56 protein-coding genes (2 of these 56 cut by a window edge) are annotated in these 57,671 nt (G+C 30.8%); 42 read left to right on the top strand and 14 right to left on the bottom strand.

Annotation, left to right across the window (positions count from 1 at the left end):
* Positions 1-92: the 3' portion of a hypothetical protein gene (locus tag GQS58_RS05115; RefSeq protein ID WP_166383547.1), read on the top strand. The gene continues 88 nt to the left of window position 1, outside the view; only the last 92 of its 180 coding nucleotides appear in the window; its start codon lies off the left edge, out of view; its stop codon occupies positions 90-92.
* Positions 93-404: 312 nt separating this feature from the next.
* On the opposite strand, the gene GQS58_RS05110 is transcribed toward GQS58_RS05115, so the two are convergent.
* The 3 genes from GQS58_RS05110 to GQS58_RS05100 form a co-directional block, all read right to left on the bottom strand.
* The gene (locus tag GQS58_RS05110) at positions 405-1,070 is read right to left on the bottom strand and encodes a LysE family translocator (RefSeq protein WP_166383545.1); all 666 of its coding nucleotides are present in this window, start codon (positions 1,068-1,070) and stop codon (positions 405-407) included.
* A gap of 459 nt (positions 1,071-1,529) precedes the next feature.
* Complete coding sequence (locus GQS58_RS05105) at positions 1,530-2,576, bottom strand: ferredoxin--NADP reductase (protein ID WP_166383543.1); 1,047 nt, start codon at positions 2,574-2,576, stop codon at positions 1,530-1,532.
* A gap of 14 nt (positions 2,577-2,590) precedes the next feature.
* Entirely contained in the window at positions 2,591-3,580 is a 990-nt protein-coding gene (locus GQS58_RS05100; RefSeq protein ID WP_166383541.1) for an aspartate-semialdehyde dehydrogenase, read from the bottom strand.
* Positions 3,581-4,234: 654 nt separating this feature from the next.
* Between GQS58_RS05100 and GQS58_RS05095 the strand changes: the two genes are divergently transcribed.
* From GQS58_RS05095 to GQS58_RS05035, 13 genes are all read left to right on the top strand, one after another.
* Positions 4,235-5,266, top strand: coding sequence for a rhodanese-related sulfurtransferase (locus tag GQS58_RS05095; protein ID WP_166383539.1), 1,032 nt, complete (start codon positions 4,235-4,237; stop codon positions 5,264-5,266).
* A 4-nt stretch (positions 5,267-5,270) separates the two neighbouring features.
* Entirely contained in the window at positions 5,271-5,423 is a 153-nt protein-coding gene (locus tag GQS58_RS05090) for a hypothetical protein (RefSeq protein WP_166383537.1), read from the top strand.
* A 4-nt stretch (positions 5,424-5,427) separates the two neighbouring features.
* On the top strand, positions 5,428-6,675 hold the full coding sequence (locus tag GQS58_RS05085; RefSeq protein ID WP_166383535.1) for a peptidase U32 family protein: 1,248 nt from the start codon (positions 5,428-5,430) through the stop codon (positions 6,673-6,675).
* Positions 6,675-6,905 (top strand): ferredoxin, encoded by a 231-nt coding sequence (locus tag GQS58_RS05080; protein WP_166383533.1) that lies wholly within the window; start codon positions 6,675-6,677, stop codon positions 6,903-6,905. The genes GQS58_RS05085 and GQS58_RS05080 overlap by 1 nt, the downstream gene beginning before the upstream one ends.
* 374 nt (positions 6,906-7,279) lie before the next feature.
* Complete coding sequence (ricT, locus tag GQS58_RS05075; RefSeq protein ID WP_166383531.1) at positions 7,280-8,815, top strand: stage 0 sporulation family protein; 1,536 nt, start codon at positions 7,280-7,282, stop codon at positions 8,813-8,815.
* On the top strand, positions 8,793-9,287 hold the full coding sequence (locus tag GQS58_RS05070; protein ID WP_166383529.1) for a gliding motility lipoprotein GldH: 495 nt from the start codon (positions 8,793-8,795) through the stop codon (positions 9,285-9,287). The genes ricT and GQS58_RS05070 overlap by 23 nt, the downstream gene beginning before the upstream one ends.
* A 71-nt stretch (positions 9,288-9,358) precedes the next feature.
* Positions 9,359-11,623 carry a penicillin-binding protein 1A gene (locus GQS58_RS05065; RefSeq protein WP_166383527.1) on the top strand — a complete coding sequence of 755 codons (2,265 nt, stop codon included), beginning with the start codon at positions 9,359-9,361 and terminating at the stop codon, positions 11,621-11,623.
* A 134-nt stretch (positions 11,624-11,757) separates the two neighbouring features.
* Positions 11,758-12,459 (top strand): CoA transferase subunit A, encoded by a 702-nt coding sequence (locus GQS58_RS05060; protein ID WP_166383525.1) that lies wholly within the window; start codon positions 11,758-11,760, stop codon positions 12,457-12,459.
* 146 nt (positions 12,460-12,605) lie between these two features.
* On the top strand, positions 12,606-13,259 hold the full coding sequence (locus GQS58_RS05055) for a 3-oxoacid CoA-transferase subunit B (protein ID WP_166383523.1): 654 nt from the start codon (positions 12,606-12,608) through the stop codon (positions 13,257-13,259).
* A gap of 1 nt (position 13,260) precedes the next feature.
* Complete coding sequence (locus tag GQS58_RS05050) at positions 13,261-13,491, top strand: hypothetical protein (RefSeq protein ID WP_166383521.1); 231 nt, start codon at positions 13,261-13,263, stop codon at positions 13,489-13,491.
* Between the two features lie 47 nt (positions 13,492-13,538).
* The gene (locus GQS58_RS05045; protein ID WP_166383519.1) at positions 13,539-14,300 is read left to right on the top strand and encodes an exodeoxyribonuclease III; all 762 of its coding nucleotides are present in this window, start codon (positions 13,539-13,541) and stop codon (positions 14,298-14,300) included.
* A gap of 8 nt (positions 14,301-14,308) precedes the next feature.
* On the top strand, positions 14,309-15,598 hold the full coding sequence (locus tag GQS58_RS05040) for a lytic transglycosylase domain-containing protein (protein ID WP_166383517.1): 1,290 nt from the start codon (positions 14,309-14,311) through the stop codon (positions 15,596-15,598).
* A gap of 185 nt (positions 15,599-15,783) precedes the next feature.
* Positions 15,784-16,770 (top strand): DUF4837 family protein, encoded by a 987-nt coding sequence (locus GQS58_RS05035; protein ID WP_166383515.1) that lies wholly within the window; start codon positions 15,784-15,786, stop codon positions 16,768-16,770.
* A 66-nt stretch (positions 16,771-16,836) separates the two neighbouring features.
* On the opposite strand, the gene trpS is transcribed toward GQS58_RS05035, so the two are convergent.
* Positions 16,837-17,805, bottom strand: coding sequence for a tryptophan--tRNA ligase (trpS, locus tag GQS58_RS05030; protein WP_166383513.1), 969 nt, complete (start codon positions 17,803-17,805; stop codon positions 16,837-16,839).
* 194 nt (positions 17,806-17,999) lie between these two features.
* Here trpS and GQS58_RS05025 point away from each other — a divergent pair, with 194 nt between their 5' ends.
* The gene (locus GQS58_RS05025; RefSeq protein ID WP_166383511.1) at positions 18,000-18,764 is read left to right on the top strand and encodes a lysophospholipid acyltransferase family protein; all 765 of its coding nucleotides are present in this window, start codon (positions 18,000-18,002) and stop codon (positions 18,762-18,764) included.
* Entirely contained in the window at positions 18,761-19,399 is a 639-nt protein-coding gene (trhA, locus tag GQS58_RS05020) for a PAQR family membrane homeostasis protein TrhA (protein WP_166383509.1), read from the top strand. The genes GQS58_RS05025 and trhA overlap by 4 nt, the downstream gene beginning before the upstream one ends.
* A gap of 5 nt (positions 19,400-19,404) precedes the next feature.
* On the opposite strand, the gene GQS58_RS05015 is transcribed toward trhA, so the two are convergent.
* Positions 19,405-19,878: a CYTH domain-containing protein gene (locus GQS58_RS05015; RefSeq protein ID WP_166383507.1), complete on the bottom strand. Its 474-nt coding sequence runs from the start codon at positions 19,876-19,878 to the stop codon at positions 19,405-19,407.
* A gap of 86 nt (positions 19,879-19,964) precedes the next feature.
* On the opposite strand from GQS58_RS05015, the gene GQS58_RS05010 reads away from it, so the two are divergent.
* A complete protein-coding gene (locus GQS58_RS05010; protein WP_166383505.1) occupies positions 19,965-22,328 on the top strand; it encodes a hypothetical protein in 2,364 nt (787 codons plus the stop codon).
* A gap of 1 nt (position 22,329) precedes the next feature.
* Positions 22,330-23,052 carry a DNA repair protein RecO gene (gene recO / locus GQS58_RS05005; RefSeq protein WP_166383502.1) on the top strand — a complete coding sequence of 241 codons (723 nt, stop codon included), beginning with the start codon at positions 22,330-22,332 and terminating at the stop codon, positions 23,050-23,052.
* 101 nt (positions 23,053-23,153) lie between these two features.
* Here the strand turns inward: recO and GQS58_RS05000 are convergent, their stop codons facing one another.
* The 3 genes from GQS58_RS05000 to GQS58_RS04990 all read right to left on the bottom strand — a co-directional run bounded on the left by GQS58_RS05000 (position 23,154) and on the right by GQS58_RS04990 (position 25,621).
* Positions 23,154-23,507: an SdpI family protein gene (locus tag GQS58_RS05000; RefSeq protein WP_166383500.1), complete on the bottom strand. Its 354-nt coding sequence runs from the start codon at positions 23,505-23,507 to the stop codon at positions 23,154-23,156.
* 70 nt (positions 23,508-23,577) lie between these two features.
* Complete coding sequence (locus GQS58_RS04995) at positions 23,578-24,444, bottom strand: acyl-CoA thioesterase (RefSeq protein WP_166383498.1); 867 nt, start codon at positions 24,442-24,444, stop codon at positions 23,578-23,580.
* Positions 24,431-25,621, bottom strand: a complete 1,191-nt coding sequence (locus GQS58_RS04990; protein ID WP_166383496.1) for a peptidogalycan biosysnthesis protein — start codon at positions 25,619-25,621, stop codon at positions 24,431-24,433. The genes GQS58_RS04995 and GQS58_RS04990 overlap by 14 nt, the downstream gene beginning before the upstream one ends.
* A 636-nt stretch (positions 25,622-26,257) precedes the next feature.
* Between GQS58_RS04990 and GQS58_RS04985 the strand changes: the two genes are divergently transcribed.
* From GQS58_RS04985 to trxA, 7 genes are all read left to right on the top strand, one after another.
* Positions 26,258-27,370 carry an efflux RND transporter periplasmic adaptor subunit gene (locus GQS58_RS04985; protein ID WP_166383494.1) on the top strand — a complete coding sequence of 371 codons (1,113 nt, stop codon included), beginning with the start codon at positions 26,258-26,260 and terminating at the stop codon, positions 27,368-27,370.
* Between the two features lie 4 nt (positions 27,371-27,374).
* Positions 27,375-30,575, top strand: a complete 3,201-nt coding sequence (locus tag GQS58_RS04980) for an efflux RND transporter permease subunit (RefSeq protein ID WP_166383492.1) — start codon at positions 27,375-27,377, stop codon at positions 30,573-30,575.
* Positions 30,562-31,890 (top strand): TolC family protein, encoded by a 1,329-nt coding sequence (locus GQS58_RS04975; RefSeq protein ID WP_166383490.1) that lies wholly within the window; start codon positions 30,562-30,564, stop codon positions 31,888-31,890. Before GQS58_RS04980 ends, GQS58_RS04975 begins: the two co-directional genes overlap by 14 nt.
* Before the next feature lie 67 nt (positions 31,891-31,957).
* A complete protein-coding gene (locus GQS58_RS17285) occupies positions 31,958-32,089 on the top strand; it encodes a hypothetical protein (protein WP_262887954.1) in 132 nt (43 codons plus the stop codon).
* 121 nt (positions 32,090-32,210) lie between these two features.
* Entirely contained in the window at positions 32,211-32,843 is a 633-nt protein-coding gene (locus GQS58_RS04970) for a Crp/Fnr family transcriptional regulator (RefSeq protein ID WP_166383488.1), read from the top strand.
* Between the two features lie 51 nt (positions 32,844-32,894).
* Positions 32,895-33,866, top strand: coding sequence for a DUF3365 domain-containing protein (locus tag GQS58_RS04965; RefSeq protein WP_166383486.1), 972 nt, complete (start codon positions 32,895-32,897; stop codon positions 33,864-33,866).
* Between the two features lie 19 nt (positions 33,867-33,885).
* Entirely contained in the window at positions 33,886-34,185 is a 300-nt protein-coding gene (gene trxA / locus GQS58_RS04960; RefSeq protein WP_166383484.1) for a thioredoxin, read from the top strand.
* Between the two features lie 147 nt (positions 34,186-34,332).
* Here the strand turns inward: trxA and nadB are convergent, their stop codons facing one another.
* A complete protein-coding gene (gene nadB, locus GQS58_RS04955; RefSeq protein ID WP_205860384.1) occupies positions 34,333-35,922 on the bottom strand; it encodes an L-aspartate oxidase in 1,590 nt (529 codons plus the stop codon).
* A 9-nt stretch (positions 35,923-35,931) separates the two neighbouring features.
* A complete protein-coding gene (nadA, locus tag GQS58_RS04950) occupies positions 35,932-36,927 on the bottom strand; it encodes a quinolinate synthase NadA (RefSeq protein ID WP_166383482.1) in 996 nt (331 codons plus the stop codon).
* A gap of 104 nt (positions 36,928-37,031) precedes the next feature.
* Here nadA and GQS58_RS04945 point away from each other — a divergent pair, with 104 nt between their 5' ends.
* Positions 37,032-37,613, top strand: coding sequence for a methyltransferase domain-containing protein (locus tag GQS58_RS04945; protein ID WP_166383480.1), 582 nt, complete (start codon positions 37,032-37,034; stop codon positions 37,611-37,613).
* A 40-nt stretch (positions 37,614-37,653) separates the two neighbouring features.
* On the opposite strand, the gene GQS58_RS04940 is transcribed toward GQS58_RS04945, so the two are convergent.
* The gene (locus GQS58_RS04940; protein WP_166383478.1) at positions 37,654-38,259 is read right to left on the bottom strand and encodes a TlpA family protein disulfide reductase; all 606 of its coding nucleotides are present in this window, start codon (positions 38,257-38,259) and stop codon (positions 37,654-37,656) included.
* 367 nt (positions 38,260-38,626) lie between these two features.
* Here GQS58_RS04940 and GQS58_RS04935 point away from each other — a divergent pair, with 367 nt between their 5' ends.
* Positions 38,627-39,958 carry a cytochrome ubiquinol oxidase subunit I gene (locus GQS58_RS04935; protein WP_166383930.1) on the top strand — a complete coding sequence of 444 codons (1,332 nt, stop codon included), beginning with the start codon at positions 38,627-38,629 and terminating at the stop codon, positions 39,956-39,958.
* A gap of 3 nt (positions 39,959-39,961) precedes the next feature.
* Positions 39,962-41,035: a cytochrome d ubiquinol oxidase subunit II gene (gene cydB / locus GQS58_RS04930; RefSeq protein ID WP_166383476.1), complete on the top strand. Its 1,074-nt coding sequence runs from the start codon at positions 39,962-39,964 to the stop codon at positions 41,033-41,035.
* Here the strand turns inward: cydB and GQS58_RS04925 are convergent.
* Positions 41,032-41,277 (bottom strand): hypothetical protein, encoded by a 246-nt coding sequence (locus GQS58_RS04925; RefSeq protein WP_166383474.1) that lies wholly within the window; start codon positions 41,275-41,277, stop codon positions 41,032-41,034. The genes cydB and GQS58_RS04925 overlap by 4 nt on opposite strands.
* 159 nt (positions 41,278-41,436) lie before the next feature.
* Between GQS58_RS04925 and GQS58_RS04920 the strand changes: the two genes are divergently transcribed.
* The 11 genes from GQS58_RS04920 (at position 41,437) to GQS58_RS04870 (ending at position 52,335) form a co-directional block, all read left to right on the top strand.
* Positions 41,437-42,048, top strand: a complete 612-nt coding sequence (locus GQS58_RS04920) for a TetR/AcrR family transcriptional regulator (RefSeq protein WP_166383472.1) — start codon at positions 41,437-41,439, stop codon at positions 42,046-42,048.
* Between the two features lies 1 nt (position 42,049).
* Positions 42,050-43,300 (top strand): TolC family protein, encoded by a 1,251-nt coding sequence (locus tag GQS58_RS04915; RefSeq protein ID WP_166383470.1) that lies wholly within the window; start codon positions 42,050-42,052, stop codon positions 43,298-43,300.
* Between the two features lie 67 nt (positions 43,301-43,367).
* Positions 43,368-44,273, top strand: coding sequence for an HlyD family secretion protein (locus tag GQS58_RS04910; RefSeq protein ID WP_166383468.1), 906 nt, complete (start codon positions 43,368-43,370; stop codon positions 44,271-44,273).
* A gap of 14 nt (positions 44,274-44,287) precedes the next feature.
* Positions 44,288-44,725, top strand: coding sequence for a hypothetical protein (locus tag GQS58_RS04905; RefSeq protein WP_166383466.1), 438 nt, complete (start codon positions 44,288-44,290; stop codon positions 44,723-44,725).
* 3 nt (positions 44,726-44,728) lie between these two features.
* On the top strand, positions 44,729-45,106 hold the full coding sequence (locus tag GQS58_RS04900) for a hypothetical protein (protein ID WP_166383464.1): 378 nt from the start codon (positions 44,729-44,731) through the stop codon (positions 45,104-45,106).
* Positions 45,107-45,116: 10 nt separating this feature from the next.
* Entirely contained in the window at positions 45,117-46,019 is a 903-nt protein-coding gene (locus GQS58_RS04895; RefSeq protein ID WP_205860383.1) for an ABC transporter ATP-binding protein, read from the top strand.
* A 56-nt stretch (positions 46,020-46,075) separates the two neighbouring features.
* Positions 46,076-46,804, top strand: a complete 729-nt coding sequence (locus tag GQS58_RS04890; RefSeq protein ID WP_166383462.1) for an ABC transporter ATP-binding protein — start codon at positions 46,076-46,078, stop codon at positions 46,802-46,804.
* 127 nt (positions 46,805-46,931) lie between these two features.
* Positions 46,932-47,318: a GxxExxY protein gene (locus GQS58_RS04885; RefSeq protein WP_166383460.1), complete on the top strand. Its 387-nt coding sequence runs from the start codon at positions 46,932-46,934 to the stop codon at positions 47,316-47,318.
* Positions 47,319-47,631: 313 nt separating this feature from the next.
* A complete protein-coding gene (locus GQS58_RS04880; protein WP_166383458.1) occupies positions 47,632-48,738 on the top strand; it encodes an ABC transporter permease in 1,107 nt (368 codons plus the stop codon).
* Between the two features lie 149 nt (positions 48,739-48,887).
* Positions 48,888-50,009 (top strand): ABC transporter permease, encoded by a 1,122-nt coding sequence (locus GQS58_RS04875; RefSeq protein WP_166383456.1) that lies wholly within the window; start codon positions 48,888-48,890, stop codon positions 50,007-50,009.
* Positions 50,010-50,151: 142 nt separating this feature from the next.
* On the top strand, positions 50,152-52,335 hold the full coding sequence (locus tag GQS58_RS04870; RefSeq protein WP_166383454.1) for an amino acid permease: 2,184 nt from the start codon (positions 50,152-50,154) through the stop codon (positions 52,333-52,335).
* A gap of 17 nt (positions 52,336-52,352) precedes the next feature.
* Here GQS58_RS04870 and pncA read toward each other — a convergent pair whose 3' ends face one another.
* Together pncA and GQS58_RS04860 are read right to left on the bottom strand one after the other, a co-directional pair.
* A complete protein-coding gene (gene pncA, locus GQS58_RS04865) occupies positions 52,353-52,958 on the bottom strand; it encodes a bifunctional nicotinamidase/pyrazinamidase (RefSeq protein WP_166383452.1) in 606 nt (201 codons plus the stop codon).
* A gap of 66 nt (positions 52,959-53,024) precedes the next feature.
* Positions 53,025-54,422: a nicotinate phosphoribosyltransferase gene (locus tag GQS58_RS04860; protein ID WP_166383450.1), complete on the bottom strand. Its 1,398-nt coding sequence runs from the start codon at positions 54,420-54,422 to the stop codon at positions 53,025-53,027.
* A gap of 306 nt (positions 54,423-54,728) precedes the next feature.
* On the opposite strand from GQS58_RS04860, the gene GQS58_RS04855 reads away from it, so the two are divergent.
* From GQS58_RS04855 to GQS58_RS04845, 3 genes are all read left to right on the top strand, one after another.
* Positions 54,729-56,039: a TolC family protein gene (locus GQS58_RS04855; RefSeq protein WP_166383448.1), complete on the top strand. Its 1,311-nt coding sequence runs from the start codon at positions 54,729-54,731 to the stop codon at positions 56,037-56,039.
* A 134-nt stretch (positions 56,040-56,173) separates the two neighbouring features.
* Positions 56,174-57,253: an efflux RND transporter periplasmic adaptor subunit gene (locus GQS58_RS04850; protein ID WP_166383446.1), complete on the top strand. Its 1,080-nt coding sequence runs from the start codon at positions 56,174-56,176 to the stop codon at positions 57,251-57,253.
* Between the two features lie 233 nt (positions 57,254-57,486).
* On the top strand, positions 57,487-57,671 hold the beginning of the coding sequence (locus GQS58_RS04845; RefSeq protein WP_166383444.1) for an efflux RND transporter permease subunit. 3,010 nt of this gene lie beyond the right edge of the window; the window shows 185 of its 3,195 coding nt (coding positions 1-185); the start codon lies at positions 57,487-57,489; its stop codon lies beyond the right edge, outside the window.

Here is a 57,671-nt window from a genome sequence, read left to right as displayed (position 1 = left end):
TCAGTTCTTCTTTTAATATAGAAAAAGAAGTAATTGTTATGAAGCATACATCATACTTTCAGTTGATTAATAATATATCTAAGTTGGTTTAAAACCTTCTTTATATGTCATTTTAGAAAGAATGAATGTCAAATAAGGGCTCAATCTTATTTTGTTGCCCAACTTTATATTTTGGCGTAAAACTATTGTTACAAAGGTGGTTTTATGGTTGTTAAAAGTAGTGTAGTAGAATTTACAATACTAGCTTTTATTCTAAATGAAAATAAATTAGTATTACTCTTTCTGATGTATTTTTTCAGAGAACTAGTTAAAATCTATAACGATTCATTCTACCTTAAACTTTAGTAAGTAATATCTGTGTAATAAACTTTAAGTACAGCTACTCATTAAAATGATCAATGAGTTTAATTGATGAAATTATTTATCTTATCATTAGGAATAAAGCCTTTTAATATTAAAAAAACACCACATATAACCAATATAATACCCATTATTTTTTTTAATCTATAAATAACCAAAGGTGTCATTTTATTTTTTAGTTGTTTAGCTAAGAGTATTTTTCCAAGGTCTGTAAGTGCATACCCTAAAATTATAGTTGCAAAATACCAAAAGATACTGTTAGAATTCATGTTTAAAGTAGGGCCAATTACTAAGACAGTTCCCAACCAAAAGGCCAACACTCCAATATTTATAAAGTTTAAAAAGTAACCTTTAAAAAATAATTTTATATAGTTGTTTTTAACAGGTACTTCTATGTTTTCTGCTGATGCTAAAGCTTCTTTTTTATTTTGTTTATCAAAGTAAGTTATAAGTCCATATACAATAAGTACTAGGCCACCAATAAAGAAAAGCCTTGGATCATCTTTAATCTTTTCTAAAAAAGAACGACTACCAAAATATGCCATACATATAAAAGTAACATCACCCAAAAGCACACCAATATCAAACGCAATTGCCGCTCTAGCTCCTTTTAAAATACTGGTTTGAATTAGCATAAAAAAAACAGGTCCTATCATAAAAGCCATGAAAAAACCTATCAAAAATGCATTCTTAAAGTCGTAAATATCCATTGGATAAAGGTAATTGTTTAATTACGATTTACCATTATCAGTTTTTAAAATTGTCTTAGTAGTGTCTTATGTTTAAGTAACATAATATTGTTCCGTTTTATATAACTTCTCTCTACGTTCTAAATGTTACGATTGTGAATTTTGTATGTTTTTAACTTATTTTACCAAAGGCTTTTTTACTAATCAGTTTGTCTGTTAGACCTTTTGGTAGAAATCATATAATGGAACTTAAAGTTGTAAGCTCACTGTTATGAGATTTTAGTATTCTTTGAAGTGCTATTCTTGCAATGTGTAATCTATAGAACTAAATCCGCGTTAGGGATTGCAGCGACATCCTTTTTACTTTTTCTGTAAAAAGATATAGCGGAAAGCCCGCTCGAACGCAAAAAAAATAGTAGAATTTATAAAAGTTGATACCTACAAGGTTTTTGAAACCTTGTAGGTATCAACTAAATATTTTTAAACATCATCAAAATCTATAGAGATTTTTGAAGTTGTAGGATATGCCTGACAAGCTAAAACAAAACCGTCTTCAATCTCACTATCTGTTAAAATTGAGTTTTTAACCATTATGGCGTTTCCTTCTGTAACTTTACACAAACAAGTACTGCAAACCCCACCTTGGCAAGAATAAGGAGCATCTAAATTATTACGTAAACTGGCCGATAAAAGATCGTCAGTTTGGTTCATAGTAAAGGTTGTTTCTTCATCATCTAGCATTACAATTACCTCTGTAGTGCCTTCTTTAATTTCAGCAACAGCTTCTTCGTCTATAGAAGTTGTAAATAATTCAAAATGAATGTTCTCTTTAGCAAAACCACGTTCTGTAAGTGTTGCAGAAACTTCATCAATCATACTTTCCGGTCCACATAAAAAAGCGGCATCAAAAGAAATGTCTTTGTAACTATTGTTAATGTAAAAATTAGTGCGCGCTTTGTCTATTCTACCAAATAAAGAACCTTCTATTTGTTCTCTACTATAAATGTAGTGTAGGTTTAAACGTTCTGGATATGCTTCTTTTAAAGTATCTAATTCTTCTTTAAAAATTGTATCTGCAGCCGTTTTATTTCCATAAATTAATGTAAATGTAGATGAAATTTCATTTTTCAACACATCTTTAATCATAGATAGAATTGGAGTAATACCAGATCCTGCAGCAAAAGCAATGTAGTTTTTATGCGGTTTAGGGTCTAATATAAATTTCCCTTCTGGTTCAGATATTTCTATAAAATTTCCTTCATTTAATTCTGTAGTTGCATAGGTAGAAAAAGTACCATTTTCTACCGCCTTAACAGCTACTTTTAAATAAGCTTCACTAGGAGAAGAACAAATAGAGTATGCCCTTCTAACCTCTTTGCCGTTAATTGTTTTTTTAAGTGTTAAATATTGCCCTGCATGAAAAGCAAATTTAGACTTTAAATTTCCGGGTATTTTAAATACCAGAGAAACCGCATCTGCGGTTTCTCTAATCACTTCTTGTATGTTTACTTTATGAAATGTTACCATTAAAAATATATGTTTTATACCAAATTATTTGCTACCAAATATTCAGCAATTTGAACTGTGTTTGTAGCAGCACCTTTACGTAGGTTATCTGCAACGATCCACAAATTTAAGGTATTTTCTTGAGATTCATCCCTTCTAATTCGTCCAACAAACACTTCGTCTTTATCATGAGCATTTATTGCCATCGGATACACGTTGTTAGCCAAATCATCTTCTACAATAACACCAGGAGTTTCACTTAATATTTTACGAACTTCTGCTAAATCAAAAGCATTTTCAAACTGAACATTTACAGCCTCAGAATGTCCACCAGCAGTAGGAATTCTAACCGCAGTTGCAGTTACAGAAAAAGAATCATCACGTAAAATCTTTTTAGGTTCTTTAACTAATTTCATTTCCTCTTTAGTATACCCGTTTTCTAAAAAAACATCACAATGCGGAATTGCATTTCTTCCAATTTTATGAGGATATGCCATTTCACCTTCAATACCAGCCTCTTCATTATCTAATTGCTGTACCGCTTTAACGCCAGAACCAGAAACAGACTGATACGTAGAAATAACTACACGTTTCATTTTATATTTTAAATGTAACGGAGATAAAACTGCTACTAACTGAATTGTAGAACAGTTTGGGTTTGCAATAATTTTATCATCCTTTGTTAAAACGTCTCCGTTAATTTCTGGAACTACTAATTTCTTAGTTGGGTCCATTCTCCAAGCAGAAGAGTTGTCGATAACTGTTGTACCAACTTCTGCAAATTTAGGAGCCCATTCTAAAGAAGTCTCTCCACCAGCAGAAAATAAAGCTACATCCGGAGCCATTTTTACAGCATCTTCTAAAGTTACTATGGTGTATTCTTTCCCTTTATATGATAATTTTTTTCCAGCAGATCTTGCAGAAGCTACAGGAATAAATTCCGTTATAGGTAAATTACGCTCTTCTAAAACTTTCAACATTACTGTGCCCACCATTCCAGTTGCACCTACTACAGCTATTTTCATCGCCTAAAAATTTAATTATAAATTGAGTTGCAAATATCTTAAAAATAATAATCATACAAATCACTTACATCCTTCTAAATCGACTAAAGTTTAAAATTGAAGCACAAAAAATCCTGATGTTTAAATTTAAACAGTTTGATGTAAAATTATAATAAACCGATCTTTAAAATTTCTTTAGAAGCTATTTCCTGCTTTCCGCACTCGCTTTTTTTTCCTAAAAAGTCAAAAAAGAGCTCAAACAAATGCTTCAATCAGGGCTAAACTTATTTGGCAGCATTACTGCTAGGTACGAAGCAATTTCACGATTAATAAGCAGATTTCTTTGTTATTTTTTTTTAAAACTGCTTTTAACAACCTCGTAGTCACAAAGAAAACATAGCGTTATGTTTTCTTTGTGACTACGAGGTGATTTTTAGTTTTTGTAAAGAGTTTAAGACTCCTTTGTAACGAGTGTGGTTAAAGATTGTCTTTAATAATAATTTAGAAATTCGTTAGAAACGAGTACTAATATAGAGCCTAAAACTTTCTCATTTTAGCGTAAAACGGACCAAATCTATGATAATAATCATAAAATTTCTTACTAAAACCCGTAACTTTGCAACAATAGAAACTGAAACAAATTCAGTTTAAAAACGTTAAACAAATTAGTATAGCATGCAACTGTACAATAAGTTAAGCGCCATAGAACGCGCTGCATTAATAGACGAAGCTGGTAAAGACCGCTTAACAATTTCTTTTTATCAATATTTTAAAATAGAAAACCCACAATTATTTAGAGACAAATTATTCTTAGAATGGAGTGAACTCGATGTTTTAGGTCGAATTTATGTTTCATACGAAGGTATCAATGCTCAATTATCTGTTCCATCAGAAAATTTTTATGCTTTAAAAGACCAATTAGACAGTATTTCTTTTTTAAAGGATATTCGTTTAAATGTTGCTATAGAACACGATAATAAATCGTTTTTAAAGTTAAAAGTAAAAGTTAGAAACAAAATTGTTGCCGATGGTTTAAATGATGAAACTTTTGATGTAACTGCAAAAGGTGTGCATTTAAATGCAGCTGAATTCAACGCAATGTTAGCAAACCCAGATACGGTTTGTGTAGACATGCGTAACCATTACGAAAGTGAAATTGGTCATTTCGATGGCGCTGTAACTCCAGATGTAGATACCTTTAGAGATTCTTTAGATATTATAGAAGAAGATTTAAAAGACAACAAAGAAGACAAAAATTTGTTGATGTATTGTACTGGCGGAATCCGTTGCGAAAAAGCATCTGCGTACTACAAACACAAAGGTTTCAAAAACGTTTTTCAATTAGAAGGCGGAATTATAGAATACACACGTCAGGTAAAAGAAGAAGGGATTGAGAATAAATTTATCGGTAAAAACTTTGTTTTTGATCATAGAAGAGCAGAACGCATTACAGATGATGTAGTTTCTAACTGTCACCAATGTGGTAAAGCATGTGACGAGCATACAAATTGTGCCAACGAAGCATGTCATTTATTATTTATTCAATGTGATGAATGTGCCGAAAGAACAGAAAACACCTGTTCTGCAGATTGCCAAGAAATAATTCAGTTGTCTTTTGAGGAGCAAAAGGAATTAAGAAAAGGGAAAGGAAACAGCAATAAAATCTTTAAGAAAGGTCGCTCTGAAGCTTTAAAATTTAAAAAATAAAGTCATGCAAAACGCTGATAATAAGAATACTTTTTCAGAAAAAGAAATGAACTATTTGCTTTCAGGAAAAAACGGAAAAGTTTTATTGAAATCTATAAATGAATTGGAAGCTAGTAATGGTATTAAAAAGGAAATTAAGGTAACTTCTATAAAATAAAGTCATGCAAAAAATCGAATTAATGGCGCCAGCTGGTAATTTTGAATCTATGCAAGCTGCTTTAGATAATGGTTGCGATTCTATTTATTTTGGAGTAGAGCAACTTAATATGAGAGCAAGAGCTTCTGTTAATTTTACGTTAGATGATTTAGAAGAGATTTCTAAAAGATGTTCAGCAAAAAATGTGAGAAGCTATCTTACATTAAATACAATAGTTTATGATCATGATTTATCAATAGTAAAAACATTGATAAAACGTGCAAAAGAAGCAAATATAACAGCTGTAATTGCCATGGATCAAGCAGTGATTTCTATGGCTAGAGAACAGCAAATGGAAGTCCATATTTCTACACAAATAAATATTACAAATATAGAAACGGTAAAATTCTATGCACTTTTTGCAGATACTATTGTTTTAAGTAGAGAGTTGAGTTTACGACAAGTAAAAAAGATTACAGAGGCTATTGAGAAAGATCAAATAAAAGGACCTTCTGGTAGATTGGTTGAAGTTGAGATTTTTGGTCATGGTGCTTTGTGTATGGCGGTTTCTGGTAAATGTTATATGAGTTTACATTCATCAAATTCATCAGCAAACAGAGGTGCTTGCAAACAAAATTGCAGAAAAAAATATACGGTTATCGACCAAGAAACTGGTTTTGAAATGGAGTTAGATAATGAATATATTATGTCTCCAAAAGACTTGTGTACTATTGACTTTTTAGACCAAGTTGCAGATGCTGGAATTAAAGTTTTAAAAATTGAAGGTAGAGGAAGAGCACCAGAATATGTTGCCAAAGTAATTAAATGTTACCGAGATGCAATTGATAGTTTGGCTGCAGAAACTTACGATAAAGAAAAAGTAATTTCTTGGATGAAAGAATTAGAAAAAGTCTACAATCGTGGTTTTTGGAATGGCTATTATTTAGGTCAGAAATTAGGAGAATGGAGTAAAGAGTCTGGTTCTCATGCAACACAAAAAAAAGTCTATTTGGGCAAAGGAGAACATTATTTTGACAAAGCTAAAATTGGTCAGTTTAAAATTGATGCGTACGATGTTGCTTTAGGCGATACAATTCTAATAACTGGGCCTTCAACTGGGGCTCAAGAAATGGAAGTAAAACAAATGTTTGTAAACGATGTTCCTGCAGAAAAAGCAACTAAAGGAGACGACGTTACCATGAAGTTAGATTTTAAAATAAGAAGATCAGATAAGTTATATAAAATTGTAAAAACGGAATTCGCAGAAAACTAATGGTAGTAATTACGTTGCAAAGAAACAAATGCATTGGTTGTAATTACTGTGTAGAATTAGCGCCAAGTCAGTTTCAAATGTCTAAAAAAGACGGGAAAACTGTTCTTTTACATTCCATAGAAAAAAAAGGTTTCTTCACTATAAAATCTTTCGATGAATCTATTTTTGATGCTTCTTTGGAAGCTAAAAAAGCCTGTCCTGTTAAAATTATTGAAGTAAAACAGGTTTAAAAATCGAGAAAATTTAAAAATAAAGTCCTCATTTATTGAGGGCTTTTTTTGTTTAAAAAAAAGAGGTGTTTATACGAATACTAATTAAAACCATGCAAATACTAAACGGATTCGGAAGTAAACAATTTTTCATACTACATTTGAGGTATCAATAAATAAAAAAGTAGTTATGTTAACTTTCATAAACCTATTTTTTCATTCTTTGAGAATGCGTATATTTACGAATTAGTGAGGGTTAAGTTGTGTATATCTATCAACTTGATAATCAATTTATAAACCAAGAGGTTTTTAGGATTTATAGAGCGCTTTTTTAGTGGATATGCTGCTAAAAATAGACTATAAAGACTATCAACTATAAAAATATATATACTTACATGGCATGTGGAAGTTGTGGTACAACAGAAAATGGAGTACCAAAAGGTTGCAAGAGTAATGGTAATTGTGGGTCAGGAACCTGCGGAAGTGGTAGTAATAAACTAGCCGTTTTTGACTGGTTGTCTAATATGACGTTGCCAAGTGGACAAGAGAAATTTAATATTTTTGAAGTCCGTTTTAAAAATGGAAGAAAGCATTTTTTTACTAACCCAGATAATTTACCCATCACTATGGGAGATATTGTGGCGGTAGAAGGATCTCCAGGACATGATATTGGTACGGTTTCTTTGGCAGGAGAATTGGTGAAAGTGCAAATGAAAAAACGCAAAATTACCGCAGAGCATGAAGATGTAAAGAAAATTTACAGAAAAGCGAGTCAGAGAGATATAGATATTTGGCAAGAAGCTAGAGGAAAAGAAGAAGAAACGCAAAGAAAAGGACGAGAAATTTTAGGTCGTTTAGGTTTGCAAATGAAATTATCTGATGTAGAATATCAAGGTGATGGAAACAAAGCTACATTTTATTATACAGCAGATACAAGAGTAGATTTTAGACAGTTAATTAGAGACTTGGCAAGTGCTTTTTCTATTCGTGTAGAAATGAAACAAGTAGGTGCAAGACAAGAAGCTGCCCGTTTAGGTGGTGTTGGTTCTTGTGGTAGAGAGTTGTGTTGTTCTACGTGGTTAACAGATTTTAGAAAAGTTACTACATCTGCAGCACGTTATCAACAACTATCTTTAAACCCTTTAAAGTTAGCTGGTCAATGTGGTAAGTTAAAATGTTGTTTAAATTTTGAGTTAGACACCTATTTAGATGCTTTAAAATCATTTCCGAAACAAGATCTAGTACTAAAAACAGAAAAAGGAGATGCAGTATTTGTAAAGATGGATATTTTTAAAAATCATCTTTGGTATACTTATAAAGAAGAACGATTTAAATGGTTTAGACTTACTCTAGAACAAGTTTTAGAAATAATAGCGCTTAATAAAAATAATGAAAAATCTATTTCGTTAGAAGAATATGAAGCAGATGTAGAAATCCCAGTAAAAGTAGATTTCGAAGATGCTGTTGGGCAAGATAGTTTAACACGTTTTGATACTCCTAAAACGAGTAATCGTAAGAAAAGTAGAAATAAGAAAAAACCAGCAGAAGTTGCTAATAATAGGCCAAGGGCAAAGTTAAACCCAAATCAAAAGGTAAATACAAATCCAAACCAAAAGCCCAGCCCAAATCAAAAAAGAAAGCCACAGGCTAAGAAACAACCAAATACAAACCCTAACCAGAAGCCTAAAGCTAAAGTGAACCCGAATGCAAATTCGAACCCAAATCAAAAGCCTAAAGCAAACGTTCAGCCTAAACCAAGGCCGCAAAGAAAACCCAAACCGAAACCTCAAGGCGAAATAAAAAAACCAGCAGGAGAAGTTAAGGATATAAAAAAACCAGAGGGAGAGGTTAAAAAGGTAAATAAGCCAAGAAAAAATAATAGAAACCGTAAAAATAATAACCCAAAAAATGACAACAATTCTGAAAAGTAATTCTTTTTTAATTGTTTTAGTAACTCTTTTATTGCTGTTTTCTTGTGATGATAAATCAGATTTTAATCTATATAAATCAATAGATAATGAAGGTTGGAAAGCGAATGAAAAAATATTTTTTGAATTTGAAGTAAAAGATACTATTTCTCCAAAAAACCTATTTATCAACATTAGAAATAATAATGAGTACGCCTATAGCAATTTGTATCTTATTACAGAACTTGTTTTTCCTAATGAAACCAGGGTTGTAGATACTTTACAATACGAAATGGCTGATAAAACAGGACGTTTTTTAGGTGTTGGGTTTACAGAAATTAAAGAAAATAAATTATTTTATAAAGAAAAAAAGGCATTTCCAATTTCTGGAAATTATATTTTTAATGTGCGCCATGCAATGCGTAAAAATGGAGAAGTGAAACCTATTGAATTCTTAAAAGGAATTCAGGATGTAGGTTTTAGCATAGAAAATTAAATAAAATTCCCGTTTGCGTGGGAAAGACAAATTAATGAAATCTCAACAATGTTGAGAAATAGTTTTTTATTATGACACAAAAGAAAACAACAGATTTTAAAAAATATATTAAATGGTTTTGGTTGCTAATTCTAGGTGGGTTTGCAGCAGTATTACTATTGTTTTTAATTGCTTCTTGGGGTGGTTTAGGAAAATTACCAACGTTTGAAGAATTAGAAAATCCAGAAAATAATTTAGCAACAGAAATTATTTCTTCAGATGGTAAAACATTGGGTAAATATGCTACAGAAAATAGAACACCTATTAAGTTTAAGGATTTACCAGATAATTTAATAAAAGCTTTAGTAGCAACAGAAGATGAACGTTTTTTTGAGCATTCTGGTATCGATTTTAAAGGAACTGCAAGAGCTATCTTAAAACCAGGAAGTGGTGGTGCTAGTACAATAACACAGCAACTAGCTAAAATGTTATTTACTGGTAGAGCTTCTAGAAATATTTTTTTAAGAGTTGGTCAAAAGGTGAAAGAATGGGTGGTTGCTATAAAATTAGAAAGACAATATACCAAAAATGAAATTCTTACCATGTACTTAAATAAGTACGATTTTATAAACCAAGCAGTTGGTATTCGTTCTGCAGCGCGTATTTATTTTGGTAAAGAACCTAAAGAATTAGAGATACAAGAATCTGCAATGTTGGTAGGGATGTTAAAAAATGCATCACTATTTAACCCTTTAAGAAGAGCCGAACGAGTAAAAAATCGTAGAGATGTTGTGTTAAAACAAATGAATCGTAGCGAGTTTCTTTCTGAACAAGAAAAAGATTCTTTACAGGCATTGGCTTTAGGTTTAGATATTCATAAAGAAGGACACAGTGATGGTTCTGCAACTTATTTTAGAACATATTTGCAAAAATATTTAAGAAAATGGGTGGAAGAAAATCCAAAACCAAACGGAGAAGAATATAATATTTTTAGAGATGGTTTAAAGATTTATGTAACGATAGATTCTAGAATGCAAAAATATGCAGAAGAAGCTATTGAAGAACACATGTCTAATTTACAATCTTATTTTTTTACAGAGCAGAAAAGAAATAAAACAGCTCCTTTTTATGACATAGATGAATCTGAAATTAATAGAATTTTAGAAAGAGCTAAGAAAAATTCTGACAGATATAAAAGATTAAAAATTGCAGGAAAATCTACAAAATATATCGATGAAGTTTTTAAAACCAAAACGGAAATGAGTGTTTTTTCTTGGAAAGGTGATATTGATACCATTATGTCTCCAATAGATTCTTTAAGATATTACAAATACTTTTTACGTTCTGGCTTGTTGTCTATAGAGCCACAATCTGGTCATATTAAAGCTTGGGTAGGTGGTATTAATAACAAACATTTTAAATATGATGCAGTTGCGCAACAGAAAAGACAAGTAGGTTCTACCTTTAAGCCATTTGTATATGCTGCTGCAATTAATCAATTAAAATTATCTCCTTGTGATGAGTTTCCAAACATACCTTATACAATTCCAAAAGGAAAATATGGAATACCTAAAGCTTGGACTCCAGAAAATGCAAGTAGAAAGTATGGTGGTATGCTAAGTTTAAAAGATGGTTTAGCAGGTTCTGTAAATACAATGTCTGTAAGATTAATAGATATGGTTGGTCCAGAGAATGTAGTGCGTTTAGCAAAATCTGCTGGTATAGAGAGTGATATTCCTGCAAATCCTTCTATTGCATTAGGTGCCGTAGATTTATCATTATTAGAAATGGTAAGTGCATATGCTACTTTTGCAAATCAAGGTTTACGTGTTGCTCCAATGATTTTAACAAGAATTGAAGATAAAAACGGAACTGTTTTAGAAGAATTCACACCAGAAACAAAAGAAGTTTTAAGTGAAGAATCTGCTTATGTTGTGTTAGATTTATTAAAGGGAGTTACCCAATCTGGTTCTGGTGTTCGTTTACGTTTACCTTGGAAAAAAGCAGATTACGTTACAGGGCATCCTTATAAATTTACAAACCCAATTGCAGGTAAAACAGGTACCACTCAAAATCAATCTGATGGTTGGTTTATGGGGATTGTACCTAATTTAGCAACAGGTGTTTGGACTGGTGGAGAAGATAGAGCAACTCATTTTGCTGGTATTGCAAAAGGACAAGGAGCTACAATGGCTTTACCTTCTTGGGCGTTATATATGCAAAAAGTATATGCAGATGAAACGTTAAATGTGAGTAAGAAAGATTTTGAAAAACCAGATAATTTATCAATCAATATTAATTGTAATGATACATCTGATGATAACGATGCTCCTATAGAAGAAGATACCGATTTTTAGTCTAAAAAGAATCTCCTAATATTTAGGAGATTTTTGTTTCAATAAATTCTTTATTTTGCATTAAATTTATTTTTTAGTAAATTACAAGAATGTCGCTTCGCGTTTAGTCGGGAAGTTCTAAAACACGAACAATTATGATCAATAAAGAAGTAAACAACGTAGAAGATGCTTTAAAAGGTGTTAAAAATGGAATGACTTTTATGTTGGGTGGTTTTGGTTTATGTGGAATTCCAGAAAATGCAATTGCTCAATTGGTAAAACTAGATGTTAGAGATGTTACTTGTATTTCTAACAATGCAGGTGTAGATGATTTTGGTTTAGGATTATTGCTTCAAAATAAACAAATCAAAAAAATGATTTCTTCATATGTAGGAGAAAATGAAGAGTTTGAACGTCAAATGTTATCTGGAGAATTAGAAGTAGAGTTAACTCCGCAAGGAACGTTAGCAGAAAAATGTAGAGCTGCACAAGCTGGTTTCCCAGCATTTTATACGCCTGCAGGTTACGGAACAGAAGTTGCAGAAGGAAAAGAAACCAGAGAGTTTGATGGTAAAATGTATGTTTTAGAACCTGCTTTTAAGGCTGATTTTGCCTTTGTTAAAGCTTGGAAAGGAGATGCTGCTGGAAACTTAATTTTTAAAGGAACTTCTAGAAATTTTAATCCGAATATGTGCGGCGCCGCAACAATTACTGTGGCTGAAGTAGAAGAAATGGTTGAAGTTGGTGAATTAGACCCCAACAATATTCATATTCCCGGAATATTTGTACAACGTATTTTTCAAGGTAAAGATTACGAGAAAAGAATAGAACAAAGAACGGTGCGTAATCGCGAATAATTATTCGTTTGTTATTCCTGCCTAGACAGGGATTGATACTGTATTAATTTGAAATTAATTAGAGAGTTTTGTTTCTACAAGAATCACATTAGATCGAATTAATACATTTTCTAATTATCAAATTTATTAATTTTCAAATTAGTACTATGTTAGACAAAATAGGAATTGCAAAGCGAATAGCTCAAGAAGTTCAAAACGGATTTTATGTAAACTTAGGTATTGGTATTCCAACCTTGGTTGCTAATTACGTACGTGAAGATATTGATGTTGAATTTCAAAGTGAAAATGGTGTTCTAGGCATGGGCCCTTTTCCTTTTGATGGTGAAGAAGATGCAGATATTATAAATGCTGGTAAACAAACGATAACGACGATGCCTGGAGCAAGTTTTTTCGATTCTTCAATGAGTTTTGCTATGATTCGTGGTAAACATGTAGATTTAACTATTTTGGGAGCCATGGAAGTTGCTGAAAATGGTGATATTGCCAATTGGAAAATTCCAGGTAAAATGGTAAAAGGAATGGGAGGTGCAATGGATTTAGTTGCATCTGCAGAAAATATTATTGTTGCCATGATGCACACCAATAAACGTGGTGAATCTAAAGTTTTAAAGAAATGTTCTTTGCCTTTAACGGGAGTTGGTTGTGTAACAAAAATAGTAACAAACTTAGCATTTTTAGAAGTAAGAGATAATGTGTTTCACTTGTTAGAAAGAGCTCCTGGCATTTCTGTAGAAGATATTAAGAATGCAACAGAAGGAACCTTAATTGTAAATGGAGAAATACCAGAAATGAAGTTTTAATATGAAGTTATTTAAAAAAACATATTGGTTAATTTATCCCATTCTAATTGTGTTGTTTATGTTGATTTTTGATCAATTTTATACCTCGGATAATTTCCCTTTAAAAGCGGCAATTAGTGCTGTTTTAGCATTTATCATATCGCCAAGAAAAAAAATAATTCTAACCCAAACAGGAAAGAAAAAGCAAATTACTTGGATCTTTTTAAAGAATCCAATAGTGCTAGAGCAATAAATTAAAAATAAGAGTGTTTTCCTTTATCAGGAAATTAAAAAGCATACATGAAGATAATATCATACAACGTAAACGGCATTAGAGCCGCATTAAAAAAAGGATTTTTAGATTGGTTAGAAGCCGCAAATCCAGATGTAATTTGCATACAAGAAACCAAAGCACATAAAGAACAATTAGATCTTACCGATTTTGAAAATGCAGGTTACCCATATCATTATTGGTTTTCTGCACAGAAAAAAGGATACTCTTCTGTAGCCATTTTTTGTAAAGAAAAACCAAACCATATTGAGTATGGAACCGGAATTGAATCTATGGATTTTGAAGGTAGAAATTTACGAGTAGACTTTGATGGTGTTTCTGTAATGAGCTTGTATTTGCCTTCTGGAACAAATTCTGAAAGATTAGACTTTAAGTTTAAATACATGGATGAATTTCAAGAATACATCAATAATTTAAAACTCGAAATTCCGAATTTAGTAATCTGTGGAGATTATAATATTTGTCATGAAGAAATTGATATTCACAATCCGAAAATGAAAAACGTTTCCGGCTTTTTGCCAGAAGAAAGAACATGGATTGGTGAATTTATTAAGAGCGGATTTATAGATAGTTTTCGTTTTTTAAATCAAGAAAAACAAGAATATTCTTGGTGGAGTTACAGAGCAAATTCTAGAGCAAATAATAAAGGTTGGCGCTTAGATTATGCGATGGTTTCAGAACCTCTAAAAGAAAAAATTTCTAGAGCATATATTTTGCCAGAAGCAAAACATTCAGACCATTGTCCAATAGCTGTAGAACTTGATATTTAAAATAAAACATGAAGAAACTAATTATATTCCTCCTATTAACTAGTCCTATTTTTTCACAAGTAAAAAAAGATACTTTATTTATAACCAAAGACACCTTACAAAAACCTATTAGAAAAAGTTTTTTTTCTGATGCAGATTTAAATGCAATTGATAGCTTATTGGTCGATGAAAAATTTAATTCGGCATTGGTAGATTCGTTAAGTTACGTAATAAATGATATAGATATTATAGGAAACACAAGCACTGTTTTAACAACAGATTTGTTAAAATCACGTCTTACTGCTTTAAATAATAAAACGCCTTTTAATTTAGCATTTAATCCTTCTTTAGAACAGGTAATTAATAGTTACTTGTTACACCGTAAAAGATACTATCCTGCTTTAATGGCAAAAGCAAAATACTATTTTCCAATGTTTGAGCAATATCTAGATCAATATGATATTCCTTTAGAAATGAAATATTTGGCTATTGTAGAATCTGCTTTAAGACCAAAAATTAAGTCTGGAGCTGGTGCAACAGGTTTGTGGCAATTTATGTATGGTACGGGAGTAGAGTTCGATTTAAAAGTGAGTTCTTATGTAGATGAGCGCCAAGATCCTGTAAAAGCAACCATTGCTGCTTGTAAATATTTAAGTCAGTTATTTACTGTTTTTGGAGATTGGGATTTAGCTTTAGCGGCCTACAATTCTGGACCTGGAAATGTAAGAAAAGCAATAAAACGTTCTGGTGGGTATACAAATTATTGGAATATAAGACCTTATTTACCAAGAGAAACGGCAAGTTATGTACCTGCTTTTTATGCAACTATGTATATTTTTGAATATGCAAATGAACATAATATTTATTCTGAGCTTCCTCAGTTTTTTGATTTTCAGACAGATACAATTCATGTTAAAAGAACCATTAGTTTCGATCAAATTTCAGAGAAGATTGCCATTGATGAAGATGTTTTGTCTGAGCTAAACCCGTCTTATAAATTAGATATTATTCCGTTTGTAAAAGACAAAAATTATGCTTTAATATTACCAAGTAGCAAGGTTATTGAGTTTTTAGATAAGGAAAAAGAAATTTATGCTTTGGCAGATACAGATGATGCGCAAAGAGAAAAACCTTTACCTAAGTATTTTGAAATGGATCAACGTATACGTTACAGAGTAAAAAATGGAGATTTCTTGGGTAAAATAGCAAATAAATTTGGTGTTCGTGTAAGTGATCTTAAACGTTGGAATAGTTTAAAGACAAGCCGATTAAAAATAGGGCAAAGATTGTCTGTTTATCCAAAGAAAATAGGGAGGTAAATACTGTTTAAAGAAACATAAAAGTAATAAAAACTCCCCTAAAAGATACCTAATAGACCTGCTTTAAAGTATTTCTAAAAACATTTTTAATTTTCTTTGAAATACTTTAAAAGTGGAACAGTATTTGGTGTATTAAACTTTTAGATGTTAGAACCAACCTTACAACATAAAAAATAACTAAACTCATGAAAAAAATATTTACACTACTAGTAATTGCAGTTTTATTAACCTCATGTGATGATGGAAAGGATAAAATTACTTTACGATCATCGGTTGGTAAAGTAAACAAAGTAATGGTAGTTACCAAGGCTAGTGATTGGGCTGGTGATATTGGTAAAGAAATAAGAAATTCTTTTGGAGAATTAATGGTTGGTTTACCGCAGCCAGAATCTCTTTTATCTGTATCTCAAGTTGCTCCAAACGGATTTAAAACAATGATGCAAGTTGGTAGAAACATTATGGTTATTGGTGTTGCAGATGAAGAAAAATACTTTGTAAGAAAAAATGTATATGCACAACCACAAACTATTGTTTATGTATATGCCAAAGACAGAGAAAGTGTTGTAAAACTCTTTAAAAAACATCATAAAGAGATTATTAAAACTTTTATTGAATCTGATGTAAACATGCTTCAAAATTTGTTTGCAAAAAATAAATTAGATGATTCTCAGTTTAAAACACTACAAAATTTAGGGGTTTCATTAACCATTAATAATAAATTTAATACCGTAGATGATACGGGAGATTTTTTATGGTTGCGTCAACATTTATCAAGCGGAATTGCAAAAACCGGAAGTAATAATATTTTAGTGTATGCTGTTCCTTTAGTAGATGAAGCACAAGTTTCTGATAGTATTGTAGCTGTTAGAAATAGAATTGGAAAAAAATACATACCTGGTTCAGATCCAGAAACCATGCACATGATTACCGAGTTAGCATATACTCCTTTTACTTTTGATGCAGTTATAGATGGTAAAAAAGCGTATGAAACTCGTGGAAAGTGGGAAGTGAAAAACGATTTTATGGCAGGACCATTTTTAAATTACACGGTGGTAGATAAAAAGAACAACCGATTAATTGTTTTTGAAGGATTTACTTATGCGCCTTCTGTAAATAAAAGAGCTTTTTTGTTTGAATTAGAGGCTATTGCAAAATCTATGAAGATTAAATAAAAAGGAACTTATATAAAAAAAACCGAAAGCATTTGCTTTCGGTTTTTTTATGCTTAAAAATATTATTTAGTAACCAATTTTGGCTCTCACTCTTTTTAGAACACCGTTAGCAACAACAGTTGCTTTTTCTGCTCCAATTTTTAAAGCCTCATCAAGTTCATGCTTATTTTCCATATAATGATTGTAACGATCTCTTATTGGAGAAAACTGCTCAAGAATCAATTCATATAAAGCTTGTTTTGCATGTCCATACCCATAACCTCCACCTTCGTAGTTTGCTCTCATTTCTGCAATTTGAGTATCTGAAGCTAGTAATTTATACAATGCAAAAACATTATCTGTATCTGGGTTTTTTGAATCTTCTAAGCCTAAACTATCTGTTTTAATAGCCATTATTTGTTTTCTTAACTTTTTGTCTGGTAAGAAAATATTGATAATGTTATTTCTAGATTTACTCATTTTTTCACCATCAATTCCAGGAACTAACTTTGTTCCTTCTTGAATTTCCGCCTTTGGCGGAACCAATGTTTCCCCAACAATATTATTAAACCTATTGGCAACATCTCGTGTCATTTCTAAATGTTGTAATTGATCTTTACCAACAGGTACAATCTCTGCATCATACAATAAAATATCTGCAGCCATTAACATTGGGTAGGTAAATAAACCGGCATTAACATCACCTAATCTATCTGCTTTATCTTTAAACCCATGTGCTAATGTTAATCTTTGATACGGAAAAAAACAGCTTAAATACCAAGTCAATTCTGTTGTCTGTGGTATATCACTTTGTCTGTAAAATATTGTTTTGTTAATGTCTAATCCACAAGCAAGCCAAGTAGCAGCAACACTATATGTGTTTTCTCTTAATTCTTTTCCATCTTTAATCTGGGTTAAAGAATGCATATCTGCAATAAATATAAAAGATTCATTTCCTGGACTATTTGCCATTTTTATTGCTGGTAAAATAGCTCCTAATAAATTTCCTAAATGTGGAGTTCCTGTGCTTTGTACACCTGTTAAAATTCTAGACATTACGTTGTTTTTATCTTTTTTTTTGATGGAGAAATTCTAATTCTCTCTGTAACTACAAAAATAAGGTTTTGTTTAAGAAAACCTATCAAACAAAAGAATATTAGTATTTTTGTTTCTTAGTAGCATTAAGAATAGTAACTTTATTCTTTTAAGTGATTACTAATTTAAATAATCAAGCAATTTTTTTTGATTCTATGAAATACCTTAAAATCCCTTTTCTTTTAATTTGGCGTTTGTGGTTTTATCTTTTAATGATTGTAACTATTTTAGTGATGTCTCCGCTTTTACTAGTATTTACTTTTAAAGAGTCGCATTATCATATTTTTTGGAGAATTGCTAGAATTTTATCTAAAGTGTTAATTTACGGAATGGGTTTTCGTTTAAATACGCAATTTGATGAAGAACTAGAGCCGAATAAAAGTTATATGTTTTGCCCAAATCATACTTCTTTAATGGATCCTTTTGTATTGATTGCCATCAGTAAAAACCCTATTGTATTTGTTGGTAAACAAGAGTTGGTTAAAATACCTGTTTTTGGTTTTTTCTATAAACGAGTTGTTATTATGGTAGATAGAAACAATCCAGAAAGTAGAAGAAGAGTTTTTAGCATGGCTAAAAAAAGATTGCAAAATGGTGTAAGTATGGCTATTTTTCCTGAAGGATTAGTGCCAGAAGAAGATGTAATTTTAGCACCATTTAAAAAAGGAGCTTTTAGTTTAGCTATTGAGTATGAGATACCTATTGTGCCGCAAGTTTATTTTGATTGTAAACGTTTATTTTCTTGGGATATTTTTAAAGGAGGTATGGGTGTTTTTAGAGTACACCAACATAAATTTATTTCTACAAAAGGCCTGTCTACTAAAGATATAGATCAATTAAAAGACAAAACATTTGATATTATTTACAATGATTTGGCAAATGACAAAAAGTATATGAAAGATACAAATAGCACAAAATGAGTGTAAAAATAAATCCAGGATATTCAGAGACAGAAGAACGCTTAAATGTTTGGTCTCATGGTTTAGGCTTGCTTGCAAGTATTATTGTTTTTCCTTTTTTAATAGTAAAAGCAACTAACTATGTTAACTTTTGGAACATTACTAGTTTTGTAATTTATGGGTTGAGTTTAATTGTTTTATATGCTGCTTCTACATTTTATCATGCAGCGAAAAATCCGAAGAAAAGAAGACGATTAAATATTTTTGATCACGCAGCTATTTACGTTTTAATTGCTGGGAGTTATACGCCTTTTTGCTTAGTAGCTTTAAATTCTGATTTAGGTTGGTATATGTTTATTGCCGTTTGGCTTTTTGCCTTAACAGGTATCATTTTAAAACTATTTTTTACAGGAAGGTTCGATAAGATTTCTACAGCAATGTATCTTTTAATGGGTTGGCAAATGATGTTTTTTGTAAAACCTTTAATGGAAGCATTAACAAGTTTTAGTTTAAATTTATTAATTGCAGGAGGTGTATTTTATACGGTTGGAGCCATTTTATATTCTATCAAAAAACTACCTTACAATCATGCTATTTTTCACGTATTTGTTTTATTAGGTAGCATCAGTCACTTTCTTGCCATTTATTATTTGTAGATATTTTATTCCCAATCTTTAAAAGGATGTTTACTAATACTAGAATTATAGTATTTTACATCTCCAGTAACTTCTTTGCCTAACCAACTTGGTTTTGTAAAAGTTTCAGTTTCTGAGTTTAATTCTACTTCTGCAACCGTTAAACCCTGGTTATCTCCATAAAATTCATCAACTTCAAAAGTATGATTACCTACTTTAACTAAATATCTTGTTTTATCTATAATACTTGGTTCGCATAATAAAAGTAAACTTTCAGCTTCCGTTTTGTCAATTTCTTTTTCCCATTCAAAACGGGTTGTTCCTGTTGCATTAGATTTTCCTTTAATAGTCATAAAAGCTTTTTCATCAGCAATTCTAACTCTTACAGTTCTATTTTTATCAGAATTTAAATACCCTTGTTTAATGCTTTTTTGAGCGTAACTATTACTTTTAAAATCGTTGTTTTTTACTAAAAATTTTCTTTCTATTTCTACACTCATAAAATCTTTTCATTTTTGTACTAATGTAAGGTGTTTTATCGTTATTGTAACAATAAATAAATATCTTTGAGAATCAAAATTTAATAATGAAAAAACTGTTATTACTATATACATTGCTATTTTCAGTACTTTTTTCTGCGCAAACAGATTATAGTGCTTCTTGGGAAGACTTTTATTCTTACAACAATGTAAAAGATTTTGTAAAAGTAGATGATGTAATTTATGCTTTATCAGACAATGCTGTTTTTACGTATAATGTGGTTACAAAAGAGATTGAAAAATTGTCTTCCGTACAAGGTTTGTCTGGAGAAAATACAAGCTCTATTCATTATAATAGTGATTTTAAAAGGCTTGTAATTGGGTATGAGAACGGATTGGTAGAGGTTGTAGATGAGGATGGTATCATAACTATTTCTTCGGATATTGTTAGTTTTAATCAATCTGGAGAGAAAAGCATCAACGATATTACAGCGTATAATGGCAAATTGTATTTGTCTACCCCATTTGCTATTGTAGTGTATGATATAGATCGATTAGAGTTTGGAGACACCTATTTTATTGGTGCAGGATCTAGTGCTATAAGAATTAATGCAACTACTATTTTAAATAATGTTATTTATGCAGCTACCGAAAACGGAATTTATACGGCAGATATAAACAATACATCTTTAATAGATTTTAATAATTGGAAACAGCAATTTAACGGCAATAGTTTTAAGAGATTAGTAACGTTTAATAATAAGGTATTTACAATTTCCGGATCCAAATTATATGAAATAAATGGAGGTGTTTTAGGGCCACGAGAAAGAGATTTGTCTCAACCCATTATTTCTATTAAAAGTTCAGCCTCTTTTTTGACGGTTACGCTAAGTAAAAACTCCGTAATTTTTGATACATCTTTAAATACTGTTTTTCAATTTAGCACGATACCAGGTTTCAATTTTACCTTAAACAATTCCTTTTTTGAAAATGAGACCATTTTTTTAGCAACCAAAGAATATGGTATTTTACAAAAGAATAAAAATAGCATAGATTATATTGAAATCCATCCAGAAGGTCCTGTAGAAAATGATATTTTTTCTATTGCAGCGAATAATAACAATGTTTGGGTTGTTTATGGAGGTTATACAGATACTTACGGACCTATTGGTAATAGAATAGGCATTATTAGTCATTTTAACGGTGAAGAAATTGATGGAGAAAAATGGAAAAATATAAAATTAAATTCAGTTGCTCCTTTTACAGATTTAAACCATGTAACTATAGATCCAAATACAGAAAATAAAGTCTATGTAAGTTCTTTTGGTGATACGAATATAACTTCTATTAATAATAAGAATGCAACAGGAGGTTTAATAGTGTTAGAAAATGACGAGATAAAAACATTTTATAATCATAATAATAGTACTTTAGAAGATATTGAACCAGGAGATCCAGTAAGAGTAACGGTAAGAGTTAGTGCTTCTGTCTTCGATTCTCAAGGAAATTTATGGGTTACAAATGTTTTAGTAGATAATGAGTTACACAAACTTTCTGCAAGTGGCAATTGGACTAGTTTTGATATGAGATCTGTAGAAACCGATGCTAGTAGGGCAGGTTTAAGTGAAATTGCTATAGATAAAAATAACAGTCTTTGGTATGGCTCAAGAGCAAATGGAGTCTATGTTTTTAATGAAAATGGAAATAGAAAAAAAGCTTTGATTGCTACACCAAATTTAGGAAACCTTCCGGATGCAAATGTAGAGTCTGTGGCTGTGGATGGTAGCAATAGAGTTTGGATTGGTACGAGATCTGGTTTGGTAATGTATAGTAATGCATCAGGTGTTTTTGATGATGCCACACCAAATGCAAATGCAGTAGTTATCAACGGAAACGAGGAGGGTTTTGGAGAAAGGCTTTTGGGAGATCAAAGGGTTAATAGCATTGTGGTAGATGGCGCAGATAATAAATGGTTTGGTACAGATAATGGAGGTGTAATTTATACCAATCCAAACGGACAAACTACTTTAGCCAATTTTAGCATGCAAAATTCGCCATTACCATCTAATAAAATTGTAAAAATAGCGGTAGATGATAGTACAGGGAAAGTTTATTTTGCAACCAATAGAGGTCTTGTAGTTTACAATAGTAAAGTGGCGCCTTTTGGCGATGTTATTCCAGCTATTTATGCTTACCCAAACCCTGCGCTAAAAAATCATGAAACGATTACTATTGATGGTAGAAACGGTACACATTTACCAAAAGGAACCAATGTAAAAATAATTGATGTTGCTGGTAACTTGGTGCATGAAACGAATGTAGTAGAAGGGCAGGAGTTACAAGGAGGAAAAGTGGTTTGGAATAAAAAAAATCTTGCAGGTAATGCTGTAGCTTCTGGTATTTATATTGTGTTACTTTCTAATGAGGATGCAACAGAAACAGCGGTTACTAAAATTGCAATTGTAAATTAAAATGGCTGTTGTAACTACTAAAGCAATTGTTTTAAGTTCTCTAAAATTTGGAGACTCTAGCTTAATTGTAAAATGCTTTACAGAAGAAGAAGGTGTAAAATCTTATTTAATTAGAGGTATTTTAAAAGCTAAAAAAGGAGGTATAAAGGCCGCTTATTTTCAGCCTTTAACACAATTAACAATTGTTGCAAGCCATAACAATAAAGGGACTTTAAATTCTATTAAAGAGGTTCAGGTTTCATATCCTTACCAAACTATTTATAGAGACATTGTTAAACAATCTGTAGTTTTATTTTTATCTGAAGTGCTCTCTTATGCTATAAAAGAAGAAGAAAAAAATGAAGGCCTTTACGAGTATTTAGAATCGGGACTTATTTGGTTAGATTTACATGATAAAATTGCCAATTTTCACTTATTGTTTTTACTAAATTTAACCCGTTTTTTAGGTTTTTATCCAGATTTATCTGATGAAGACAAATATGGTTTTGATTTAGGTGAAGGCATGTTTTCTGATTTAATCTCTCAAAAAAACATTATTTCAGGCAACTATTATTACCAGTTTAAAAAATTGTTAGGCATAACTTTTGACGAAATAGAAAATGTATCTTTTAGCAAACAAGAGAGACAGATTGTTTTAAAAATTATAATTCACTATTTCGAATTGCATTTAGATGGATTTCGAAAGCCAAAATCATTACAAATTTTAGAAACCGTTTTTAGTTGATACATCAAAAATACCGACTGAAAAAGACTTAAGACCGCTTTGCTAAAAGACGCAAGAAACAAGACTTTGGCTATTGATTGTTTTTTAGCTTGAAAAAAATTCTAATTTTTCTTCTTTTTACCTTCTTCAGTAAAATTATCGTTTAATGCTCTTTCTGTTTTTATAACACTAACTAAAATAGATAATAGCACTAAAACCATTGGTTGCCAAGTTAATTCTATAGTAGCAAAGTTTACAAGAGCTAAAGCACCTAAAAAAGAAATACCAGAGTAAATTAAAAAACTTTTATTAAAATTAGCATTTGCAAAATCCCATATTTCTTGATTTAGCATTGCTTTTGGTGTTTTGTAGCCATAAATTCCATTTACTTTTTTGGGAGGGAATTTCCAAAAAAGAATACTGATTAAAAATAATAAACCGTTTGTGGTAAGTATATATATGAAAGTTTCACTCATAATTCTATTTTTTTAATTTTGCTACTGCTACTGCTACTGCTACTGCTACTGCTACTGCTACTGCTACTGCCTACTTTTTAATAGGTCTTAATAATCCTTCTTGTGCTACAGAGGCAATTAATTTACCGTCTCTTGTAAAAATATTTCCTTTAGACAAACCTTTAGCTCCAAAAGCATTTGGAGATTCTACCGAATACAACATCCAATCATCAAAATCGAAATCTCTAAAAAACCACATAGAATGATCTAAACTTGCGGTTTGAGTATTTCCAAAATTGTAGTTGCTTGCATTCGGGTTAAAAGCTGCATTTAATATGTTATAATCAGAAATATAGGCAAGAATTTCTTGTTTTGTTCTAAAATTCATTTCTTGCTTTTCACCTTTTAAACGAAACCAAACCTGTTCTGTTGGTGGTAAATTTTCTGGTTGTAGTGGGTTTGGTATTCTTACCGGCTTAAATTCTATGGGTCTTTCTATGCTTAAAAAGTATTTCATAGATTTTGGTAAAAAATCACCAAATTTCTCTAACATATCATCCCAACTCAATAATTTTTCAGGTTGCTTTATAGCCACATCAAACGTTGCTTGATGCTCAAAACCATCTTCTTTTTTATGAAATGAAGCTGCTAAAATAAAAATAGTTTTTTCATTTTGGCTAGCAGTAACTCTTCTTGTAGAAAAACTACCTCCATTTCTTACTTCTGCTACATGGTAATTAATAGGAATCGTTAAATCTCCGGCTTCTAAAAAATAAGAGTGTAAAGAGTGCAAAAAACGATCTTCTGGTATGGTTTTATAAGCAGCATTTACTGCTTGTGCTATTACTTGTCCGCCAAAAACATTAGGACTTCCAATGGTAACGCTATTTCCGCGAAAATTATGATTGTCTAAATTTTCTAAATCTAAAAGTGATATTAATTCTTTAGTGTTTTTCATGCTTGGGTTCTAAAGTTTTAAAAGGAAATTTTTGTTGAAATGGAGTTGGTAGAACTCTTTGCAAAAATAACTTTAAAATTTTGTTTTTAATCGTTTTTTGATGACGAAGATACATGGTTAAATCTTGGGGTACTGCACCAACAGAACTTTTTATCTCGCTAGCAGTTCTGCCAAAATTTAAAATTTTTAGTTTTTTATTAATGGCAATTTCTATATAATCATAGAGCATTCTTTGGTAAATAGCGTATTCTCTATTTAATTGATAATCGATACCTACAAAGTGTGCGTCTAATGCTTGTTTATTAACAACTCCAGAAATAAAACCAACAATTTTATCATCTAAATAATAAGATCTTAAAATGTAAGTATCACCAAATTTTTCTTTTAAATTTTTATAAGTTTCTAAATTGAAAACGCCTAAATTAAAACCAGAATTTAATGCAACTTTTTTATAAAGAGCAGTTATTTTTGGTAAAATATCATCTATGTTTTCTAAAGTAACTTCTTTAATTTCTATTTTAGAGCTCTGCTTAAAAGCTTTTTTTGCTTTTACTCTAAACTTCGTTTTCATGGCAGCCAAATAATCATCAAAATTTTGCCAATTTTCATGTAATTGAAGCTTCATATTGGGTTCAACAGAAAATGGATGGTAACCAAAATCTTTTAAAATATTAGTAATAAACAAAGATTCGTTTGCAAAATCTTTTACAAGAAATGCATCAATCTGTTTTTTTAGCTTTTTATCAGCATTCACAAAGTAATTGATGCTTTCTGCCAATTCTTTTATAATGGCTTTTTTATCTTGATTTTCCTTTATAAAAACGCCATGTTCTCCGCTAACAAAAGTGTTTCCACAAACAAATAATTTTAAAGGTTTTTTATCAGGAAATACATGTAGTTTTCTTCCAATATTTTTTAAAGTTTCAAAATCGTTTTTAATAGAATTTAATTCAAAATTAATTATTTTCAAACTTGCAAAAGCAGTAGGTTGATTCTCTTTATCAACCAAAATAATATAAATAAAAGTTATTTCTGGGTGATTTTTTTCTAATGATGCTAAAAATTCTGGGTGAAAATAAATATTTTCGGTACAACCTAAAGCCTTCCAAGTTTTGGAAGGAATTTCATCTATAGAAGAGAAAAATTTTGCGGTATTTTTGGTAGTACTGCAAATCAAATTAATTCATATGGTATTTTAAATTTCTATGCAAAGTTCCGTTTTCTTTGGTAATAATAGGTCTTTTTATAAGTCAAATTTTATTGCTTCTAATTTCAATAGCTTTTATGTATTATTAGTGTCTGCAGTTTTTTTATAAAAAAAAAGGTCTTTATAAGCCTAACTTTTATTTTCTATAATTAATAGCTTTAGAAAAGAATGTTCTAATTAATTCTTTTTGTGGCGAGTAATCAGTCGTAATAAGGGTATGGCTTCTTACGTATTGTTGTCTAAATTTTATACGAGTCTAAAATGGAGTATCATTTATTATTGGTGTAATTTTTTAATAGATAATTGTTATTGGCAGTAACATTAATAAAAACAGTGTGTCTAGTCTTATTTTATTAAAAAGGTATTTCTTTTTGATTTTTAAAATTGATGAAACTCTAAAATTAGACGATACTTAGATTTGTTCGTTTAGTATATAACGTTAAAATAAAAAGAACTTCATTAAATTTTAACTCAACAATTAACCAATTATAACATTTCTTTAACATTCTTGATTCTAAACTATTTAATGTTCTGAGCGTCTTAGAACTATATTTGCCAAATACCATTTTTTTAAAAGCATAAAATTTAAAGTACAACTAACTAATTATGAGAAAGATTATTCTAGCTATTCTAGGAGTTTTAACAATTGTAGGTGCTATCTTATTAGGTAATTACCTTATTGATAAAAACCAAAAACCAAAGCCAATATTTAAAAGACAGCTAAAAACAGTTTTTGTAGAAAATGTAAATAATAAAAATATTCCTATTATTTTAACTGCAAGCGGAAACTTAATTGCAAAGAATAAAATAGAAATCTACTCTGAAGTTTCTGGAGTTTTAAAATCTGCTAATAAATTATTTAAGGCGGGTACAAATTATAACCGTGGCGAAACTTTATTAAGTATTAATAGTGATGAGTTTTACGCTAGTTTACAATCTCAAAAAAGCAGTTTAAACAACTTAATTACTGCTATTTTACCAGATTTACGTTTAGATTATCCGGTTGAATTTAAGAAGTGGGAAAATTATTTACAAGGTTTTGATATGAATAAATCAACACCAAAATTACCAAAATTTTCATCAGATAAAGAAAAGTACTTTATTTCTGGAAGAGGAATTTTAACGGCATATTATAATGTTAAAAACCTAGAAGTACGTTTGTCTAAACATCAAATTAGAGCTCCTTTTTCTGGTATCTTAACAGAAGCTTTAGTTAGCCCTGGAACTTTGGTTAGAGTGGGGCAGAAATTAGGAGAATTTATAGATCCTAAAATATATGAAATGGAAGTTTCTGTAAATTCAGCATATGCAGACTTATTAAAACTTGGTAATTCTGTTGACTTATCTAATTTAGAAAAAACAAAAAAATACACAGGAAAAGTGGTTCGTGTTAACGGAAAAGTAGACCAAGTAACACAAACTATAAAAGCATATGTAGATGTAATACATACCGATTTAAAAGAAGGTATGTTTTTAGAAGCAGACTTAGTTGCCAAATCTGAAACAGATGCTATTGAAATTTCTAGAAAATTATTAGTAGATAACCAATCTGTTTATACAGTTAAAAATGACAGTATTTTAACGTTAACTAATATTCAACCAGTTTATTTTGGCAGTGAAAAAGTGGTGATTAAAGGGTTGGAAAATAATCAAAAAATATTAACACAAATACTGCCAGGTGCTTTTGATGGTATGATTGTAAAAATTAATAAACAGTAATTAGATGAAAAAAATAATTACATATTTTATTAAATATCCTGTTGCTGTAAATGTATTTATTATTGCCTTTGTTGCTTTTGGGTTAGTGGGCGCATTAAATATGAAATCGTCTTTCTTTCCATTAACAGATTCAGAATTAATAAACATTTCTTTAACATACCCTGGTGCTTCTCCAGCAGAAATGGAAGAAGGTGTTGTGTTAAAAATTGAAGACAATTTAAAAGGAATTGTTGGTGTAGAACGTGTAACATCTGTTTCTAGAGAAAATTCTGCAACCGTAAGAATAGAAGTAGAAAAAGGTAAAAATATAGATGTTGTTTTAACCGATGTAAAAAATGCAGTAGATAGAGTTCCGTCTTTTCCTTCTGGAATGGAACCTGCCGTAATTGCAAAGGTAGAAAGTGTAAGACCTACTATTAGTTTTACGGTTAGTGGAGAAAATATTCCGCTAAAATCTTTAAAGCAATATGCTAGAAATATAGAAAATGACATTAGAGGAATTGAAGGAATATCTCAAGTTGCTATTTCTGGTTTTCCAGACGAAGAAATAGAAATTGCTGTAAAAGAAAATGATTTACGTGCTTATAATTTATCTTTTGCAGAGGTTGCACAAGCTATTCAAAATTCTAATCTTTTAATTACTGGAGGTAATATAAAAACACCTCAAGAAGATTATTTAATTAGGGCAAGCAATCGTTTTTATTATGGTATAGAATTGCAAAACTTAATTGTAAGAACAGAAACAAACGGAAATATAATTAGGTTAAAAGACATTGCAGATGTTAGAGATACGTGGTCAGAAACTCCAGACAGATTGTATTATAATGGTAACCTAGCAATCGATATTTCTATTAGTAATACTAATAACGAAGACTTACTTTCTTCTGCTGATAAGATTAAAGAGTATATCTATAAATTTAATCAAGAAAACCAAAATATTCATTTAGATATTACAGATGATAGAAGTGTTACCTTACAAGGTAGAACCAAACTTTTAATAGAAAATGGAGTCGTAGGTATTTTACTTGTTTTGTTTTTCTTAGCCTTATTTTTAAATTTACGTTTGGCAATTTGGGTGGCTTTTGGTTTGCCTATTTCCTTTTTTGGAATGTTTATTTTAGCAGCTCAATTTGATGTTACTATAAATATTTTATCCCTTTTTGGGATGATTATTGTAATTGGTATTTTGGTAGATGATGGTATTGTAATTGGAGAGAATATTTACCATCATTATTACGACTTAGGTAAATCTAAAATTCAAGCGGCAATAGACGGAACAATGGAGGTAATTCCGCCAATTGTATCTGCAATTCTAACAACTATAATAGCTTTTTCTACCTTGTTTTTTGTAGATGGTAGAATTGGTAATTTCTTTAGTGAAGTATCTACAGTGGTCCTTTTAACCTTAACGGTTTCTTTAATTGAAGCTTTAATTATATTACCAGCACATATTGCACATTCTAAAGCTTTAGATAGAAAAAGATTAGAAAGTGGTGAAATAAAAAAGAAGAATGCAATTGATGCTTTTTTTAATAAAATAAACAGATTTGCAGATGGGGGCTTAACCAAGGTAAATCAAAAACTATATGTTCCTTTCTTAAAGTTTTCATTAAAAAACAAAGTATTTGCATTTTCAATTCCTATTGCTTTATTAATTTTTAGTTTAACATCCATTGGAGGGGGAATTGTAAGAACTTCATTTTTTCCTTCTGTTGCAAGTGATAGAATTCAGGTTACTTTAAACATGCCACAAGGAACTAATGAACACATTACAGATTCTATTATTTCGGCAATAGAAGAAAAAGTTTGGATTATTAATAAAGAATACACAGAAAAACAATCTGGAGATGATGAGGTTGTACAAAACGTAATTAAAAGAGTTGGTCCAGGGAGTGCAAATGCATCTTTAAATATTAATTTATTACCAGGAGAAAAAAGAGAGTTTGCATCATCTGAAATAACAAATTCTATTCGAGAAAAAGTTGGAAAAGTATATGGTGTAGAAAGTTTAATTTTTGGTTCTGGTGGTAACTTTGGTGGAAGCCCGGTGGCTGTGTCTCTTTTAGGAAATAATATTGAAGAGCTTAAAGCAGCAAAAGCAGAATTAAAGCTAGAGTTAGAAAATAACCCACTTTTAAAAGATATTTCAGACAATGATCCTGCAGGAATAAAAGAAGTAAGCATCACCTTAAAAGACAACGCTTATGTACTAGGGTTAAATTTACAATCTGTAATGGCACAAATTCGTTATGGTTTTTTCGGTTTGCAAGCACAACGTTTTCAGCGTGGACAAGATGAAATTAAAGTTTGGGTACGTTATAATAAAGAAGATAGGTCTTCTATTAAAAACTTAGATGATATGCAAATTGTAGCTCCAAACGGAACTAGAATTTCGTTTTCTGAAATTGGAAATTATCAAATTAAAAGAGGAGACATTGCTATAAATCACTTAAACGGAAAAAGAGAAATTCAAGTTTCTGCAGATTTAAAAGATGCTAAAGAAAGTGCTACAGAAATTTTAGATGATATTAAAACACGTGTAATGCCGTTAATAATTTCTAAATATCATTCTGTATCTCCACTTTACGAAGGTCAGAATAGAGAGGCCCAAAAAACTATAGATTCCTTAGAATGGTTAAAGTGGATTATTTTAGGCTTAATTTATATTGTAATTGCGTTTACATTTCGTTCTTACAGTCAGCCTATTTTACTGCTTTTAATGATTCCTTTTAGTATGATTGGGGTTGTTTTGGGGCATTATATTCATGATTTCTCTATAAATATTTTATCTTGGTTAGGTATTATTGCTTTGGTGGGTATTATGGTAAATGATGGTTTGGTTTTAATAGGGAAGTTTAATAGCTATTTAAAAGAAGGAATGTTGTTTGATGATGCATTAATTATGGCAGGTCAATCTCGTTTTAGAGCAATTTTCTTAACTTCTTTAACCACAGTAGCTGGTTTAGCACCTTTAATGTTAGAAAAAAGTAGACAAGCACAATTTTTAATTCCAATGGCAATTTCTATTTCTTACGGAATTGCAATTGCAACTATTTTAACCTTGGTAATGTTGCCATTACTATTGTCGGTTTCTAATTCTATAAAAGTGGGAATTAAATGGTTAAAAACAGGAGAGAAAGTAAATAAAGAAGAAGTAGAAAGAGCTATTATAGAATCTAAATTCGACGAACATGAAGATCATTAGAAACACCATATTACTAGTTGGGTTTTTATATACCTTACAAGGGATTTCACAAGAAATCTTAACGAAGAAAGAAGCACTAGAAATTACGTTAGAAAATAATTTCGGAATTAAAATAGCAAACAATAACATAGACGTAGCAAAAAATAATAAAAGTATATACAATACAGGTTTTTTGCCAACGGCATCTGTTTCTTCTGGGGCAAATTATAGTAATAATAATCAAACCAACACACCGCAAACGGGCGCATCAACATCTACAACAGGTGCTGTAACTAAGTCTTATAACGCAAGTATTAGCTTAAATTATACTCTTTTTGATGGATTGGGAAGAAAATACAATTATGAGCAATTAAAAGAAACTTATAATCTAACCGAATTGCAAGCTAGAGAAACAATCGAAAATACGTATTTACAATTGTTTACGACGTATTTTCAAATTGCAAGGTTATCAGAAAATAAAACAAACTTAGATGAGGCATTGTCTATTTCTAAACAACGTTTACTGCGTGCAAAATATCAATACGAATACGGACAATCTACCAAGTTAGAGTTGTTAAACGCAGAGGTAGATGTAAATAATGATAGCATAACATTAATAAGTGCCAAACAGCAATTAAGCAATGCAAAACGTGGTTTAAACATTATTTTAGGAATTGAAAAAGCAGTAACTTATAATGTTGAAACGGAGGTTGTTTTTAATAAAATGATGAACTTAGAGGAGCTTCAGCAAAAAACAATTGCTAATAATTCTACCCTTAAACAAAATGAAAAAAACATTGCAATTAGTGAGTTTAACATAAAAGTAAATAAGGCTAATTATTTACCCTCTTTAGCTTTAAATACATCTTATGGTTGGAACCAGAATGATAATGAAAACCTTGCCAATGCCTTTCAACCAAAATCTACATCATCTAACGGTTTAAATGCTGGTTTAAGTTTATCTTGGAATTTGTTTGATGGTGGAAGTACAAAAACGAGGGTTGCAAATGCAAAAATTGCTTTAGAAAATCAGCAAATACTATTAGAGCAACAAAAAGTAACCATCAATAATAATTTAAAAAATACTTGGGAGAATTATCAGAACCAATTATTTATTCTAAAAGCACAAGAACAAAACGTGTTAACCACGCAAAATAATTTTGATAGAAGTACAGAGCGTTACAAATTAGGACAGATAACTTCTATTGAATTTAGACAAGCTCAGATTAATTTTATCAATTCTAAAACGGCATATAACAATGCTAAGTTTGATGCAAAACTGATTGAATTACAGCTTTTACAATTAAGTGGAGATATTTTAAATGTGAATTTTTAAAAAACTGATTTTGATCATATTTTAAAATCATCTTATTTTTTATTTTTGAATTCAAAATTAGATGAATATGAGCTTTTTAAATATACCACAAGTTTCTTGGGTAAATGGTACCATTATGATAGGCGTTTTTGCTGTAGTTGTTGTTGGCTTAGTTGTAGTCGTTTATTTATTAATGAGTACAGATAAAAAAGCAAAGTAATTATTACCTAATATATACAAAAGCCTGAGTTTATCTCGGGCTTTTATTGTTGCAATAAATTTCAATATCCTTTATTTATAAAAAACGTTTCACTATTTTTATAGATGAAAAATAAAGTAAAATGACAAGTAAGTTAGAAATTAATTTTGGCTATCTTTTAGAAAAAGATTTAATTTCAGAAATAGAAGAATTAGGGGTTTTTAAAACCTTTAAAGAAGATACAACCATTATAGAAGTTGGAGATTATATTAAATCGATGCCTTTACTAATTTCTGGTGCTATTAAAATTCTTAGAGAAGATGAGCATGGAGATGAGATTGTTTTATACTATTTAGAAAAAGGAGATACTTGTGCCATGACACTTTCTTGCTGTATGGGACAAACAAAAAGTAAGATTAGAGCGGTTGCAGAAACAAATGTTGAATTAATTATGTTGCCAAAAGAAAAAATGGCAGAATGGTTAGGGAAATATAAAACGTGGCAATCTTATATTTTACAAACCTATCATAACAGAATGGATGAGCTTTTAGAAGCTTTAGATACCATCGCTTTTCTAAAAATGGACGAGCGTCTTTTTAAATATCTTAAAGATAAGGCAATGGTTACCCACAATGATGTTTTAAATGTTACCCACAAACAAATTTCTGAAGATTTACATACCTCTAGAGTTGTAATTTCTAGATTGCTTAAAAAGTTAGAAAACGAAAGTAAAATTCAATTATTTAGAAATAGTATTAAAGTTTTAGAACTGTAACATTAGTTACTGTGTAATTTAAAGTGGAGTCTTATTTTTGTAATAAAAATAATGAAATATTTTACTATTTTCATCGCAATTACTTTTCTTTTCGGTTGTAAAGATTCTAAAAAACCGCCCTATTCTAAGAAGAATAACGTTTCAGAAATGCAAAACCATGCTGGTAAAAAGTTAATGGAAACAAACTGCTATGCTTGCCACAACCCAACAACAATAGAAGATAATAGAATTGCACCACCAATGATTGCTATTAAAAGACGTTATTTAATGGGCAACAGTTCTAAAGAATCTTTTATCAATTCTTTGCAAGATTTTATTAAAAACCCAACAGTAGAAAATGCTAAAATGTATGGAGCTGTAAAACGATTTGGAGTAATGCCAAAACAGGCTTTTCCTGAAGAAACCATTAAACAAATTGCAGATTATATGTTTAAGTTTGATATTGAAAAACCAACATGGTTTGAAGAACATTATAATAAACAGCATGGCAATAGTAACGGAATGCAAAAACAGCCCCAAGGAAATAATTTAAAAAAGTTATCTTATGGAGAACAAGGTTTAAAATACGCACTTTCTACCAAGACAGTTTTAGGGGAAAATTTAATGAGTAAAATGCAAAAAGAAGGAACGCTAGCTGCATTAAAGTTTTGTAATGTAAATGCATTCCCTTTAACAGATAGTATGTCTGTGGTACACAAAGCAACCATAAAAAGAGTGTCTGATAAGCCTAGAAATCTTAAAAATAAAGCAACTGCTATAGAAAATGGATATATTACAGTGTTTAAAGAAGAGGCTAAATTAAATAAAGCGTCAGTACCAATTGTGGTAGAAGCTGCAGAAAATGTAAAAGTATATTATCCGATTAAAACAAATGGCATGTGTTTGCAATGTCATGGCCAACCAACCTTAGATATTAAAAGCACTACATTAGCACAAATAGAAAAGTTATATCCAAAAGATTTGGCAATTGGATATAGTGAAAATCAAGTAAGAGGAATTTGGAGTATTACCTTTAATAAATAATCATATAAAGTTCTTAGGCATGAGCAATTTTTCAGAAATTATAAATCAAGATAAACCTGTTTTAGTAGACTTTTTTGCAGAATGGTGTGGACCTTGTAAAACCATGAGTCCAATTTTAAAAGAAGTAAAAGACGCATTAGGTGATGCTGTTTCTATTGTTAAAATAGATGTTGATAAAAACCAATCGTTAGCAGCAAAATATGAAGTTAGAGGGGTACCAACCTTCATTTTATATAAGTCTGGAAAACAAGTTTGGAGACAATCTGGTGCAGTACCTAAAAACCAGTTAATCACTATTATAAATAACAGTGGTAAGTAATTTAATAGTAGGTTGATTAGAAATAGTTTTCTAAAAAGGACATTTTTGTCAATCTGAATTTATTTCAGATGCTTATAAAGGTAGAACTTGATTAAGTTGATGTTTTGAAAAAGTTAAGTCTTTTAAACCTTTTTTAGACAGCCTCTTTTATTTAGAAATACAATCTAAACTATAAAAACCACCACAATTTTCGGTTCTCTTTTTAGAGAATTGTGTAATTAAATATGCAGTTGTAATTAAGTTTCTCAGTTCACATAAATCTATAGAAAGCTCAGAATGGTCATAGAGGCGTTTGTTGTCTTCATAAAGTACTTTTAAACGCTTTTCTGCGCGTAGCAAACGCTCATTAGAACGTACGATGCCTACATAATTACTCATAATAGTTTTTACTTCATTTCTATCATGCGTAATTAATACTTTTTCCATGTTTTTAATCACACCACTATCATTCCAAACAGGAATATCTTTTGGGTTTTTGGCTTTATTATATTTTTTAGAAATGCTTAAAAATGCATTATGAGCATATACCAGTCCTTCTAATAAAGAGTTAGATGCCAATCTATTTCCACCATGTAAACCAGTTCTGGTAACCTCACCACAAGCGTATAATTTCTTGATAGATGTTTTTGCTTTTTTGTTCACATTTACACCGCCACAAATATAATGAGCTGCAGGTACTACAGGAATATAGTCTTTGGTTACATCAATATTTAAAGATGCACATTTTTCTGTAATATTAGGAAAATGCTCTTTAAATTTTACCATGTCTAAATTAGTGCAATCTAAATATACATGAGGTTTTCCACTCTTTTTTAATTCATTATCAATGGCTCTTGCAACAATATCTCTAGAGGCTAACTCTTCTCTTTTATCATATTTATGCATAAAGAAATCACCATTGTAATCTCTTAGTTTTGCACCAAAACCTCGCACAGCTTCAGAAATTAAAAAGGCAGGATATTCGCCTGGGTTGTACAATGCTGTTGGATGAAACTGTATAAATTCCATTTCAGAAATTTCTGCCTTTGCACGGTATGCAATTCCTATTCCGTCTCCAGTTGCCACAGTTGGGTTTGTAGTAGTTTCGTAAACTTGCCCATTTCCTCCAGAAGCTAAAAGTGTAAATTTGCTTACAAAGGTTTTTACTTTATCTTCTTTAATATCTAAAACATAAGCACCATAACAAGAAATTTTGCCATTTCGCTTTGTTTTGGTCTTTTTAGTTTGATGCTCTGTAATTAAATCTATTGCGTAATGATAGGTAAGAAATTCTATGTTTGGTTGTGCATTTACTTGCGCTAATAAAGCACGTTCTATTTCTGCACCTGTAATATCTGTATGATGTAAAATTCTGTTTTGCGAATGTCCGCCTTCACGACCTAAATCATAGTTTCCATTTTCATTTTCATCAAATTCTGTTCCCCAATTTATCAACTCTTGCAGTCTATCTGGTGCATTTTCTACAACCATTCTTACCACTTCTTCATCGCACAAACCATCACCGGCAACTAAAGTATCATTTATATGTTGTTCAAAAGTATCTACAGTTTTGTTGTAAACGGTTGCAATACCACCTTGGGCATATTTTGTGTTAGATTCGCTTTGTTTGTCTTTAGTAACAATAACAACTTTAGCATCTTTGTGTTCTATGGCAACTTTTAAAGCAAAAGTTAATCCAGAAACTCCAGAACCAATTACTAAAAAATCGGTAGAGATTATGTTTTTATCAGGTAACATTTTAAGGCGTTATTTAGAAAGTTCTAGCATTCTGTTTATAGGAATTATTGCTTTTTCACATAATTCTGCTTCTACTTCTATGTTTGGTAACTCGTGTTTTAAACATAAATACAATTTTTGCATTGTATTCATTTTCATATATGCACATTCACTACAAGCACATGTATTATCTTCTTTCGCCGGAGCAGGAATAATTATTTTATCAGGATTTTCTTGTAACATTTGAAACAAAATACCAGCTTCTGTAGCAACAATAAATTTCTTTTTATCACTATTTCTAACATGGTTTAAAAGGCCAGAAGTAGAACCTATATATTTAGCAACCTTAAGCATGTGCGCTTCAGATTCTGGATGCGCAATTAATTCTGCATCTGGATGTTCTTGATATAAGTCGATTAACTTTTCCATAGAAAAAGCTTCATGAACCATACAAGCGCCATCCCAAAGTAACATTTCTCTTCCTGTTTCTTTATTTAAGTAAGCTCCTAAATTTCTATCTGGAGCAAAAATAATTGGTTGGTCTTGTGGTATAGAATCAATAATTTTTCTAGCGTTAGAAGAGGTACAAACGTAATCGCTTAAAGCTTTTATTTCTGCCGAACAATTTATATAAGTAACAACTAAATGATCTGGATGTCTCTTTTTAAATTCAGAGAATTGTTCTGGCGGACAAGAATCTGCCAAAGAGCAACCTGCTAGTAAGTCTGGTAATAAAACTTTTTTAGTAGGGTTTAGTATTTTTGCGGTTTCTGCCATAAAATGAACTCCTGCAAAAACAATAATGTCTGCATCGGTTTTTGCGGCTTGTTGTGCCAAGGCCAAACTATCACCTACAAAATCTGCAATTTCCTGAATCTCGTCTATTTGATAGTAATGCGCTAAAATAACTGCATTCTTCTCTTTTTTTAGTTTCAAAATCTCCTCAACATAATCAATATTAGGAGTTTCAATATCTAAAAATCCTTTTTTGTTGAGGTTTTTTTTTGCACTAACTAAAGTTTTCATAAAAAGTGTTTATTATTAACTACGTTGCAAATATAAACTCTATTTTGTTGGTAGGAAAATGATTGGCGTCATTCTGTTAAATTATGGTTGTAATAAGCTAAAAAATGAACTTATCTGAAAATTTTTGGGAAAACAAGTATCAATCAAACAAAATTGGTTGGGATTTAGGAGTGGTTTCTCCACCATTAAAAATATATTTTGATCAATTAACAAATAAAGACTTAAAAATTTTAATTCCAGGAGGAGGAAATTCTTACGAAGCAGAATATCTTTTTAATAATGGTTTTACCAATGTTTATGTGGTAGATTTAGCTAAAAGTGCCCTAGAAAACATTAAAAAAAGGGTTCCAGGTTTTCCTGAATCACAATTAATTTTAGGTGATTTTTTTGATGTAAATCAAACTTTTGATTTGATTATTGAACAAACTTTTTTCTGTGCAATTCAGCCTGATTTAAGAGGAAAGTATGCAGGTAAAATGAATTATTTATTGAGAGATAAAGGGAAGTTAGTAGGGTTGCTTTTTGATGCAAAACTAAATGATGATCATCCACCTTTTGGTGGAAGTAAAACAGAATATACTACTTATTTCGATTCTCATTTTATAATGGATGTTTTTACAGCATGTTATAATTCTTACCCTAACAGACAAGAAATGGAGTTGTTTGTAAAGTTTTTGAAAAAGTAATAAGTGCTTTTTAAAAAGTGTGTTTTTTGTAAGTCTTAATCTATTTAAGATTTTCTAGAAATACTTTAAATTCATCCGTATTATAATTAGCCATTCCTTCATGTGCTAATACAATATTTTTATCAGTATCAATGATGTAAGTTGTAGGTAAGGCAGAAGATTGTAACATTGCAGGTAGGTTTCCTACAAGCGTATAAATTGGTAGGTTATAACCTTTACGTTTATCAAAATCCTTTGCCGTTTCAAAATTTTTATCAAAAGACAGCAGTATAAAAGCGATATCATTTCCCATTTCTTTATGTAATTTACTAATACTTGGCATTTCTGCAATACAAGGAGGGCACCATGTTGCCCAATAATTTAGAAATATTACTTTGTCTTTTAAATCTGCTAAAGATGTAATTTTTCCATCGGCATCCATCAACCTTACATTTAAATTAGCTTTTGCGTATTCCGTAATGGTTTCAGAATCTTTTTTATGTGTAATTTCCTTTACATTAGGGTTCATTAAGCCAGTAGCTAATACGCCTCGTTGTACAAAACCAATAACCTCTGTGTGCAAACCTGTAGCGTAAAGTGTAATAATAATGCAGACAAAAACTCCGTTCTGAATCCACGTTTTCTTGGTGTTTTTATTTTTTTTCATTTTATTTTTTTTAAGAAATTGTATCTTTTTTTTCATTTATAATATCAATTTATGTAGGATGTTTTATAATTGGTAATTATAAAATTTGACTCATTAAAATCCTTATTACAGGAAAATTATAAAGTATAAAAATTTCTATTTAATTTTTAGATTTTTACAATGTGCAAACATAGATAAAATAAGACTTTACGCAGGTAACTCTAGTTACCAAACTTGTTAAACTAATATTAAATAATTGCCCTTCTATGTGTTCTTGTTTTATTAAATTTACCAATGCAAAATATAGCTTAGCTACTTATGTTACATAGAGAATGTAATACAATGTTTATTTTTGCAGATATTAATAAGTATAACAAGTATTTTTAATATGGAAGACATGATTTTTTATGATAGATTGCAATTTGCATTTACTATCACCTTTCACTATATATTTCCGCAGTTAACAATGGGACTTTCATTACTGATTGTCTATTATAAATGGAAATACCTCAGAAATAATAATGAAAAATATAACAATGCTGCAAAATTTCTGATGAAAATTTTTGCAATTAACTTTACAATGGGTGTTATAACTGGTATTCCAATGGAATTTCAATTTGGTACCAATTGGGCTAAATTTTCTGAATTAACTGGTGGAATTATCGGTCAGACTTTGGCAATGGAAGGGATGTTCTCTTTCTTTTTAGAATCCTCTTTCTTAGCGCTCTTTATTTTTGGTGAAAAATTAATGGGACAAAAACTTCATTTCTTAACCGGTTTTTTGGTGTTTTTAGGTTCTTGGGCAAGTGGTTGGTTTATTTTAGCTACCAATGCTTGGATGCAACATCCGGTAGGTTATGAAATTTTAGAGAATGGTAAGTTTGTGTTAGAAAACTTCTCTGCACTGTTTAGTAATCCTTGGTTATTACCTGCTTTTTTACACAATCAAATGGCGTCTGTGGTAACTTCTTCTTTTGTGGTTGCAAGTATTGGTGCTTTTTATATTTTAAGAAAAAAACAAGTAGAATACGGGAAAATATTTTTAAAAACAGGTGTAATTTTTGGTTTGATTTCTAGTGTTTTAGTGGCTTTACCTACGGGAGATTGGAACGCTAAAAATGTGGCAAAATATCAACCAGCTGCTTTTGCTGCTATGGAAGGAATTTTTGAAACAGAAGAAGCTGGAGCAGAAATTGTGTTGATTGGTCAACCAAATATGGTAGAAAAAAAGTTAGACAATAAAATTGCGGTTCCTAATATTTTAAGTTTTTTAACGCATCAAGATTGGAATAAGCAGATTCCTGGAATGGATCAATTCAAAGAAGAAGAATTACCAGATAATATTCCGGCGCTGTATTATTCATATCACATAATGGTTGGTTTAGGTACCATTTTTATTGGTATTATGGCACTAGCACTTTTCTTTTTATGGCGAAAAAAACTGTATACTTTTAAGCCAATACTTTGGTTTATTATGTTTTTAGTTCCGTTTCCGTACATCGCAAATCTTACAGGTTGGTACACGGCAGAGTTAGGGAGACAGCCGTATTTAGTATATGGATTGTTAAAAACTAGCGATGGTATTTCGCCAACCGTATCTTCTGGTAACACCTTATTTACCTTATTAGGTTTTGTTGCTTTGTATATGTTACTAGGACTATTATTTTTAGTTTTAGTTGGTAAAACGATTAACGAAGGTCCTAAACTTGAAAAACATTAAAAGATGGAAATATTTTGGTACATTATAATAGCAACGGTTTTAGGTATCTTTTTTGTTTTAGATGGATATGATTTCGGAACAGGAATTATTCATTTATTTTTTGCAAAAAAAGAGAAGGATAAAGAAGTAATTACAAAATCTGCAGGTTTATTTTGGGATTCTAATGAGGTTTGGTTAGTGGCAGCTGGAGGGATGCTTTTTATGGCTTTTCCTACTTTTTATGCTTCTGTATTTAGTGGATTTTACTTACCCTTAATCATCGTTTTATGGTTGATTATTTTTAGAGCAATTGGCCTTGAATTTAGGAGTCAGTTTAAGTATCAAATGTGGAAAGACATTTGGGATGTTTCTTTTGGAGTTTCTAGTTTATTATTAGCCTTATTTTTTGGGATTGCGCTAGGAAATATTGTGAGAGGTGTAAACTTAGGTGGCGTGGAAAACGGAGTTTCTGTGTACGAAGGGCATTATTTTTTCTTACCATTATGGGATAGTAGTTTTAGCCCTTTAACAGAGCATCCAGGAGTTATCGATTGGTTTACCATTATTATAGGTGTTATTTCTGTAGTTACTTTAGCAATACATGGTGCTAATTGGGTGGTTTTAAAAACCAATTCAACCATCAATTTAAAATTGAAAGGTGTTATTTTTAAGTTGAATATTGCTTTAACAATTCTTAGCATTGTTTCGGTAGCACTATGGCAAATTGTAAATCCAGATTCTTTAAATAATTTTGTAGATAAACCTTATTTATTGGTATTCCCAATGCTATATTTTATAGGATTAGTTGGCTTGTTTTTTATCAAAAAAATTAAAAAAGAGGTACATGCTTTTTGGTTATCAACATTATTAATATTAGGCGGAATTACCTCTTCTTTGGCTTCTTTGTTTCCTGTTATTTTACCTTCTGTTAATGATGTTCACGAGCCACTTACCATATATAATACTGCGGCACCAGAATATGGTTTATCTGTAGCATTTATTTGGGGTATTATTGGTATTATCTTAATTGTAATTTATGCAATTATTCAAAAAAGATTAAAGGGAGGTAAAGTTGATAAAATGGATTACGGTCATTAGTCTAAATCTAATATTATGACAGAAACATTAATTTCTTTACTGAGTATTTTGTTAGGAATAATTGGAGCGATTGGTTTTGGTATGCTGTTTAAAAAATATTCATTTGGTATTGTAGGCAATACAATAGCGGGTGTTTTTGGAAGTGTCTTTTTCATTAAATCATTTGGACGATTAGGCTTTAATCCGCAATCGATAATGCAACATGGTACATTTAATACTTCATTATTTATAATTAACTGCATCGTCTCCGTTTTAGGAGGTGTTTTAGGGTTGATTATCATTAAAAAAATCTATAATAAGCTTAATAAATAACTGTTTATATAGCTTACATGATATAAGTCATCTTATCTAGTTTCAATTCATTATACATTTGTTAACCAATTGGTTAAACTAAATAGTTAATGAGCGGGACTAAAAACGAAAATACAGAAGAACAAATTTTAAATGCAGCAAAAAATGTATTTCAATCTAAAGGAATGGATGGTGCTCGCATGCAAGAAATTGCCAATGAAGCTGGCATAAACAAAGCGATGCTTCACTATTATTATAGAAGTAAACAATTACTTTTTGAAGCTGTATTTAAAAATGCATTTTCATTATTGGCGCCTCAATTAAATGCAGTTTTAAATGACGATTCACCCATAGAAGAAAAGGTACGAAATTTTTCATCAAACTATATTTCCTTTATTGAGAAGCATCCTTATTTACCTAATTTCATTATTCAAGAATTGAATAGAAATCCTGATTTTATTTTAAAAATGAAGGGAAATAATGGGTTTCCAAATCTAGAGAAATTCAAAAACCAAGTAGCTGTTGAAGTTGAAAATGGCACTATCAAAAATGTTAGTGCAGAGCAGTTATTTATCAATATTCTAGCCTTAAATGTATTTCCTTTTATAGCCAAGCCTTTAATTCAAGGTTTAATTACTGTTGAAGAAGACGGATTTCAGCAAATAATTGAAGATCGTAAAACTGAAGTTGCCGATTTTATTATTAATTCAATAAAAAAATAAGATGAAAAAAGTAGTATTCATTTTAATAGCAGTAATAAGTTTCTCATCGGTTGCACAAGAAATTTTAACGCTTAATGATTGTTATAAATTAGTAGAAACAAACTATCCTTTAATTAAGCAACATCAATTGTTAGAGAAGCAACATCAATTGGATACAGAAATTATTTTGAATTCTAAATTGCCACAAATTAACTTAGATGCACAAGCAACGTATCAATCTGATGTTATAGAAATTCCGATTCCAAATGCGAATATAGAGCCTTTAAATAAGGATCAATACAAAGCAACTTTATCTATAAATCAATTGATTTATAATGGTGGGTTAACAGCTGCGAATTTAAAGGTTAAAAAAGCGCAATTTAAAACAAAACAAAAACAAGTTGATACGAATATCTATCAGTTGAAAGCACAAATTAATCAACTGTATTTTTCTGTACTATTAACCCAAGAAACATATAACTTATTAGAAGCTAAAAAAAAGCAATTAGAGTCTAAGCTAGAGGAAGTACAATCGGGTATAAAACACGGAGTTTTATTGCCTTCTTCGGATAGTGTTTTAGAGGCTGAAATCTTAAAAATTAAGCAACAATTTATTGAGGTAGAAAGTCAAAAATTAACTTTAATGAATACTTTATCGAGTTTAATTGGACAATCTGTAAGTACTGCTACAAAATTTGAAAAACCTTTAGTTAAAACGGAATTACAAACGGAAATATCTAGACCAGAACTAGATTTGTTTCAATTGAAAAAGGAAGAAATAAACAGTCAGGAAGCACTTATTTCTAAACAAAATTCGGTAAAATTAAATGGCTTTGCAACTGGCGGTTATGGAAATCCTGGGTTGAATATGTTGGATAACTCTTTTCAGACATATTATATAGTGGGTGTTAAATTACATTGGAATGTGTTTGATTGGAATACCAATAAAAAACAACAAGCAACAGTGGCAATTAACAAAGATATCATAGAAACTGAAACTGAAATATTTAAACTAAACACCAATATTGAACTCAACAAACAGCAACAAGAAATAGAAAAAATTTCAGCTTTTATAAATTCGGATGAAGAGATCATCAATCTTCGTAAGAAAGTCTTGAAAACATTAGATGCTCAACTTAAAAATGGTGTCATCACATCTTCGGTTTATATTACAGAATTCACCAATTTATTTGAAGCAGAAAACACCTTGTTAAGACATAAAATACAAATACAATTAGCAAAAGCGAATTATAATACTATAAAAGGAAAGTAAATATTTTCTGCAGATAACGCAGATGTGCGCAGAGAAAATAAAATCAGTGGGAGAAAAAACATACAAAATGAAAAACAATAATTACATATTAACATTAAGCATAATTGCTTCAACTCTATTTTCCTGTGGAAACAACAACGATAAAGCAGATGGTTATGGAAATTTTGAAGCTACAGAAATAACTATTTCGGCAGAAAATAACGGGAAATTAATTCAATTTTCTATAGAAGAAGGCGATCAATTAGAAAAAGACCAATTTGTTGGTTTTATAGATACAGTGCAATTAGCTTTAAAACGAGAACAATTAATCGTTTCAAAGTCTGTAATTAGTTCTAAGTCTAAGGGAGTTTTATCACAGATTTCTGTGTTAAATTCAAAATTAAAAACTGCCAGAATTAATAAAACTAGAGTAGAAAATTTAATTAAAGACAATGCAGGTACACAAAAACAATTAGATGATGTTTCTGGTGAAATAGATGTTATTAAAAGTCAGATTAGAAGTGTAGAAATTCAGAATGCACCTGTTGTAAACGAACTAAAAAGTATAGATGTTCAATTAAAACAAATTGACGATCAAATTAAAAAAAGTAAAATAATAAACCCTGTAAACGGAACCGTTTTAACCAAGTATGCAGAACCAAATGAAATTACTGCTTTTGGAAAGCCTTTGTATAAAATTGCAGATTTAAGTACTATGGAACTACGTGTTTATATTAGTGAAACACAATTGGCAAACATTAAAATCGGACAAAAAGTTACGGTTAAAATTGATGCTACGGAAGATATGAAATCTTTTGAAGGTACCGTTAGTTGGATTGCTTCTGAAGCAGAATTTACGCCTAAAATTATTCAAACTAAAGAAGAACGCGTTGCTTTGGTATATGCTGTAAAAGTTAATGTGGCAAATGATGGAAGCTTAAAAATAGGAATGCCAGCAGAAATGTGGTTTGGCAATTCAGATATTAATAATTAATAAAAACACAAACGATGAAACCTATATTTTATGTATTAATGCTGTTTGCTTTAGTGAGTTGTAAACAAAATAAGAAACAAGAAGCTGCAGAAGTAAATGACTTGTATTCTAATTCTTGGACACAAGAAATTAAACTAGACAATGGTAAGAAATGGCAAGCGAATTCAGAAACGAATGAAGGTGTGTTAAAAATGCAAAATAGCATTAAAGATTTTTCATCCAATACATTAGAAGGCTATTATGAATTGGCAGAAAAATTGAATGTAGATAAAAACTATGTGATAAAGAACTGCACCATGAAAGGAGATTCGCATGATAATTTACATGTTTGGCTTTTACCTTTAATTGCAAAAATAGATGCACTTTCGGAAGCGAATACAATTGAAGAAGCTGCAAAATTGAAACAAAGTATCGAGGAGAATGTTAATGAATACTCAGATTATTTCAACTAAAAAATGAAACAGAAATTCTTACATATTATCGGAGCTTTACTTGCTTTGTTTCTGGGAATAATGTCCACTTTCGCGGGGACCTCTGTGTTACTTGGTGCTGAATCTAAAGACTATAATGTATTGCAATGGCTTGTAGTTTATAATGTGGTTCTTGGAGTTATTTCCATTGTTACAGCCTTTCTAATATGGAAGAATCTATCAATTAACAAAAAGTTGATTCTAGTTATTTTAGGAATGCATTTTTCAATCTTTTTGTATCTGAAGTTTATAAGCGAAACTGTTGCTGTTGAAAGTATTCAAGCCATGGTTTTTAGAGTAAGTGTCTGGGTGGTAATTGCAATGCTAACCATTGTAATTCCAAAATATTTTTATAAAAAATAAGTATAAACTGATGAGTATTACGGTTGCTAACATATCAAAATCTTATAAAAAGGTAAAAGCTTTAGAAGACATTTCTTTTGAAGTAAAGCCTGGAGAACTTTTTGGCTTAATTGGTCCGGATGGAGCAGGTAAAACCACTTTGTTTAGAGTGTTAACCACGCTTTTAATTGCTAATGAAGGTGTTGCCACCGTTGCTGGTTTTGATGTAATTACAGACTATAAAAGTATTCGAAAAAACGTTGGCTATATGCCTGGGAAATTTTCTTTGTATCAAGATTTAACCGTTGAGGAAAATTTAGATTTTTTTGCCACTATTTTCGGAACAACGATAGATCAAAATTACGATTTAATTAAAGATATTTATGTTCAAATAGAGCCATTTAAGAACCGAAGAGCAGGAAAATTATCTGGCGGAATGAAACAAAAACTAGCCTTATGTTGCGCTTTAATTCACAAACCTAAAGTGTTGTTTTTAGATGAACCAACAACAGGAGTTGATCCAGTTTCTAGAAAAGAATTTTGGGAAATGTTAAAACGTTTGCAGAAAAAAGACATCACCATTTTAGTTTCTACACCATATATGGATGAAGCTGCTTTGTGTGATAGAATTGCCTTAATTCAGGATGGAAAAATTTTAGAAATTGATACGCCAGAAGCCATTGTAAAACATTATCCGTATCAAATTTATAATGTAGGTGCAAATAACATGTATCAGCTTATTAATAATTTAAAGGAGTATGAATATAACCATAGTGTATACCCTTTTGGAGAGTTCGTGCATTATACAGATACAAGAGCAGATTTTAATCCGAATGATTTAAAAACATATTTAGAATCGAAAAATTTAGCTAATGTTTCAATAGAGAAAACATCAGCAACTATTGAGGATACATTTATGGAATTAGCAAAATAAATAGTGTATTAGACCTCACAGGTTTTAAAAACCTGTAAGGTCTCTAATAAAACAAAATGAACAATAACAAAGTCATACAAGTAGTAGAATTAACCAAAATGTTTGGAGATTTTTCAGCCGTCAACAAAATTACTTTTGAGGTAGAAAAAGGCGAAATATTTGGTTTTTTAGGCGCAAATGGCGCAGGAAAAACGACGGCAATGAAAATGCTGATTGGTATTTCTACTCCGACTTCGGGGAAAGCAAAAGTGGCAGGTTTTGATGTGTTTACCCATGCAGAAGATATCAAAAAAAACATTGGTTATATGAGTCAGAAGTTCGCTTTGTATGACGATTTAACGGTGAAAGAGAATATTACCTTTTTTGGTGGAATTTATGGTTTGTCAAGAAAACGAATCAAAGAAAAATCCGCAATTTTAATTGCAGAATTAGGCTTAGAAAGTGTTGCAAAGCAATTGGTCGGTTCATTACCATTGGGGTGGAAACAAAAGTTATCCTTTTCGGTGTCTTTGCTTCACGATCCAAAAATTGTTTTTTTAGATGAACCCACAGGAGGCGTAGATCCAATTACTAGGCGTCAGTTTTGGGAATTGATTTACAAAGCTGCTCACCAAGGAACTACTGTTTTTGTAACTACACATTATATGGATGAAGCAGAATATTGTGACAGAGTTTCCATCATGGTAAATGGTAAAATAGAAGCTTTAGACACGCCAAAAAAATTAAAAGAACAGTTTAAAGTAGATAATATGAATGATGTGTTTTTAAAATTAGCTCGTGGGTAAAAACATGTTCCGCGAAAAAGAATAAAAGTTTCCCGCAGATCATGCGGATTTACGCAGAAAAGAGATTGAAAAAATCTGCGATTATCTGTGTGATCGGCGGGAGTGAAAATGAAAAAAAACAGAAGCTATGGAAGGAAAAACAGAAAACGACATTTCTTATATAATTAGAGGAGCAATTTTCAAAGTTTATAATGAATTAGGTCCAGGTTTGTTGGAATCTGTTTACGAAACGGTTTTATCCTACGAATTAGAAAAAGAAGGGTTAACTGTTAAAAGGCAAGTAATACTACCAATATTTTACGATGATATTGAACTAGACAATGGATATCGATTAGATATATTAGTAAATGATAAAGTAATAGTAGAAATAAAATCTGTTGAAAAATTAGCTAAGGTTCATCATAAGCAAGTACTCACTTATTTAAAACTTTCAAAATTGAAATTAGGAATATTAGTCAATTTTAATGAAGATAATATTACAAAAGGAATTTTTAGAAAAGTAAACGGGTTATAGATTTTCCCGCATATGAGCGCAAAAGAAAAAATAAAACACACTGATTAAAAAATCTTCGGATATCTGCGAAATCAGCGGGAGGTAAAGAGTTGAGGAAGAAATGTTTCCCGCAGATTATGCTGATTTGCGCAGAAAAGAGAATAAAAAAAATCTGCGAGAGATAAATTCACAGAAGAAAGAAACATATTATGAAAAGGTTCATAGGTTTTCCCGCATATGAGCGTAAAAGAAAAAATGAAACACACTGATTAAAAAATCTGCGATAATCCGTGAAATCAGCGGGAGGTAAATCCGCCAGAGAAAAAAATATAAAATGAAAAGATTTATAGGCTTTATAAAGAAGGAATTCTACCATATATTTAGGGATAGACGATCATTGTTTATCCTCTTTGGAATGCCGATTGCCCAAATTATGCTTTTTGGTTTTGCTATTACCAACGAAATCAACAATGTAGATATTGCTATTTTAGATCATTCTAAGGATGCAACTACAGAGGAAATTATTAATAAAATAGCGGCTTCGAAATATTTCAGCATCAAGCAAATTATTGAAAAAGAAGCTGATATTGAAACTATTTTTAAAAAAGGACATGTAAAAGCTGTTTTAAATTTTGAAAAAGATTTTAGTAAAAACCTTATCAAAGAAAACAAAGCAACGGTTCAGATAATTACGGATGCCACAGACCCAAATACAGCCAATACCATTAGTAATTTTGTAAATGCGATTCTGCAAAAATATCAACAAGAATTAAATAAAGAAATTACAATTGCGTATCAAATTATTCCACAAACACGTATGGTTTACAACCCAGAACTAAAAAGTGTGTACATGTTTGTGCCTGGTGTTATGACTATTATTTTGATGTTGGTTTCTGCAATGATGACCTCTATTTCTATTACCAAAGAAAAGGAATTGGGCACCATGGAAATACTTTTAGTGTCACCAATAAAACCGTTTCAAGTAATTATAGGAAAAGTATTTCCTTATATTTTTCTGTCTATAATTAATGCGGTTGTTATTGTCTTGCTGAGTATTTTTATCTTTAAAATGCCGGTTCAGGGAAGTTTATTGTTGTTAGGTTTAGAAAGTGTTTTATTTATTATTTCAGCACTGGCCTTAGGTATTTTAATATCCACTATTTCGGCTACGCAACAAACTGCCATGATGATTTCTTTAATGGGGTTAATGCTTCCTGTAATTTTATTATCGGGTTTTATATTTCCAATAACAAGTATGCCATTTCCATTGCAAGTGATCAGTAATATTATACCTGCAAAATGGTTTATCATCATTATAAAGGGCATTATGTTAAAAGGTGTTGGGTTACAATATGTGTGGAAAGAAACCTTAATTTTATTAGGAATGACTGTGTTTTTTATCGCCTTAAGTATTAAAAAATATAAAATTAGATTGGAGTGAAACAGTTTGCAGTAGCAGTAATCAGTCACAGTATTCAGTTAAACAAAAAAGTGAAATTTAGATAATAAATGATAGTGGTTAGAGAGAATATTGGACAGTACTAAAAACGTCTTTTTTCTCTGTTCTATTCTCTTTATTCTTTTAAAAATATGAAAACAATATTATACATCATACAGAAAGAATTTAAGCAAATCTTTAGAAATAAAGGAATGCTTCCAATCATTTTTGTTTTACCGTTATTACAACTCGTTATATTATCTAATGCAGCTACTTTTGAAGTGAAAAACATTAAATTTGGCTATATCGATCATGATCATACCTCAACCTCTAGGGCATTGATAGAAAAATTTAATGCTTCTACTTATTTTGATGTATTAACCGATTTTCCATCGGAAGAATTAGCAAGTTCAGAAATGCTAAAAGGAAAGGTAGATGTTGTGTTAGAAATCCCCCACTACTTTGAGCGCGATTTACAAAAAGATAAATACAATAAATTAGGAGTAACTATTAACGCTATTGATGGTGCAGCAGCAGGTGTAGAAAACGTATATGTAACACAGATTGTACAGAGTTTTAATCAACAGATAAAAACAGATTTATTACAAATTTCAGACAAACAAATACAGCCAATTAGTATTGCAACCATTCCTTTATTCTGGTATAATAAAACATTGAATTACAAAACATTTATGGTTCCGGGAATTCTTGTTTTGTTGGTTACCATGATTACTTTATTCCTTTCAGGGATGAATATTGTTCGAGAAAAAGAAATAGGAACTTTAGAGCAAATAAACGTGACACCCATTAAAAAAAGTCAGTTTATAATTGGTAAACTTTTTCCGTTTTGGGTAATAGGAATTGGGCTATTAACAGTAGGATTAACTTTAGCAAAACTGATATTTAACGTTCCTATGATTGGTAGTTTGGCACTTCTATATTTATACACATCTATTTATATTTTGGTGATTTTAGGCATCGGGTTATTCATTTCTAACTTTACAGAGACACAGCAGCAAGCCATGTTTATTGCTTGGTTTTTTACTGTTATTTTTATTTTGATGAGCGGCTTGTTTACACCCATTGAAAGCATGCCAGAGTGGGCACAAATAGTTACAGAATTCAATCCAATAAAATATTTTGTTGAGGTTATGCGTATGGTAATGCTTAAAGGTTCTGGTTTTACAGATATTCTTCCGCAATTAATAAAAACATTACTTTTTGCCATTGTTATGAATGGTCTAGCGATTTGGAGTTATAAGAAAACATCATAATTACTATCGTATATTATTAGAAAATGCAACATTAACTTAGTTTTTAGGTTGCGTAATTATTAATATCTTGCAGTAAGAGAAAATTGATGAATTTAAAAATTCATATTCAGATTACTTTATTTTAATAAACAGGGTTTAAGAAATGTCTAAAACTAAAAAATTCGGCACATTTGCAGGTGTTTTTACACCGTCAATACTCACAATTCTAGGGGTAATTATGTACATGCGTCTCGGTTGGGTAGTTGGAAACGCAGGTTTATTAGGCGCTATTCTAATTATTATAATTGCACATGTTATTTCTATTTCAACAGGACTTAGTGTGTCTTCTGTTGCCACTGATAAAAAAATTGGTGCAGGCGGAATTTATTATGTCCTTTCTAGAAGTATGGGCGTTCCAATTGGTGGTTCTATTGGTATTGCGTTGTATGTAGGTACTGCTTTTTCTATTGCATTATATTTAATAGGTTTTGCAGAAAGTTTTAATAGTTATTTAGGCTTCGGAATGGAGATAAATGACTTTAGAATTACGGGAACTATCGCCTTAGTTTTACTGACAGCTTTGGCATTAATAAGCACATCCGTTGCCTTAAAATCTCAATATTTTATTTTGGCAGCCATTGTTTTATCAATAGTTTCTATCTTCTTTGGGTCGCATGATTTTACACCACAAACGGTATCTATGTTTTCTACGGAAGGCTCGGTTCCTTTAGAAGTTGTTTTTGCTATATTTTTCCCCGCAGTTACTGGTTTTACTGCCGGTATAGCAATGAGCGGAGATTTAAAAGATCCTAAAAACTCTATTCCTAGAGGGACTTTATTAGCCATTGGGGTTGGTTTAATTGTGTATTTATTTTTGGCTGTTTTTATAGCCTACACCATAGATTCTGAAGTTTTAAAATCGGATTATAATATTTTAATGAAAATAGCCTTTTTTGCTCCTGCAGTAATTGCTGGGGTTTGGGGAGCAACATTATCATCCGCTTTAGGCGGAATTTTAGGTGGTCCAAGAATTTTACAAGCCATGTCTGTAGATAAAGTTACGCCTCGTTTTTTTGCCAAAGGAAGAGGAGAAAATAATGAGCCAGTAAATGCATTGTTATTGGTGTTTTTAATTGCAGAAGCCGGAATTTTGATTGGTGAATTAGATGTTATAGCGCGTGTGGTTTCTATGTTTTATTTAACCGCTTACGGCTTTATAAATCTGTCTTATTTTTTAGAAAGTTGGGCAAACCCAGATTTTCAGCCCACTTTTAAAATTAAAAGATGGATTGGTTTGGTGGGTTTTGTAGCTTGTTTTGGGGTGATGTTTAAATTAGACATGATTGCAATGATTGGTGCTTTAGCTGTAATTAGTGGGTTGTATTTTATGTTGCAGCGAAAGGAAGTGAAAATAAATTCTACAGATATCTGGAAAAGTGTTTGGGAAAATGTAGTGAATAAAGGGTTGATGAAAATTGATACAAAACATGATATTAATTCTAATTGGAACCCAAATATTATTCTTTTTAGTGGTAGCAGTGAACATCAAGGATATTTATTAGAACTTAGTAAAGCTGTTTCTGGCAAAACCGGTGTGGTCACTAATTTTAAATTGATCATCGATAAAGAGAATAAAATTCCTTTAAAAAAGTCTGAACAAATTATTAGAGAAGATATTTATAATGATTTAGGAATTTTTGCAAGACAGATTAAGGTTGATAATCTATATAAAGGAATTACCAACATTGCCACTACTTTTGGTTTTTCTGGAGTGGAACCGAATACCATTATGATGGGTTGGCCAAAAGGACTTGAAGGTTCTTCTGAATATGCAGAAATGACGGAAACTTTGCTCTATTTAGATTATAACTTATTGTATTTAGATTTTGATAGAAAATCGAAATTTGGAAGGTACAAAACCATCGATTTATGGTGGCGAGAAACCGACAGTAAAAATGCCGAAATGATGCTAAATATTGCTCGTTTTATTATTGCTGCTCCAAAATGGAATCAAACTTCTATTCGTGTTTTATTTGTAGATAATAATAATGTGAAATCGGATGTTATTCATGCAAAAATATCTGAATTGGTAGAAGATCTTAGAGTATTAGTAGAAATTGTAATTGTAGAAAATGTTATAGATCAAATTCCGTTTTACGATTTGATAAAACAATATTCTAAATCTACAGATTTAACAATTGTTGGAATTCCTAATTATAAAATTGAAAAGCAAGCTCAATTTATTCTTAAAACAAACGACTTATTCGAGACTATTGGCTCTACGTTATTAGTAAAAGCTGCCAATAATTTTAATGTGCTAGATTTAGATTTTGAAGAAGATAAGTAGTTGGTTTATATGTGTTTTTAAATCAATTTAGAGGAAATTATTTTAACTCCCATATCAATCATATCTTCTTTAATTTTCTTAAAATCTTCATTGTCTAGTGCTTCGGAAGCGTCTTCAATAAAAAAACAATCAAAACCTTCTTTAACTGCATCACGAATGGAATAATAAACACAAATATCTGCGGCTAATCCGCATATAAAAAGTTGGCTAGTCCCTTTTTCTTTTAAATATCCAGCTAATCCTGTAGATTTTAGGTGTCCATTATCATAAAAGGCACTATAGCTATCCATCTCCTTATCAGTTCCTTTTCTAAAAATGCTTTCACATTTTAATGTGTTTAGTTTAGGATGTAATTTTGCTCCTTTAGATCCTTGTACACAATGATTTGGCCATAAGGTTTGTGGTTGTCCTTTTATTTCAATTTCATCAAAAGGAGATGCTCCATTATGATTGGAAGCAAAACTAATATGATCCTCAGGATGCCAATCTTGGGTAGCAATCACTAAATCAAATTTAGGTTGTATCTCATTGATAATTGAAACTATTTTATCTCCATTAGGAACAGGAAGCGATCCAATTGGCATAAAGTCGTTTTGTACATCGATTATAAGGAGTGTTTTCATAAATCGTTTTTTATTTAAAATTAATATATAATCATGCAAGACACAATAGTCTCCTGAATATTCAATTTAAAATTTATGTTCTTGTATCAATTGATCACGGTCTTGTTTTAGTTTTAAACTCAATCCTATTTTGTAAATATGCGGATTTTGAAAACGTTTGTATTCATTAGGAAGTTGTGCTAAACGCGATTTAGAATATGCAGCAATTTCAGAAACAGATCTAGAAGAGACTATTTTTTTTCCATTTTCCATAACTTTCTCTAGCAATGGTTCTTGTTTAAAAGCTTCTAAATTTAAACTCTTTGTAGCATCAAAAGGGTGTTCTATTTTCGCTACTTCGCCTTCTTTATATAGTACTACAGCATCCGCACCATAAAACATGCCTTTATCATCTAACATTCTATAAACCTGTTTTTTGTAAGGTAATGATACTTTTATAATGTTTTCGGAAAGTTTAATTCTTGGCTCTCCATTGTATTCTGATAATTTATAAACACCATCCATGGCAGCATCAGGATTTCCTGTAACTAAATTAGTTCCAACACCAAAAATATCAATAGGAGCTTCTTGCTCTTTAAGACTTTTTATAACATATTCATCCAATTGATTAGAGGCTACAATTTTTACATAATCTAAACCGGCTTCGTCTAAAATTGCTCTCGTTTTTTTAGATAAATATGCCAAATCACCACTATCTAAACGAACACCAAGTAATTTTTCTCCTCTAGCTTCCATTTCTTTGGCTACCGTAATCGCTTTTGGTAATCCACTTTTTAAACTATTGTAGGTATCTATTAAAAGTACACAGCCTTTTGGTCGTATGCTTGCAAAATCTCTAAATGCTTGTATTTCTTCTTTATAACTCTGTATGAATGAGTGTGCCATTGTACCCGTAGACGGAATGTTATAATCTTTGGCAGCAATGACATTACTTGTACTATCAAAACCACCAATTATAGCGGCTCTTGATGCATAATAGCCTCCAGTGGCATGTGCACGACGTAACCCCATATCTAATAGAACTTCCTTTTTTGCACTATATCTAATTCTGCTTGCTTTGGTTGCTATTAAAGTCTGAAAATTAAGAATGTTTAGTAAAAAAGTTTCTATAATCTGTGCTTCAATAATATTCGCTTCTACCTGTAAAATAGGGCGATTAGGAAAAACAACATCACCTTCTTTACTTGAAAAAATAGTTCCTTTAAAACTAAAATTTTTTAAGTATTCTAAAAAATCATTCTGAAAACCATGTTGTTCTAAATATGCAATATCGGAAGCTGAGAATTTAAAAGTTTCTAAAATATCTAATACATCTTCTAATCCTGCAAAAATAGAATAACCACCATTAAAAGGGTTGTGACGGTAATAATAATCAAAGACAGCGCGTCCATCTGGTTTCGTCTTAAAATAGACTTCGGCCATAGTAAGTTGATAAAGGTCTGTGTAAGATGCTGTAATATTCATGCCAATTTGGTTTTAAAATTGTGAAGGTATTTAAAAAAAGAGATATTATTCCTAAGCCTTCAGAAAAAAAGTGCATTCCTTTATTTTAAACATTTCTATAACTCCCATAATCGTTCTTTTATTTGTAAAAATTTTTATAATAGTTTATCCTAGAACTACTTTTAATTCTATTTGCGGTAGTGAATCCGTGTGTTTCGTAAAAATAAGTATGCAATTATAGCGAACTATCATTCTTTGCTCGGTAACTAATGTTACTGACTAGAGAAATTGTCTAATGTACTTTTGCCTAAGATAATTAAAGAATACATGAAAAACACAATATACATAACCATATTATGCTTATTTACAGTTGCTTTGAACTTACAAGCACAAGAGGTAAAACCAATTTCTAAAGAAGAAGTTTTAGCTAAAGTTGCAGGAAATAATACAACTATTCAAATCTCTAAAGAAGAGTTTAATGCTTCTAAAGCAGATTATAGACAAACAAATGCGGTGTTTTTACCAAACATTACAGCAAGTCATACAGGTATTTCAACCACAAATCCGTTAATGTCTTTTGGGTCTAAATTGAATCAAGAAATATTAACTGCAAATGATTTTAATCCTGCTTTATTAAACGATCCTACAACGACAAGGAACTTTGCAACGAAGATAGAAATTCAGCAACCATTAATTAATTTAGATGGCTTTTATCAAAGAAAAGCTGCCAAAACTAAAATGGAAGCGATGTCTTTAAAAACTGAAAGAACGCAAGATTATCTAGCCTTTGAAGTAGATAAAGCATACATGCAATTGCAGTTGGCATACAAAGCAGTTGAAGTTTTAGAAAAGGCTTTAGATGCTGCAAATGCCAATAAACAAATGGCAGACAATAGTTTTAAACAAGGTTTTTTGCAGCAAGCTGATGTTTTAAATGTGGAAATAAGAGTTACAGAGGTTAAAAATCAATTGCAAACAACTAAAAGCAATGTGCAAAATGCCTCTAATTATCTATCATTTTTAATGAATGATGAAAGCTATGTTGTTTACAAACCAACAGAAAGTTTAACTGTTTCTAATTTTAATGTTGATAACAAAACAATTTCTGAAAATAGAGCAGATATAAAAGCGATGCACTTGGCTTCTAAAGCATACGAAGCCATGAATAAAGCAGATAAAATGGCTTTTCTACCGCGTTTAAATGCCTTTGGTAGTTATGAAATGTATGATAATAAAATTTTTCAGGGTGATGCAAATGGGTATTTAATTGGTGCCCAACTAAGTTGGGATATTTTTCAGGGTTCTAAACGTTTTGGGAAAGCACAAAAAAGTAAAGCCGAATTAGAAAAATCGAAGTTAGAATACAATCAATATGTGTCTAAAAGTAATTTAGAGTTGAACAAAGTAAAACGTCAATTAGTGGATGCAAAAAACAGTTTAGAATTAACTGATTTAGCCGTGCAACAATCTGAAGAGTCTTTAAGAATTAGAAAAAATAGGTTTAAAGAAGGTTTAGAAAAAACATCTGATTTATTAATTGCAGAAACGCAATTTGCACAAAAACAATTAGAATATTATCAAACAATTTATCAATTCAATTTTACACAAACCTATTTAAATTTTCTAACCAAGAAATAAAAAGAGAACCAAGAATTAAGAACCAAGAATCAAGACAGCGGTTTGTGTATTTCTGGTTTAAAAAAAACAAAGTAAATAGAATTATCCTGCAAGGTTTCAAAAACCTTGTAGGTATCAAATAAAAATCAATACAAATGAAAAAATATATCAACATAATTACAGTATTCACTTTTTTACTATTTATAGTGAGTTGTGGAAGTGAAGAAAAAAAGGCAGCAGTAGATAATTCGCCTGCAATTAAAATTACGGTGAGTAAAGTTGCTGTAAACAGTAACAGTCCGTTTTTATCTGTAAGTGGAAAAATACAAGCATCTAATAGTGCAGATTTAAGCACCAGAATGATGGGGTACGTTAAAAAAGTACACGTTAATGTTGGCGATAAAGTTAAAAAAGGTCAGTTGTTAATTTCTATTAATAATGCGGATTTACAAGCTAAAAAAGGACAAGTAAACGCAGGAATTACACAAGCTAAAACTGCTTTTAATAATGCAGAAAAGAATTACAATCGTTTTAAAAATTTATTTGAGAGTAAAAGTGTTACTCAAAAAGAAATGGATGACATGACTGCAAATTACGAAATGGCAAAAGCAGGTTTAGAATCTGCAAATCAAATGAAAAACGAAATTAATGCACAGTTTGCGTATTCTAACATAACAGCGCCTTTTAGTGGTGTAGTTACAAGTAAAAATATTGAAAGTGGCGATATGGCAAGCCCAGGAATGCCTTTAATTAGTATAGAAACTCCTAAGGAGTTTGAAGTAATTGCCATGGTTCCTGAGACAGAAATTTCGCAAATTAAAAAAGGAATAACTGTAAATGTTTTAGTGAAATCTATGGATAAAACATTAACAGGAAAAGTTACGGAAGTAAGTACTTCTGCTAAAAATACAGGTGGACAATATTTAGTAAAAATCAATTTAGATAAAACAGATGTACCAGTTTTATCTGGGATGTTTGCTACAGTTCAGTTTCCGGTAGAAAGAAAAGTGAAATCGGAATTGGTTTTAATTCCTAATGAAGCAATTGTAACTAACGGTCAATTATCTGGAGTTTATACGGTAAGTGAAAGCAATACAGCAATGTTGCGTTGGTTGCGTTTAGGTAGAACGTATGGAAATAGTGTAGCCGTTTTATCAGGCTTAAATGCTGATGAATCTTACATCGTTTCTGCGGAAGGGAAGTTATTTAATGGGGCTAAAGTTAGTGTTCAGTAGGCAGTATTCAGTTTACAGTCTCAGTATTCAGTCATCAGTAGGCAGTTGCAGTATACAGTAACGAGTACTCCTGCAAGGTTTCAAAAGCCTTATAAGTATAAATAAAATAACAAATTTAGTTAAGAATAAGAATTGTCGCGTTAAGGATAGCAGTGGAAATCCTTTTTTTGCCATACATGGCAAAAAAAGATTGTAACGGATAGCCTGTTAAAACGCCCAAAATATAAGAAAATATGAAAGAAGGTTTAGCTGGAAAAATTGCAAAAGTCTTTATTGGATCGAAACTGACAGTATTGCTAATGATCGTTTTTATGGTGGTTGGTGTGTATGCTTCGTTTTTGATTCCGAGGGAAGAAGAGCCGCAAATTGATGTGCCAATGGCAGATATTTTTGTGGGTTATCCGGGTGCGAGTCCTAC

It is taken from the genome of Polaribacter sp. 11A2H (genome assembly GCF_011379025.1).
GTDB lineage: Bacteria > Bacteroidota > Bacteroidia > Flavobacteriales > Flavobacteriaceae > Polaribacter.
Note: the sequence above shows the minus strand (reverse complement) of the source record. Positions and strands in the feature narration are given on the sequence as shown.

Coding starts and splice junctions, on each gene's coding strand:
- GQS58_RS05110 (WP_166383545.1), bottom strand. CDS start 1,070: ATGGATATTTACGACTTTAAGAATGCATTTTTGATAGGTTTTTTCATG.
- GQS58_RS05105 (WP_166383543.1), bottom strand. CDS start 2,576: ATGGTAACATTTCATAAAGTAAACATACAAGAAGTGATTAGAGAAACC.
- GQS58_RS05100 (WP_166383541.1), bottom strand. CDS start 3,580: ATGAAAATAGCTGTAGTAGGTGCAACTGGAATGGTGGGCACAGTAATG.
- GQS58_RS05095 (WP_166383539.1), top strand. CDS start 4,235: ATGCAACTGTACAATAAGTTAAGCGCCATAGAACGCGCTGCATTAATA.
- GQS58_RS05090 (WP_166383537.1), top strand. CDS start 5,271: ATGCAAAACGCTGATAATAAGAATACTTTTTCAGAAAAAGAAATGAAC.
- GQS58_RS05085 (WP_166383535.1), top strand. CDS start 5,428: ATGCAAAAAATCGAATTAATGGCGCCAGCTGGTAATTTTGAATCTATG.
- GQS58_RS05080 (WP_166383533.1), top strand. CDS start 6,675: ATGGTAGTAATTACGTTGCAAAGAAACAAATGCATTGGTTGTAATTAC.
- ricT (WP_166383531.1), top strand. CDS start 7,280: ATGGCATGTGGAAGTTGTGGTACAACAGAAAATGGAGTACCAAAAGGT.
- GQS58_RS05070 (WP_166383529.1), top strand. CDS start 8,793: ATGACAACAATTCTGAAAAGTAATTCTTTTTTAATTGTTTTAGTAACT.
- GQS58_RS05065 (WP_166383527.1), top strand. CDS start 9,359: ATGACACAAAAGAAAACAACAGATTTTAAAAAATATATTAAATGGTTT.
- GQS58_RS05060 (WP_166383525.1), top strand. CDS start 11,758: ATGATCAATAAAGAAGTAAACAACGTAGAAGATGCTTTAAAAGGTGTT.
- GQS58_RS05055 (WP_166383523.1), top strand. CDS start 12,606: ATGTTAGACAAAATAGGAATTGCAAAGCGAATAGCTCAAGAAGTTCAA.
- GQS58_RS05050 (WP_166383521.1), top strand. CDS start 13,261: ATGAAGTTATTTAAAAAAACATATTGGTTAATTTATCCCATTCTAATT.
- GQS58_RS05045 (WP_166383519.1), top strand. CDS start 13,539: ATGAAGATAATATCATACAACGTAAACGGCATTAGAGCCGCATTAAAA.
- GQS58_RS05040 (WP_166383517.1), top strand. CDS start 14,309: ATGAAGAAACTAATTATATTCCTCCTATTAACTAGTCCTATTTTTTCA.
- GQS58_RS05035 (WP_166383515.1), top strand. CDS start 15,784: ATGAAAAAAATATTTACACTACTAGTAATTGCAGTTTTATTAACCTCA.
- trpS (WP_166383513.1), bottom strand. CDS start 17,805: ATGTCTAGAATTTTAACAGGTGTACAAAGCACAGGAACTCCACATTTA.
- GQS58_RS05025 (WP_166383511.1), top strand. CDS start 18,000: ATGAAATACCTTAAAATCCCTTTTCTTTTAATTTGGCGTTTGTGGTTT.
- trhA (WP_166383509.1), top strand. CDS start 18,761: ATGAGTGTAAAAATAAATCCAGGATATTCAGAGACAGAAGAACGCTTA.
- GQS58_RS05015 (WP_166383507.1), bottom strand. CDS start 19,878: ATGAGTGTAGAAATAGAAAGAAAATTTTTAGTAAAAAACAACGATTTT.
- GQS58_RS05010 (WP_166383505.1), top strand. CDS start 19,965: ATGAAAAAACTGTTATTACTATATACATTGCTATTTTCAGTACTTTTT.
- recO (WP_166383502.1), top strand. CDS start 22,330: ATGGCTGTTGTAACTACTAAAGCAATTGTTTTAAGTTCTCTAAAATTT.
- GQS58_RS05000 (WP_166383500.1), bottom strand. CDS start 23,507: ATGAGTGAAACTTTCATATATATACTTACCACAAACGGTTTATTATTT.
- GQS58_RS04995 (WP_166383498.1), bottom strand. CDS start 24,444: ATGAAAAACACTAAAGAATTAATATCACTTTTAGATTTAGAAAATTTA.
- GQS58_RS04985 (WP_166383494.1), top strand. CDS start 26,258: ATGAGAAAGATTATTCTAGCTATTCTAGGAGTTTTAACAATTGTAGGT.
- GQS58_RS04980 (WP_166383492.1), top strand. CDS start 27,375: ATGAAAAAAATAATTACATATTTTATTAAATATCCTGTTGCTGTAAAT.
- GQS58_RS04975 (WP_166383490.1), top strand. CDS start 30,562: ATGAAGATCATTAGAAACACCATATTACTAGTTGGGTTTTTATATACC.
- GQS58_RS17285 (WP_262887954.1), top strand. CDS start 31,958: ATGAGCTTTTTAAATATACCACAAGTTTCTTGGGTAAATGGTACCATT.
- GQS58_RS04970 (WP_166383488.1), top strand. CDS start 32,211: ATGACAAGTAAGTTAGAAATTAATTTTGGCTATCTTTTAGAAAAAGAT.
- GQS58_RS04965 (WP_166383486.1), top strand. CDS start 32,895: ATGAAATATTTTACTATTTTCATCGCAATTACTTTTCTTTTCGGTTGT.
- trxA (WP_166383484.1), top strand. CDS start 33,886: ATGAGCAATTTTTCAGAAATTATAAATCAAGATAAACCTGTTTTAGTA.
- nadB (WP_205860384.1), bottom strand. CDS start 35,922: ATGTTACCTGATAAAAACATAATCTCTACCGATTTTTTAGTAATTGGT.
- nadA (WP_166383482.1), bottom strand. CDS start 36,927: ATGAAAACTTTAGTTAGTGCAAAAAAAAACCTCAACAAAAAAGGATTT.
- GQS58_RS04945 (WP_166383480.1), top strand. CDS start 37,032: ATGAACTTATCTGAAAATTTTTGGGAAAACAAGTATCAATCAAACAAA.
- GQS58_RS04940 (WP_166383478.1), bottom strand. CDS start 38,259: ATGAAAAAAAATAAAAACACCAAGAAAACGTGGATTCAGAACGGAGTT.
- GQS58_RS04935 (WP_166383930.1), top strand. CDS start 38,627: ATGGAAGACATGATTTTTTATGATAGATTGCAATTTGCATTTACTATC.
- cydB (WP_166383476.1), top strand. CDS start 39,962: ATGGAAATATTTTGGTACATTATAATAGCAACGGTTTTAGGTATCTTT.
- GQS58_RS04925 (WP_166383474.1), bottom strand. CDS start 41,277: ATGCAGTTAATTATAAATAATGAAGTATTAAATGTACCATGTTGCATT.
- GQS58_RS04920 (WP_166383472.1), top strand. CDS start 41,437: ATGAGCGGGACTAAAAACGAAAATACAGAAGAACAAATTTTAAATGCA.
- GQS58_RS04915 (WP_166383470.1), top strand. CDS start 42,050: ATGAAAAAAGTAGTATTCATTTTAATAGCAGTAATAAGTTTCTCATCG.
- GQS58_RS04910 (WP_166383468.1), top strand. CDS start 43,368: ATGAAAAACAATAATTACATATTAACATTAAGCATAATTGCTTCAACT.
- GQS58_RS04905 (WP_166383466.1), top strand. CDS start 44,288: ATGAAACCTATATTTTATGTATTAATGCTGTTTGCTTTAGTGAGTTGT.
- GQS58_RS04900 (WP_166383464.1), top strand. CDS start 44,729: ATGAAACAGAAATTCTTACATATTATCGGAGCTTTACTTGCTTTGTTT.
- GQS58_RS04895 (WP_205860383.1), top strand. CDS start 45,117: ATGAGTATTACGGTTGCTAACATATCAAAATCTTATAAAAAGGTAAAA.
- GQS58_RS04890 (WP_166383462.1), top strand. CDS start 46,076: ATGAACAATAACAAAGTCATACAAGTAGTAGAATTAACCAAAATGTTT.
- GQS58_RS04885 (WP_166383460.1), top strand. CDS start 46,932: ATGGAAGGAAAAACAGAAAACGACATTTCTTATATAATTAGAGGAGCA.
- GQS58_RS04880 (WP_166383458.1), top strand. CDS start 47,632: ATGAAAAGATTTATAGGCTTTATAAAGAAGGAATTCTACCATATATTT.
- GQS58_RS04875 (WP_166383456.1), top strand. CDS start 48,888: ATGAAAACAATATTATACATCATACAGAAAGAATTTAAGCAAATCTTT.
- GQS58_RS04870 (WP_166383454.1), top strand. CDS start 50,152: ATGTCTAAAACTAAAAAATTCGGCACATTTGCAGGTGTTTTTACACCG.
- pncA (WP_166383452.1), bottom strand. CDS start 52,958: ATGAAAACACTCCTTATAATCGATGTACAAAACGACTTTATGCCAATT.
- GQS58_RS04860 (WP_166383450.1), bottom strand. CDS start 54,422: ATGAATATTACAGCATCTTACACAGACCTTTATCAACTTACTATGGCC.
- GQS58_RS04855 (WP_166383448.1), top strand. CDS start 54,729: ATGAAAAACACAATATACATAACCATATTATGCTTATTTACAGTTGCT.
- GQS58_RS04850 (WP_166383446.1), top strand. CDS start 56,174: ATGAAAAAATATATCAACATAATTACAGTATTCACTTTTTTACTATTT.